Here is a 56183-nt window from a genome sequence, read left to right on the forward strand (position 1 = left end):
GCGGTGCGGATGTTGCTACGTTGGTTGGCAGCGGTCAGGGGTTCACCCCGACGCAGGAGGGCGTTACCGCCCAGGGCAACGACGATGCGCATGGTGCTGTCCTTCTAAAAAATGGACGAACAACGCGGTCCTTGGTGGGAGCGAGCTTGCTCGCGATAGCGGTGTGTCAGTCGACATCAATGTTGCCTGTTCCTGCGCCATCGCGAGCAAGCTCGCTCCCACAAGGGAACTGCGTTGGTTTCAGATATCCGCCAGCGCCGACACCAGGATCGCCTTGATGGTGTGCATGCGATTCTCCGCCTGCTCGAAGGCGATGTTGGCCGGGGACTCGAACACCTCCTCGGTCACTTCCACGCCATTGGCCAGGTTCGGATAGCGGGCGGCGATGTCCTTGCCGACCTTGGTTTCGCTGTTGTGGAACGCCGGCAGGCAATGCATGAATTTCACCCGTGGGTTGCCCGAGGCTTTCATCATTTGCGCGTTGACCTGGTAAGGCAGCAACTGCTCGATGCGTTCATCCCAGGCTTCCACCGGTTCGCCCATGGACACCCAGATATCGGTGTGGATGAAGTCCACGCCCTTGACCGCTTCTTTCGGATCCTCGGTGATGGTGATGCGCCCGCCGCTCTCGACGGCGAAGGCCTGGCACTGGTCGATGAAATCCTGATGCGGCCACAGGGCTTTCGGCGCGCCGATGCGCACGTCCATGCCCAGTTTGGCGCCGATCATCAGCAGCGAATTGCCCATGTTGTAGCGGGCATCGCCCAGGTAGGCGTAGCTGATGTCATGCAACGGCTTGTCGCTGTGCTCGCGCATGGTCAGGGTGTCGGCGATCATCTGGGTGGGGTGGAATTCGGCGGTCAGGCCGTTGAACACCGGCACGCCGGCGAACTTGGCCAGCTCCTCGACGATCTCCTGTTCGAAGCCCCGGTACTCGATGGCGTCGAACATCCGCCCCAGGACCCGGGCGGTGTCTTTCATGCTTTCCTTGTGGCCGATCTGCGACGACACCGGGTCGATGTAGGTGACGTGGGCGCCCTGGTCATGGGCCGCGACTTCGAAGGCGCAGCGGGTGCGGGTCGAGGTTTTCTCGAAGATCAGCGCGATGTTCTTGCCCTTGAGGTGCGGCTGTTCGGTGCCGGTGTACTTGGCACGCTTGAGGTCGCGGGACAGGTCCAGCAGGTAGTGCAGCTCGCGGTTGGTGTGGTGCATCAAGCTCAGCAGGCTGCGGTTGCGCATGTTGAAAGCCATGATATGGATCTCCTTGGGTTTCGGTTATCCCCTGGGCTGCGTTCGATAAACACTGGCCCAGGCTCAAAGGTCAGTAGTCGATCGGGTCGCGGATGATCGGGCAGGTCATGCAGTGGCCACCGCCGCGGCCACGGCCCAGCTCGCTGGCGCTGATGGTGATGACTTCCACCCCGGCCTTGCGCAGCAGGGTATTGGTGTAGGTGTTGCGGTCGTAGCCGATCACCACGCCCGGCTCCACGGCCACCACGTTGTTGCCGTCGTCCCATTGTTCACGCTCGGCGGCGAAGCTGTTGCCGCCGGTTTCCACCACGCGCAAGGCCGGCAGCTTGAGGGCAGCGGCCACGGTGTCGAGGAAGCTGCCTTCTTCGCGGCGCACATCGATGCCGCCGGGCTTGCTCTCGTCAGGGCGCAGGGAGAAGGCGACGATCTGGCTCACCACTTCCGGGAAAACCGTGACCAGGTCGCGGTCGCAGAAACTGAAGACGGTGTCCAGGTGCATGGCGGCGCGGGACTTCGGCAGGCCGGCGACGATGACCCGCTCCACGGCCTTGTGCTTGAACAGGTTCAGTGCCAGTTGGCCGATGGCCTGGCGGGACGAGCGCTCGCCCATGCCAATCAACACTACGCCGTTGCCAATGGGCATCACGTCGCCGCCTTCGAGGGTGGCGTTGCCATGCTCTTGGTCCGGGTCGCCGTACCAGATCTGGAAGTCAGCCTGGGTAAACTCGGGGTGGAATTTATAGATGGCGCTGGCGAGCAGGGTTTCCTGGCGCCGCGCCGGCCAGTACATCGGGTTCAGGGTCACGCCGCCGTAGATCCAGCAGGTGGTGTCGCGGGTGAACTGGGTATTGGGCAGCGGCGGCAGGATGAAGCTGGAGTGCCCGAGGAAGTCGCGGAACATCTGGATGGTCTTGCCACCGAAGCTGTCCGGCAGGTCGTCGGCCGAGACGCCGCCAATCAGGAACTCGGCGATATGGCGTGGCTCCAGGCTGCGCAACCAGGAACCGACTTCATTCACCAGGCCCAGGCCCACCGAGTTGGCGGTGATCTTGCGCTGCAGGATCCAGTCCAGGGCTTCGGGGATGGCGACGATGTCGGTCAGCAGGTTGTGCATTTCCAGCACGTCGATGCCACGCTCGCGCATCTTGGTGACGAAATCGAAATGGTCGCGTTTGGCCTGGTTGACCCAGATCACGTCGTCGAACAGCAGCTCGTCGCAGTTGTTCGGGGTCAAGCGTTGATGGGCCAGGCCTGGGGAACACACCATGACTTTACGTAATTTACCGGCTTCGGAATGAACGCCGTACTTCACTTTTTCCGTGGTCATTACAAATCCTCCCGTTAAAACAATCAGCCAGCTACAAGGTCAGGAAGCCGTCGTAGAGCCCATAGGCGGCCACCAGGGCGCCTGCGATCACTGCGGCGAAAATCAGCTTCTCGACAGAGGTGAAAACCGGTTTGCCCAACTCGTGCTTGGCCTTGGCGAACAGAATCGCGCCGGGGGCATAGAGCAGGGCGGAGAGCAGCAGGTACTTGATCCCGCCGGCATACAGCAGCCACACCGCGTAGATCAGGGCGATGGCGCCGATGAGCAGATCCTTGCGCCGTTCGGCCGCGAAGCCTTCGTAGGTCTCGCCGCGCACCGCCAGCAGCACGGCATAGGCCGCCGACCACAGGTACGGCACCAGGATCATCGAGGTGGCGAGGTAGATCAGTGACAGGTAAGTGCTGGCCGAGAACAGCGTGATGACCAAAAACAGCTGGACCATCGCGTTGGTCAGCCACAGGGCGTTGGCCGGTACGTGGTTGGCGTTCTCCCGGCGCAGGAACTCGGGCATGGTGTGGTCTTTGGCGGCGGCGAACATGATCTCGGCGCACAGCAGCACCCAGGACAGCAGGGCGCCAAGCAGCGAGATGATCAGGCCGACGCTGATCAGCACCGCGCCCCAGTGGCCCACGACATGCTCCAGCACGGCGGCCATGGACGGGTTCTGCAGCTTGGCCAGTTCAGGTTGGGTCATGATGCCCAGTGACAGCACGTTGACCAGCACCAGGAACAGCAGCACGGTGATGAAACCGATGACCGTGGCCTTGCCGACGTCGGAGCGTTTCTCGGCCCGTGCGGAGAAGATGCTGGCGCCCTCGATGCCGATGAACACCCACACGGTGACCAGCATCATCTTGCGCACCTGGTTCATCACGCTGCCCAGGTCCGGGTTTTTCACGCCCCAGATGTCGGCGGTGAAGATGTCGAGCCTGAAGGCGAACACTGCGATCAACACGAACAGCAGCAACGGCACGACCTTGGCGATGGTGGTCACCAGGTTGATGAACGCCGCTTCCTTGATGCCGCGCAGCACCAGGAAATGCACCGCCCACAGCAATACCGAGGCGCCGATCACCGCGGCAACGGTGTTGCCTTCACCGAAAATCGGGAAGAAGTAGCCCAGGGTGCTGAACAGCAATACGAAGTAGCCGACGTTGCCCAGCCAGGCGCTGATCCAGTAGCCCCACGCGGAAGAGAAACCCATGTAGTCGCCGAACCCGGCCTTGGCGTAGACATACACGCCGCCATCCAGGTCGGGCTTGCGATTGGCGAGGGTCTGAAAGACAAAAGCGAGGGTCAGCATGCCGACGGCGGTAATGGCCCAGCCAATCAGTACCGCACCGACATCCGCGCTGGCGGCCATGTTTTGTGGCAGGGAAAATATCCCGCCGCCGATCATGGAGCCGACAACCAGGGCAACTAACGCACCCAATCGAAGTTTTCCGGGGGTATCAGACATTTGCGAGACTCCAATGCAGGAGAAGAGAGTCGACAGAATAAGTCGGTTTGAAAGTTGAATACCTGATCTGGATCAGTGCATGACAACATTCCATTGTTAATGAAGGAGTTGAGTGCTTTCCTTCACGTCCATAAGTTGCCAGGAGGCCCGTTTTAGAGGCTTCGGCAAGGTGTGGCGAGGCGGGTTTCATCCCGTAGGATTATTCACGCTAGTTGATTTTTTCTGGATCGCAACTATTTTGTAGGTTGTTTTCATGACAGAAATAATCGTCTGGCGTGGTCTTTCTTATTGCTGTCCTGGACAGTGGTCGGATTAATAATCCCTCGGACTTTGCGCGCGTGACGTTATTCAAAAACGTTATGTCGCATTATTTACTTAATGAGCGAGAAAGATGCCGCAGCCGATTGAAAAGTTACGACTCGGTGCGCTGGTGGCGCTGGTGGTGGGGTCGATGATCGGTGGCGGGATCTTTTCCCTGCCGCAGAACATGGCGGCCCGGGCCGACGTTGGAGCGGTGCTGATCGGTTGGGCCATTACCGCCGTCGGCATGCTGACCCTGGCCTTCGTGTTCCAGACCCTGGCCAATCGCAAGCCGGAACTGGACTCGGGTGTCTATGCCTACGCCAAGGCCGGTTTCGGCGACTACATGGGTTTCTCTTCCGCGTGGGGCTACTGGATCAGTGCCTGGATGGGCAACGTCGGCTACTTCGTATTGCTGTTCAGCACCCTGGGGTATTTTTTCCCGGTGTTCGGCCAAGGCAACACGCCGGTGGCCATCGCCTGTGCATCGTTGCTGCTGTGGGCGGTGCATTTCCTGGTGCTGCGCGGCATCAAGGAAGCAGCGTTCATCAACCTGGTGACCACCATCGCCAAAGTGGTGCCATTGGTGATGTTCATTGTCATCGCCGCGGTGGCGTTCAAGGCCGAGGTGTTCACCCGGGACATCTGGGGCGAGATGAACCCGGACCTGGGTAGCGTGATGGACCAGGTGCGCCACATGATGCTGGTCACGGTGTTCGTGTTCATTGGCATCGAAGGCGCCAGTGTCTATTCGGCGCGGGCGGAAAAACGCGCGGATGTCGGGCGGGCGACAGTGATCGGCTTCCTCGGGGTCCTGGCGCTGCTGGTACTGGTGAACGTGTTGTCCCTGGGGATCATGACCCAGCCTGTACTGGCGCAACTGCAGAACCCCTCCCTGGCCGGTGTCCTGGAGCATATCGTCGGGCCTTGGGGCGCGTTGTTGATCAGCCTCGGCCTGGCGGTGTCGTTGTTGGGCGCGCTATTGTCCTGGGCGCTGTTGTGCGCCGAAATTCTCTATGCCACCGCCAGGGACAAGACGATGCCGGCGTTCCTGACCAAGGAAAACGCCAACCGTGCGCCGGTCAACGCGTTGTGGCTGACCAATGGCATGATCCAGTTGTTTTTGCTGATTACCCTGTTTTCCGCGGGCACCTATACCAGCCTGATCTACCTCGCGTCATCGATGATCCTGGTGCCGTACCTGTGGTCGGCAGCCTATGCGGTGTTGCTTTGCGCACGGGGCGAAACCTATGGACAAGCCTCGGCCCGGCGCATGAAGGACCTGTGTATCGGTGGCGTTGCGCTGTGCTATGCGGTGTGGTTGCTGTATGCCGGCGGCGTGAAGTACCTGCTGCTGTCGGCGCTGTTGTATGCGCCGGGGGTGATCCTGTTTGCCCAGGCCAAGCGCGAGCAGCGCCAACCCTTGTTCACCCATGTGGAAAAAGGCGTCTTTGCCTGCGTGATGTCCGGGGCGGGCTTGGCGGCGTATGGGTTGTACAGTGGGTTTTTGGCGTTGTGAGGCTTACCGGGAGGTTGAGGTGACGCCTTGGCGAGAGGGTTATGTGGGAGCAAAGCTTGCTCGCGAAACAGGCGCCTCGATTTCTGAGAGACTGCGGCGCTTCCATCGCGGGCAAGCCTTGCTCCCACATCAATCCCCTTACCACTGCGGGCGATGGGCGCCCAGTTCTGCCGCTGGCAAGGTCCATTGCAACGGCGTCCCGGTGATTTTCAACGGCACCTGCAAGCGATGGGCTGGCCCCCATGGCGTTTGTTCGACCACCAGGCCCTGATCATCCTTGTCCTCGGCGCGCAATGGGGTCGGGTCCCCTGGGCCACGCTCGATCAACAGCTTCGCCGTGCGCGCCAGTGACAAGCGAGCCGAGCCGCCGTGCCCCCTCTCCAGGCGCCGGGTTAACAACACCAGGGCACTGGCCGCCATCAGGTAGCCGGTGCCGTGGTCCAGTGCCTGCACCGGCAGCGGTGTCGGTTTGTCAGTATGTTTCCAACCCATGCCGGCTTCGGCAATGCCGCTGCTCATCTGCACCAGGCTGTCGAAGCCACGGCGGTGCTGCCACGGGCCGCTCCAGCCATAGGCGTTGAGACTCACATCGATCAGCCCCGGGGCGATTTGCTGGCGTTGCTCGGCGCCATAGCCCAGGCGTTCGAGAGCGTCGGCGCGATAGCCATGCAGGAGGATGTCGGTGTCCTTGAGCAGCGCCTCGAACGCTGCGCGGTCGTCGGGCCGATGCAAGTCGAGGCGGGCGCAGCGTTTGCCCAGGGTGACTTCCGGGACCACGCCGGGTTCGTTCCAGGTCGGCGGGTCGATGCGCAGCACGTCGGCCCCCAGGCCTGCGAGGAAGCGGCTGGCGACGGGGCCGGCCAGCACGCGGGTCAGGTCCAACACCTTGAGGCCCGCCAGTGGCTGGGTCACGGAGCCGAGCCAGGGCTTGCGCTGTTCTGCAGTCGTTTCACTCAGATGCACCAGCGGTTCGGCATTCACCGCCATGCCTTGGGGATGGGCCTGCCAGGACTGCCACGAGCGCATCTCGGCGGCGCAACCGCCGGCGTCGACCACGGCCTGTTCCAGCTCGGCCTTGTTCCAACGGGCCACCCTCGCCGCCATGTCGGCGCGGTCGGTGCAGGTGCCGAGGACTTTTTCCGCGGCCAGGCGATGATGCGGTGCGTTGGTGTGCAGGCGAATCCAGCCGTCGGCGCAGGCGTAGTCACCGGCCACCGGGTCCCACATCGGCGGCACGCTCCAGCCGATGGGGCGAAGGGACGTGGAGAACCAGAACGACGCCAGGCGCCGGTCGACCTCGACGGGCGGAAGGCGGCCGGTTTGCTGGTGGATGAGCGCGGCGGTCGCCTGGCCCGCCACGGCGATGCTGGCGCTGGCCAACTCCGTGACGGCGAAGGCCGAGGGCGGGGCGCCTTCGCCGCTGAAGGTGATTGGGGTCGTGGGCAAGCCGAGTGCGGTTTGCATGGACGTGAGCAGATCTGACATCGAAAGCCCTCCAGTACGAGAGGGCGATCATAGATCAAAAATCCGTTGGGGGCCGCTTTGCGGCCCAGCGGGAGCAAGCGCCCTCGCCACAAGTGCCCTGTGCCTGTTCCGGCCGCGACCAGATCCACAGGTTGCCCAGGCCCATGCCCGCGAGCGCCAGGTAAACCGGCCAACCGTGTTCGAGCATCACCAGCATCAGCCCGGCACACAGCAGCATGCTGACGGTGGCACCCACCTTGGTCCGGCGCGGGATGACCTTGCCATTGCGCCAGTTGTGCAGCATCGGCCCGAACAACCGATGGCTCTCCAGCCAGGCGCTCAGGCGCGGCGAACTGCGGGTCGCGGCCCAGGCGGCCAGCAGGATGAATTCGGTGGTCGGCAGGCCGGGCACGACGAGGGCGACCAGGCCGATGGCCAGGCTGGTGTAGGCGAGCAGGGCGAAGAGCAGTTGGGTGAGTTTGGAGGGCGTGCGGCTCATGTACTTCTATCCGACATGCACTTTACCTTGTGGGAGCGAGCTTGCTCGCGATAGCGGTGTATCAGGTGGCCAATAAGGTGGCTGAAAGTCCGCCATCGCGAGCAAGCTCGCTCCCACAGATCAAGCCGGCTCGGCCGCATAAGCCTGTTCCAGCAGTACGGTAAAGCGGTTGAAAGCATCCAGCGCGCCTTTATCCGCTTCGGCTTCCTGCTGTTCGGTGAAGGCCAGGCCGTCGAGGGTGCGGGTGAAGGTTTTCCAGCCTTCGGCGCGCCCGCCGGCAGGCTCCGCCAGGTGCCGGGCGCCGAAGGTTTCGCTCAGCCCCAGGCCCACGGCACGCTTGATCAGGAACGCGGCGCCGAGCTTGGAACCTTCGGAGACGAACAACCAGCCCAGGGCTTCGGCCTGGGTCGGTTTGTTCACCGCACCGGCCACCGGCGCCGGGACTTCGGTGTCCAGGTCGGCGAGATCCGCCTTGGCTGCGTCGGCCCGGCAACGGGCCGGCAGGTCGGGAATCAGGGCGGACAGCTCGGCGTCGTTGTACAGCGCCACCAGTTCCGACTGGAACAGGTACTGGGCGAGGACGAAACGGGCGAAGCTGGCCGGGGTTTCGAACGGGGCGTGGGCCTTGACCAGGGCGTCGAGCTTGCTGTGAGGCTCGTGGGTGATCTGGTTCAGGCGTTGGGAACGTGAAGCGGGACGTTGTGTGGTCATGAACAATTCCTTTGAATTAGATCGCTGTGGCGAGGGCTGTGGGAGCAAAGCTTGCTCGCGAAACAGGCGCCTCGATCTCTGAAAGAGCGCATCGCCTTCATCGCGGGCAAGCCTTGCTCCCACATGACTCTCCTCGCCACAGGTGTTTGTGTTGCCTGGGAAATCGGGTCAGATATCCCAGATCAGGTTCACCGCGAAGTTACGCCCGGGCGCGGTCAGGCGATCGAGGTTGGCGGGGCTCAGCACGGCCGCTTCGCCGACGCTGTCGTAGCCGCGCACGTCATCCCACAGCCAGTATTTCTTGTCGGTGAGGTTGTAGAGGCCGCCACTGACGGTCACGTCGCGGGTCACCTTGTAGAAACCCGTCAGGTCGAGGATGCCGAAGCCTGGCGTCTTGAACTGGCTGCTCACGCCATCGGGCGAGTTGAAGTTGCTGTCGTCGACGCGGTCCTTTTTCTTGACCAGGGTCCAGCTGAGCAAGGTGCCGAACTGCTGCTGGTCGTAGCCCAGGCCAAACACGCCGGTGAGCGGGTTGACGCTGTTGAGCGGCTCGCCGGTGTCGTTGTTGCGACCGTAGGCGTAGGCCACCGAACCTTGGGTGTACAGGCCCTTTGGCGCGCCCAGCACGTCCAGGTCCAGACGTCCCTTGACTTCGGCACCCTTGATGGTGGCGTGCTTGATGTTGTTGCTCTGGAAGGTCAACTGGTCGGCACCGGGGGTGATGGCGTCCTCGTTGATGAAGTCGCGGTACTTGTTGTAGAACACCGCCACGTCGAACGAACCGGAGTCGAAGCGGCCGCGCAGGCCGGTCTCGTAGCCCTGGCTTTTTTCCGCTTCCAGGTCGGCGTTGGGCTCCACGCTATAGCCAGCGCCAGGGTTGTCGAAACGGCCATACAGGGCCTTGGCGGTCGGGGTGCGGAAACCCTCGGCGTACTGCCCGTACCAGGTGTACTGGTCGGTCAGGGCATAGGTCACGCCGAATTTCGGCGAGACGCGGTGCCAGGTCTTGTTCTTGTCGCTGACCTCACCACCACTGGTGGGGTCCACGGTGTTGAGGAATTCCTCGGTCAGGTGCGGCTTGAGCTGGGTGTAGTCGTAGCGCAGGCCAGGCGTGAAGGTCCATTTGTCCCAACTGATCTGGTCCTGGACGAACAGGGCGTAGCTGTTGATGGTCGGGTCCGGGAAGTCACTGGCTTTTGCCAGCACGTCCCGGGTGCTGATGGCGCCCACCGCAGAGCAACCGACACCCACCGCCAGGCACACGCCATTGCCGCTGCGCGAGCCGGTGACTTTCTGTTGCTTGATCGTGGTGCCGTAGGTCAGCGCGTGATCGGTGTCGGCGATGCTGAAGGCCTTGTCCAGTTGCGCATCGAAGACCCACTGCTTTTCTTCGTAGAGGGTATCCCGGGTGCGCAGGACCTGGCGGGTGATCGGGAAATAGAACTCGGCGGTGCTCTGGTCGGTCTTGGCGACCTGGTGATTCAGGCTCCACTTGATGTGATCGGCCAGCAAGCTGTCGAGGGCGAAGCTGTGCTCCAGGCCGAAGCGCTCGCGGGTGATGGTGTCGTTGCCGGTGCGCCACTGGTACATGCCGCCAGGCAGTACAAAATCGGGGATCGCCGGTTGGCCGTTGGCGTAAGGGCCGCCGTAGGCGCTTTTCAGGTCGCTGTCGCGGTCGTCCTTGTATTTCTCGTAGACCAGGCCAAGGCGTGCGTCATCGCTGTAGTTCCAGCCGAGCTTGGCCAGCACGTTGTTGGCGCGCACGTCTTCCGGGTTGGCGGCGGTGCGGTCCAGGCCGGTGCCGTTGTGGCTGCCGTAGGATTCGGTTTCGTGACCGTCGCGCTGGCTGTAGTGCAGCAGGCCATCGAATGGGCCGCTGCGGCCGGCGACGGTGGCGGACTTGAGCCAGCTCTCGTCGGCGGAGCTGTAGCCGGTCTTCAGGCGGGCGCCAACGTCCTGGCCGGGCTTGATGATGTCGTCCGGATCGAGGGTGAAGTAGCTGACGGCACCGCCAATGGCATTGCTGCCGTACAGCACCGAGGCCGGACCGCGGAGGATTTCCACGCGCTTGATGATTTCCGGGTCGACGTAATTGCGCTGGGTCTTGGCGTAGGGGCCGTTGAAGAAACCGCCGGGTACTTCCACGCCGTCGACCTGGGTCAGGATCCGGTTGCCGTCGATGCCGCGAATGTTATAGCCGCTGATGCCGCCGCGCTGGCCCGCACCGCCCACCGACACGCCCGGTTCATAGCGCACCAGGTCCTTGAGAGTATTGACGTTGTTGCGGTCCAGTTCCTGGCGGTCGTGGACGGTGACCGTGCTGGGTACGCTGGTGATGTCCTGTTCCTGGCGGGTGGCGCTGATGGTCACCTGTTGCAGCTCCATCGTGCTGCCGCTGCTGCGCTTTTCCAGCACGATGCTGTTGTCGCCCAGCTTGCGATAGCCCAGCTGGGTCCCCACCAACAGGCGCTCCAGGGCTTTTTCAGGCGGCAGCGAGCCGTTCACCCCTGGCGAGGCGACGCCTTCGGCCAGTTCCGCCGGCATGCCGACTTGCCAGCCGGTGACCGCGGTGAATGCATTCAAGGCCGAGACCAGTGGCTGTCGGGCGATGGCGAAGGTGTAGTCGCCCATGTTGCGGGCAGGGGGCTGCACGGCGGTGGCAGCCAGGGCGAGCGGCGCGGTGCCGGCCATCAGGATGGCGGCGGTGAGCAATGACAGCGTGCAAGAGGGGGCAAGAAACCGGCAAGTAAGGCGAGAGGACATCGATAGCGCTCCGTGTCGCATCTGTTATAGGTGCAGATCGCATCGCTGGATGCGAATCAATTGCATTGGCTATAACGAGACGAACCAGCGGAGCCTATCGAGTAAAAATAATTCTCATTTAGTTCAAGATCACCAGCGCTGGGAATTCCTGAAGCCGCGCCGAGGTGATATGGGCCAGGGAGCGGACCACGTCCAGCGGCTGATCGAGGCGGTAATTGCCGGTCACCGCGACATTGGCCAGCTGTTCGTTACTGTTGATGATCCAGCCGGGGTAGTAGCGGCGCAGCTCGGCCAGTACTTGGCTCAGCGGCCGGTTCTCGAACACCAGCCGACCCTGGACCCAGGCCAGGTCGGTGTTGGCATCGAGACGGGCCGGGCGGTCGAAGCCATTGGGGCCGATGCGGATACTCTCTCCGGCCGACAGCCGCACATGGGTGTCGTTGCGGTTGGCCCGCAGATCCACATCACCGCGCTGCACCTGGACTTGGGCCACGCCGTCGAGGTAACGCACGGCGAACGTGGTGTCGCTGACGCTGGCGGTGACCGGGCCGGCGTCGATTTCCAGCGGCAGGGTACGGTTGCCCGGGACTTCGAAGAAGGCCTCGCCCTTGTACAAGCGGGCCACGTACCGTTGTTCGTTGAACGTGCTGGAGAACGCCGAGTCGGTGTTGAGCAGAACCTTGGAGCCGTCTTCCAATTGCAGGCGCTGGCGTTCACCGACCACGGTCAGGTGATCGGCCTGCAAGCGCAGGGGCAGGTCGCTGAAGTTGAACAGGCCGAGAAACAACACGGCGGCGGTGGCCAGGGGTTTCCAGTGGGCACGCAGGCGCGACAGCGCGGTGACCTTGGGCGCGGTTTCAAGTCGACGGGCACTGGCCATCACCTGTGGGCCATTCCAGATCGCGTGGGCCCGGGCGAAGGCCTCGCCATGACGTGGATCGGCCGCCAGCCAGGCCTGGAACTGCCGCGTCTGTTCCTCGCTGGGGCTGTCCAGCAGGATCAGCCAGTCCAGCGCCTGCTCCATGGCATGGGCGGTTTCCGGCGTCGGCGCAGGAGAAGGGGAGTTGTCCGTCACGGTGGGTTCTCGTATTAGCGGCCAGCACAAGCTACAAGCCGCAGGCAGTAGGAGGCAAGCCTGTGCGCAACGTGAAACTATAGACTGCGTTCAGCCACACCCACACAGATCGCCATGATCAGTTTCAGTTCCTTTTGCACCGTGCTCAGGGACACGCTCAGCCGTTCGGCGATTTCCTGGTAACTGTGGCCATGCAGGCGGTTGAGGATGAAGATCTGCCGTTGTCGCGGGCTCAGGGCCTGCAGGCTGACATTCAGGCGCTCGAGCAGTTGCTGGGCATGGGCGGCGTCCTCGGCGCTGCTCTGGGGGGCGACGACGTTTTGGACGACTTCCAGCGGCACGTCATCCAGCAGGGTTCGGGCCTGGATGCGCCGGGCACGCAAATGGTCCAGCGCCAGGTTGCGGGCGGTCTGGAAAACAAAGGGTTCGAGGTGCTCGACCGTGCGTTCGGCCAGTGCACGGGTGACACGCAGGTAGGTTTCCTGAAGCAGGTCTTCGGCGGTACTGGGGTTGCTGACCATGCGCTCGAGGGTGCGCAGCAGCGGCGTGCGCTGGGCGAGGAAGACGTGATGAAAGCGCGATTGACTCACGGTAGGGCCCGATCCGGTTCGAGTGGATGATAATGCTTATCATCTACGTTGCGGGTCAAGCCTTGATTCATTTCACGAGTGTGAACCCTTGTGGGAGCGAGCTTGCTCGCGATGATGGCGTGTCAGTCGCCATCGATGTTGGCTGATACACCGCTATCGCGAGCAAGCTCGCTCCCACAGAAAGGCTCAATACTGCCGTGTCAGTTATTCGGCGTTACACAACGCCAGGCAGTTATCCAGCATGCGGTTGGAGAAACCCCATTCGTTGTCATACCAGGCCAGTACCTTGAGCAGCTTGCCGCTGGCCTTGGTGTGGTTGGCGTCGAAGATCGACGACAGCGGGTTGTGGTTGAAATCGCTGGAGACCAGCGGCAGGGTGTTGTAGCCGAGGATCTTCGAATGCTGGCTGGCCTGGCGCAGCAGTTCGTTGACTTCCTCGGCCGACGCTTCGCGCTTGAGCTGCACGGTGAGGTCCACCAGCGAGACGTTGATCACCGGTACGCGCACCGCCATGCCGGTCAGCTTACCGGCCAGTTCCGGCAGCACCAGGCCCACCGCTTCGGCGGCGCCGGTCTTGCTCGGGATCATGTTCTGCGTGGCCGAGCGAGCACGGTACGGGTCGCTGTGGTAGACGTCGGTCAGGTTCTGGTCGTTGGTGTAGGCATGGATGGTGGTCATCAGGCCGCTTTCGATGCCCAGCTCGCGGTGCAGCACCTGGGCCACCGGGGCCAGGCAGTTGGTGGTGCACGAAGCGTTGGAGATGATCTGGTGGGACTGGCGCAGGATGTCGTGGTTCACGCCATACACGACGGTGGCATCGGCGCCCTTGGCCGGGGCCGAGATGATCACCTTGCGGGCGCCGGCGCTGATGTGGGCGGCGGCCTTGGCGCGGTCGGTGAACAGACCGGTGCATTCGAACACAACGTCGATCTTCTCGGCCGCCCAAGGCAGTTCGGCCGGGTTGCGGATGGCGCTGACCGAGATGCGGTCGCCATTGACCGTCAGGCTTTCGTGATCGTGCTGGACGTCGGCGTCGAAGGTGCCATGCACGGTGTCGAACTTGAGCAGATGGGCATTGATTGCACTGTCGCCCAGGTCGTTGATGGCGACGATCTGCAGGTCGCGACGATAGCCTTGGGTATACAGTGCACGGAGGACGTTGCGGCCGATGCGGCCAAAACCATTGATTGCGATTCGAAGAGTCATTAACTGCGCCGCCGTCGATTTGTTGTTGGAATTACAAGATTATTCGCATAAAAATAGAAAACAAGCCTTTTTAGTGGCAATATTTTGTTTTATCTACAACGAGTGACCTGAATCAACTGGTCCGAATGGTCAAAAACCGTCTGTCGCCTCGCCTTCCACACAGCGCGCAGCGGGCTTTTGACCAGCATAGACAATCAGGTCGCCACACCCGTTAGCCTGGAGTTCTACACATGCATCCCCGCGTTCTTGAGGTCACCGAACGGCTTATCGCCCGCAGCCGCGCCACGCGTCAGGCTTACCTTGCATTGATCCGTGATGCCGCCAGCGACGGTCCGATGCGCGGCAAGCTGCAGTGCGCCAACTTCGCTCACGGCGTGGCCGGTTGCGGCACCGAAGACAAACACCACCTGCGGATGATGAACGCCGCCAACATCGCCATCGTGTCGTCCTATAACGACATGCTCTCGGCCCACCAGCCCTACGAAACCTTCCCGGAACAAATCAAGAAAGCCCTGCGCGAGATTGGCTCGGTCGGCCAGTTCGCCGGAGGCACGCCGGCGATGTGCGACGGCGTGACCCAGGGCGAGGCGGGGATGGAACTGAGCCTGCCGAGCCGCGAAGTGATCGCGCTCTCCACGGCTGTGGCGCTGTCCCACAACATGTTCGACGGCGCACTGATGCTCGGCATCTGCGACAAGATCGTCCCGGGCCTGATGATGGGCGCGCTGCGCTTCGGTCACTTGCCGACGATCTTCGTGCCAGGCGGGCCGATGGTCTCGGGCATTTCCAACAAGGAAAAAGCCGACGTGCGCCAGCGCTACGCCGAAGGCAAGGCCACCCGCGAAGAGCTGCTGGAATCGGAGATGAAGTCCTACCACAGCCCCGGCACCTGCACCTTCTACGGCACCGCCAACACCAACCAGTTGCTGATGGAAGTGATGGGCCTGCACTTGCCGGGCGCCTCGTTCGTCAACCCGAACACGCCGCTGCGCGATGCCCTGACCCGTGAAGCGGCGTTCCAGGTGACGCGCATGACCAAGCAAAGTGGCAATTTCATGCCTATCGGCGAAATCGTCGACGAGCGCTCGCTGGTCAATTCCATCGTTGCGCTGCACGCCACCGGCGGTTCCACCAACCACACCCTGCACATGCCGGCCATCGCCATGGCAGCGGGTATCCAGTTGACCTGGCAAGACATGGCCGACCTCTCCGAGGTGGTGCCGACCCTGAGCCACGTCTACCCGAACGGCAAGGCCGACATCAACCACTTCCAGGCGGCCGGCGGCATGTCGTTCCTGATCCGTGAGTTGCTGGAAGCCGGCTTGCTGCATGAAAACGTCAACACCGTGCTCGGTCATGGCCTGAGCCGCTACACCCAGGAACCGTTCCTGGAGGATGGCGAGTTGGTGTGGCGCGACGGCCCGATCGAAAGCCTCGACGAAAACATCCTGCGTCCGGTGGCTCGCGCCTTCTCGCCAGAAGGTGGGTTGCGCGTGATGGAAGGCAACCTGGGTCGTGGGGTGATGAAGGTCTCGGCCGTGGCCCTGGAAAACCAGATTGTCGAAGCCCCGGCCATGGTCTTCCAGGACCAGCAGGACCTGGCGGACGCGTTCAAGGCCGGCCTGTTGGAAAAGGATTTTGTCGCGGTGATGCGCTTCCAGGGCCCGCGCTCCAACGGCATGCCGGAGCTGCACAAGATGACGCCATTCCTGGGTGTTTTGCAGGACCGTGGCTTCAAAGTGGCGCTGGTGACCGACGGGCGCATGTCCGGCGCGTCGGGGAAAATCCCGGCGGCCATTCATGTCAGCCCCGAAGCTTATGTCGGTGGTGCGTTGGCCCGGGTGCAGGAGGGCGATATCATCCGTGTCGATGGCGTCAAAGGCACCTTGGAATTGAAGGTGGACGCCGAGGAATTCGCCGCGCGCACGCCGGCCAAGGGCCTGTTGGGCAACAACATCGGCACTGGTCGCGAGCTGTTCGGTTTCATGCGCATGGCCTTCAGCTCGGCGGAGCAGGGCGCCAGCGCCTTCACTTCTGCCCTGGAGACGCTTAATTGAAACTGGCTTTGGTCGGTGACATCGGTGGGACCAACGCACGCTTCGCGCTGTGGAAAGACCACACCCTGGAAAACATCCAGGTGCTGGCAACGGCGGATTACGCCTGCCCGGAAGATGCCATCCAGGTGTACCTGGGCGGTCTGGGCCTGAAACCGGGCGCCATCGGTTCGGTGTGCCTGTCGGTGGCCGGTCCCGTGAGCGGCGATGAGTTTCGCTTTACCAACAATCACTGGCGCCTGAGCAATCTGGCGTTCTGCAAGACCCTGCAGGTGGAGAAGCTGTTGCTGGTCAACGACTTCTCGGCCATGGCCTTGGGCATGACCTGCTTGCGTCCCGATGAGTACCGGGTCGTGTGCGAAGGCACCCCGGAGCCGATGCGTCCGGCGGTGGTGATCGGGCCGGGCACCGGGCTGGGCGTCGGCACGCTGCTGGACCTGGGTGAGGGCCGTTTCGCCGCGTTGCCGGGGGAGGGCGGCCATGTCGACCTGCCCATGAGCAGCCCGCGGGAAACCCAGCTGTGGCAGCACATCTACAACGAGATCGGCCACGTCAGCGCCGAAACCGCCTTGAGCGGCAGCGGTTTGCCTCGGGTGTACCGGGCCATTTGCGCAGTGGACGGCCATGTGCCGGTACTCGACACCCCCGAATCCATCACCGCGGCCGGCTTGGCCGGCGACCCCATCGCCCTGGAAGTGCTCGAGCAGTTCTGCCGCTGGCTGGGGCGCGTGGCCGGCAACAACGTGTTGACCCTGGGCGGACGCGGCGGCGTCTACATCGTCGGTGGCGTGGTCCCGCGTTTTGCCGATTTCTTCCTCGAAAGCGGTTTCGCCCGCTGCTTCGCCGACAAGGGTTGCATGAGCGATTACTTCAAGGGCATTCCGGTCTGGCTGGTGACCGCGCCATACTCCGGCCTGATGGGCGCCGGCGTGGCGTTGGAGCAATCCGCCGCCTAAGGTTCGATAGGTACCCCACCCCTGTGGGAGCGAGCTTGCTCGCGATGATGGAGTGGCAGTCGCCATTGAGGTTGACTGTTGCACCGCTATCGCGAGCAAGCTCGCTCCCACAGAGTTTTTGTGGTGTGTTTGTAGGCCTTGTCCATCAGGCATAATCGCCCCAATCCAAACAACAAGGACGAGGCCCGTGAGTTCAGTAAACAAATCGATTTTGTTGGTCGACGACGACCAGGAGATTCGCGAACTGCTGGACACCTACCTCAGCCGTGCGGGGTTCCAGGTGCGGACCACGCCCGACGGCGCCGGGTTTCGCCAGGCGTTTAACGATGCGCCGAGCGACCTGGTGATCCTCGATGTGATGCTGCCCGATGAAGACGGCTTCAGCCTTTGCCGCTGGGTTCGCCAGCACCCACGCCAGGCTCATGTGCCGATCATCATGCTCACCGCCAGTTCCGACGAGGCCGATCGGGTCATCGGCCTTGAGCTGGGCGCCGATGATTACCTGGGCAAGCCGTTCAGCCCGCGTGAGTTGCAGGCGCGCATCAAGGCGCTGCTGCGCCGGGCGCAATTCGGCCAGGAGCGCTCCGGCGGTGAAGTGCTGGCCTTCGATGAATGGCGGCTGGACATGGTCAGCCATCGGCTGTTCCACACCGACGGTGAAGAAGTGATTCTCTCCGGCGCCGACTTCGCCCTGCTCAAGCTGTTTCTCGATCATCCCCAGGAAATCCTCGACCGCGACACCATCGGCAATGCGACCCGTGGTCGTGAGCTGATGCCCCTGGACCGGATCGTCGACATGGCGGTCAGTCGCCTGCGCCAGCGCCTGCGTGACACCGACAAACCACCGCGGCTGATTCGCACGGTGCGTGGCAGCGGTTATCAACTGGCGGCCAGTGTGGTTGCCAGCAATGGGCATTGACTGGATCAGGAAAATCGCCCGGCGGGTACCGGTACCGCGCTCGTTGCTGGGCCGCATGCTACTGCTGACCTTGCTGGTGGTGTTGTTCGCCCAGACCCTGTCCAGCCTGATCTGGGTCTCGCAACTGCGCGCCACCCAGCTCGAAGGCCTGATCACCAGCGCCCGTAGCCTGGCCCATTCGATGACCGCCAGCGTCAGTTACTTGCGTTCGCTGCCGGTGGCGTACCGGCCATTGGTGCTGGACCAACTGCGCAGCATGGGCGGTACGCGGTTCGTCGTCACCCTCAACGACAAGCCCCTGGGCATGGACGTGCTGCCGGTGACGCCGCGCAAGCAGGCGGTGCTCAAGGCCGTGGATGAAGTGCTGCGTCGCTCCTTGGGCACTAACGCCGACATCTCGGTGACGTTTGTCAGCCCCGACGACCTGCGGATTTTCAACGCCGGGCTCAAGCTCGATGAACTGCCCCGTTCGTGGGCCCACTACGCCCTGACGCTGGAACCGGTGAATCCGCCGGTGCTGGTCACGCAGATCCAGATGGCGCCGGGGGAATGGCTGTACATCGCCTCGTTGCTGCCCGAACCCTACACCAGCCTCGAAGAACAAGACCTGCCCAAGCAACAGGTCGGTTTCATCGTGCTCACCAGCAGCCTGTTGTTGCTGTTCATCGGTTTGCTGGTGCACTGGCAGAGCCGGCCCCTCAAGCGTTTGGCCCGGGCCGCGCGCGACATGTCCCTGGGGGCCGAAGTGGAACCGGTGGCCGAGGGCGGTGGCAGCGAAGTGGTGGAAGTGGGGCGAGCGTTCAATGCCATGCGCGAACGCATCAGCCGTTACCTGACGGAGCGCAGCCAGTTGTTCAGCGCGATTTCCCACGACTTGCGCACACCGATCACTCGATTGCGGCTGCGGGTCGAGCTGCTGGAGGACGAAAACCTGCAAGCCAAGTTCGGCCGTGACCTGGATGAGCTGGAGCTGCTGGTCAAAGGCGCGCTGCAATGCGTCAAGGACACCGACATCCACGAAAACATCGAGCCGGTGGACCTCAACCATGTGCTCGATTGCCTGGTCGAACCCTACCTGGCGCCCAACGGCAACGGCCGGGTGACCCAGGATGGCCGGGCGCTGGCGCCGTATCCCGGCAAGCCGCTGGCCCTCAAGCGCTGCATCGGCAACCTGATCGACAATGCCTTGAAATACGGACAGAACGCCCACCTGCACATCGATGACGATGAAACCGCGTTCATCCTGCACGTCGACGACGAAGGGCCGGGTGTGCCGGAGCAGCGCCTGGAGCAAGTCTTCGAACCGCACTTCCGCCTCGCCGGGCAACAGCAGGGCTATGGCCTGGGCTTGGGCATCGCCCGCAACATCGCCCACAGCCATGGGGGGAGGTGAGCCTGCAAAACCTGCGTGAGGGTGGGTTGCGGGTGACCTTGCAGTTGCCTCGCAGTGTGGATTGATCAGACCGCGTCATCGTTCATCGCGAGCGAGCTCGCTCCCACACGGGATCTTCGGCGTTCACAAAACCCCTGTGGGAGCGAGCTCGCTCGCGATGACGCCAGTCGTCCCAACCCATCTCTCCCAGTCAAATGTCACGAGTCGGTGACATAGCTCGCCCCTTTCGTTACCTGCCACCCGCCATCCCTTGTTTAGACTCCCTGCGTCAAAACAACAAAAAAGGTACCCCGATGGACACCTTCCAACCGGCCTTCAGCAGTTGGCTGAATGCCCCTGCCCACCAGCAATGGCTTGCCGCCGAAGGCTTGCGGCTGCTGGCGTTCGCCAAGGCCTCGAAGCTGCCGGACGGCTTTGGCAACCTGGATGAGCTTGGGCGCCTGCCGGCCGATGCCCGGGCCGAAACCATGAACACCGCGCGCATGACCCACAGCTTCGCCATGGCTCACATCCAGGGCCTGCCGGGTTTTGCCGAGTTGGTGGACCACGGCATCCAGGCACTCAATGGCCGTTTGCGCGACGCCGAGCACGGTGGCTGGTTCGCCACGACGCGGCCTGATGAAGACGGTGCTGGCAAGGCGGCCTACCTGCATGCATTCGTTGCCCTGGCGGCCAGTTCCGCAGTGGTGGCCCAGCGTCCTGGCGCTGCGGCGTTGCTGGACGAAGCGGTGCGGATCATCGATGAGCATTTCTGGTGTGAGGAGGAGGGCGCGTTGCGCGAATCCTTCAACCGCGACTGGAGCGAGGAAGAGGCCTATCGCGGCGCCAACAGCAACATGCACGCCACTGAAGCCTTCCTGGCCCTGGCCGATGCCACCGACGATCCTCGTTGGCTGGTTCGTGCCCTGCGTATCGTCGAGCGGGTGATCCACGGCCATGCCGCCGCCAACGACTACCTGGTGGTGGAGCATTTCGACCGCCACTGGCAGCCGCTGCGCGAATACAACCAGGACAATCCTGCCGATGGTTTCCGCCCCTATGGCACCACCCCCGGCCACGGTTTCGAATGGGCGCGGCTGCTGCTGCACCTTGAAGCCGCACGGGTCCAGATCGGCATGCTGACCCCGGGATGGCTGGCCCAGGACGCGCAAAAACTCTTCGACCAGAACTGCCGCCATGGCTGGGACGTCGATGGCGCGCCGGGCATTGTCTACACCCTGGACTGGGACAACCGCGCCGTGGTTCGCCACCGCCTGCATTGGGTCCACGCCGAAGCGGCGGCGGCTGCCAGCGCCTTGCTCAAACGTACCGACGAGGCGAAGTACGAAGCCTGGTACCGGTGCTTCTGGGAATTCTGCGACAAACATTTCATCGATCGCTGCAACGGCAGCTGGCATCACGAGCTCGATCCGCAAAACCGTCCCAGCGCCGATATCTGGCCGGGCAAGCCGGACCTGTATCACGCCTGGCAGGCGGTCCTGATCCCGCGCCTGCCCCTGGCACCGAGCATGGCGTCAGCCCTGGCGCGGTTATCCAGCCCAGCGCCTGTGTAACCATGTCGTGACATTTGCACGTCCCTTCGTTACCTGCGAAGGGATTCCCTCTGATTAGAATCCATGCAGCGCAAGCACCAGACTTGCATGCATAACAACAAGAAAGGTAATTCTAGATGAATGCGATTTCTCGCCTCGCTACTGTCATTTCTCTTGCTTCCCTGCTTCCCGTCGCAGCCTTCCCTGTCACTACCCTTGCCGCCGAATCCAAAGGTTCCGTGGAAGTCGTCCACTGGTGGACGTCGGGTGGTGAAAAAGCCGCGGTCGATGTGCTCAAGGCCCAGGTAGAGAAAGACGGCTTTACCTGGAAGGACGGCGCTGTCGCCGGTGGTGGCGGTTCCACTGCCATGACCGTGCTCAAGAGCCGTGCCGTGGCCGGCAACCCACCGGGTGTCGCCCAGATCAAGGGCCCGGACATCCAGGAATGGGCGTCCACCGGGCTGCTCGACACCGACATCCTCAAGGACGTTGCCAAGGCCGAGAAGTGGGACAGCCTGCTCGACAAGAAAGTCTCCGATACCGTGAAGTACGACGGTGACTACGTCGCCGTGCCGGTGAACATCCACCGCGTCAACTGGCTGTGGATCAACCCGGAAGTCTTCAAGAAAGCCGGTATCACCAAGAACCCGACCACCCTCGAAGAATTCTACGCGGCCGGCGACAAGCTCAAGGCCGCGGGCTTCATTCCGCTCGCCCACGGTGGCCAGCCTTGGCAGGACAGCACTGTGTTCGAAGCCGTGGTGCTCTCGGTGATGGGTGCAGATGGCTACAAGAAGGCCCTGGTCGACCTGGACAACAAGGCCCTGACCGGTCCGGAAATGGTCAAGGCCCTGACCGAACTCAAGAAAGTCGCGACCTACATGGACGCCGATGGCAAGGGCCAGGACTGGAACCTGGAAGCGGCCAAGGTCATCAACGGCAAGGCCGGCATGCAGATCATGGGTGACTGGGCCAAGAGCGAGTGGACCGCGGCGAAGAAAGTCGCCGGCAAGGACTACGAGTGCGTGGCCTTCCCGGGCACCGACAAGGCCTTCACCTACAACATCGACTCCCTGGCGGTGTTCAAGCAGAAGGACGCGGGCACCGCGGCCGGCCAGCAGGATATCGCCAAGGTCGTGCTGGGTGAGAACTTCCAGAAAGTTTTCAGCATCAACAAAGGCTCGATCCCGGTGCGCAACGACATGCTGGGCGACATGGCCAAGTACGGTTTCGATTCCTGCGCCCAGACCGCGGCCAAGGACTTCCTGACGGACGCCAAGTCCGGCGGCCTGCAACCGAGCATGGCGCACAACATGGCGACCACGCTGGCGGTACAGGGTGCGTTCTTTGACGTGGTGACCAACTACATCAACGACCCGAAAGCCGACCCGGCCGATGCTGCCAAGAAACTGGGCGCAGCGGTTCAGTCTGCCAAGTAATTTGCGCCGCGGTCCCTTGTGGGAGCGAGTCTGTGGGAGCAAAGCTTGCTCGCGATGAACGATAACGCGGTCATTAGAAAGACCGAGGCGCCTTCATCGCGAGCACGCTCAGCTCCCACACAAGCTCGCTCCCACAAAGGGATGCCCTTGTAACCTTGTTTTGGATCTTCCCATGAGTTCTGTCGCTGTGTTCAGCAAGGCCTCGCCGTTCGATGCATTACAGCGTTGGCTCCCGAAACTGGTGCTGGCGCCGAGCATGTTCATCGTTCTGGTGGGCTTCTATGGCTATATCTTGTGGACCTTCGTCCTGTCGTTCACCACCTCGACGTTCTTGCCGAACTACAAATGGGCCGGCCTGGCGCAATACGCCCGGCTGATGGACAACGACCGCTGGTGGGTGGCGAGCAAGAACCTGGTGCTCTTTGGTGGCATGTTCATCGGCATCACCCTGGTGATCGGCGTGCTGCTGGCGGTGTTTCTCGACCAGCGCATTCGTCGCGAAGGTTTCATCCGCACCATTTACCTGTACCCGATGGCGCTCTCGATGATCGTCACCGGTACGGCCTGGAAATGGCTGCTCAACCCGGGCATGGGCCTGGACAAATTGTTGCGTGACTGGGGTTGGGAAGGCTTCCGCCTGGACTGGCTGATCGACCCGGACCGCGTGGTGTACTGCCTGGTGATCGCGGCGGTGTGGCAGGCCTCGGGCTTCATCATGGCGATGTTCCTGGCCGGCCTGCGGGGTGTCGATCAATCGATCATCCGTGCCGCGCAAATCGATGGCGCGAGCATGCCGCGCATCTACTGGAAAGTGGTGCTGCCGAGCCTGCGCCCGGTGTTCTTCAGCGCCGTGATGATCCTGGCGCACATCGCGATCAAGAGCTTCGACCTGGTGGCGGCGATGACGGCCGGTGGCCCGGGTTATTCCTCCGACCTGCCAGCGATGTTCATGTATTCCTTCACCTTCAGTCGCGGCCAGATGGGCATGGGTTCGGCCAGCGCAATCCTGATGCTCGGTGCGATCCTCGCAATCATCGTGCCTTACCTGTACTCCGAGCTGAGGACCAAGCGTCATGACTAGTCTCGCTGCCAAACCTTCCATCAGCCTGAGTCGCATCGCGATCTACGCGGTGCTGATCCTCGCCGTACTGCTTTACCTGGTGCCATTGGTGGTCATGTTGCTGACCAGCTTCAAGACGCCGGAAGACATCAGCACCGGCAACCTGCTGAGCTGGCCGACCGTGGTCAGCGGCATCGGCTGGGTCAAGGCCTGGGCCACGGTGGACGGCTACTTCTGGAACTCGATCAAGATCACCGTCCCGGCGGTGCTGATCTCTACCGCCATCGGTGCCTTGAACGGCTACGTGTTGTCGATGTGGCGCTTTCGCGGTTCGCAGTTGTTCTTCGGCCTGTTGCTGTTCGGGTGCTTCCTGCCGTTCCAGACGGTCCTGCTGCCGGCCTCGTTCACCCTCGGCAAGATGGGCCTGGCCAGCACCACCACGGGCCTGGTGTTCGTGCACGTGGTCTACGGCCTGGCGTTCACCACACTGTTCTTCCGTAACTACTACGTGAGCATTCCCGATGCACTGGTGAAGGCGGCGCGACTGGACGGTGCGGGTTTCTTCACCATCTTCCGGCGGATCATCCTGCCGATGTCCACCCCGATCATCATGGTGTGCCTGATCTGGCAGTTCACGCAGATCTGGAACGACTTCCTGTTCGGCGTGGTGTTCTCCAGCGGTGATTCGCAGCCCATCACAGTGGCGCTGAACAACTTGGTCAACACCAGTACCGGGGCCAAGGAATACAACGTGGACATGGCGGCGGCGATGATCGCCGGGCTGCCGACCCTGCTGGTCTATGTGGTCGCAGGCAAGTATTTCGTGCGCGGCCTGACGGCCGGCGCAGTCAAGGGGTAATCATGGCAACGCTTGAACTTCGCAACGTAAACAAGACCTATGGTGCCGGCCTGCCGGACACCCTGAAGAACATCGAGTTGTCGATCAAGGACGGTGAGTTCCTGATCCTCGTCGGACCTTCGGGCTGCGGCAAGTCGACGCTGATGAACTGCATCGCCGGCCTGGAGACCATTACCGGCGGCGCGATCATGATCGGTGACCAGGATGTCAGCGGCATGAGCCCGAAGGATCGTGACATCGCCATGGTGTTCCAGTCCTACGCGCTGTACCCGACCATGAGCGTGCGCGAGAACATCGAGTTCGGCCTGAAAATCCGCAAGATGAACCAGTCGGCCATCGACGAAGAAGTCAACCGCGTGGCCAAGTTGCTGCAGATCGAGCACCTGCTCAATCGCAAGCCCGGCCAGCTTTCCGGCGGCCAGCAACAGCGCGTGGCCATGGGCCGGGCGCTGGCGCGGCGGCCGAAGATCTACCTGTTCGACGAACCGCTGTCCAACCTCGACGCCAAGCTGCGGGTCGAGATGCGCACTGAAATGAAACTGATGCACCAGCGCCTGAAGACCACCACGGTCTACGTGACCCACGACCAGATCGAAGCCATGACCCTGGGCGACAAAGTGGCGGTGATGAAGGACGGGATCATCCAGCAATTCGGCACCCCGAAAGACATCTACACCAACCCGGCCAACCTGTTCGTGGCGAGCTTCATCGGTTCGCCGCCGATGAACTTCATCCCGCTGCGCCTGCAACGCAAGGACGGTCGCCTGCTGGCGCTGCTCGACAGCGGCCAGGCCCGTTGCGAACTGCCGATGGGCATGCAGGACGCGGGCCTGGAAGACCGCGAAGTGATCCTGGGCATGCGCCCGGAGCAGATCATGCTGGCGGGCAGCGAGCCCAATGGCTTGCCGACCATTCGCGCCGAAGTGCAGGTCACCGAGCCTACCGGGCCGGACACCCTGGTGTTCGTCAGCCTCAACGACACCAAGGTTTGCTGCCGCCTGGCACCCGACGTGGCGCCGCAAGTCGGGGAGACCCTGACGCTGCAATTCGATCCATCGAAAGTGCTGCTGTTCGATGCCCAGTCCGGCGAACGCCTGGGCGTGGCCGGCCAGCCGCAAACAGATGCCCGGACTGCAAACGTAGCGCAGTTCAAGGGGCGGTGAAGAATAAGTGTGGGAACAGGTTCGCTCCCACAGGAAAGGAGTATGCGGTGGATGGGGACATTCGCCGCAATCGTTGTAAACCGCGTTAGATAAAAACAGTTAATAACAATAAATAAAGACGAGGATGTAGGGATGAAAAAGAAAAACAACGCCCAGCTTATCTGCCAGTTGTCAGCCGTTGCGGCGATGATGCTGGCCGGTAGCGCACACGCAGCCGACGCGTTCAGCGCCGACTCGAAGTGGATGACGGGCGATTGGGGCGGTGAACGGACCAAGCTGATCGAGCAAGGTATCGATATCAAGGCTGACTTTGTCGGGGAGATGGGTGCCAACCTCCACGGCGGCTACAACGATGACAAGACCGCGCGCTGGTCCCAGCAGTTTGGCCTGGGCGTCGCGCTCGATCTGGAGAAGCTGGCGGGCTGGGGCGATACGGAAGCCAAGATCCAGTTCACCCGGCGTGACGGTCGCAACATCTCCAACGACCGTATTGGTGATCCACGTGCCGGTACCCTCAGTTCTTCCCAGGAAGTCTGGGGGCGTGGGCAAACCACTCGTCTGACCCAGTTGTGGATCAAACAGAAATACTTCGACAGCAAACTGGATGTCAAAGCCGGTTACTTCGGTGAGGGCGAAGACTTCAACACCTTCCCGTGCGAGTTCCAGAACCTGGCGTTCTGCGGTTCACAAGCGGGTAACTGGGCGACCGGCATCTGGTACAACTGGCCGATCATGCAGGCGGCGATTCGCGTCAAATACAACCTCACGCCTGAGCTCTATGTGCAAATCGGTGCGTACAACCAGAACCCTTCGCAACTGGAAAACAAGAACCGCTACAAGCTCAGCGGCAGCGGTACCAAGGGTACCCTCATTCCCGTCGAGCTGGTCTGGTCACCCAACATCAATAGCCTGCCGGGCGAGTACCGTGTCGGTTACTACAAAAGTACGGCCAAGGCCGATGACGTCCGTGAGGACGACAATGGCAACGACGCCGCGACCACCGGCAACGCCTATCGCAGCCACAGCAGCAAGGACGGCTACTGGTTCGTCGCGCAACAACAACTCACTACCCACAACGGTGATGCTTCGCGCGGCCTGAACATCGCGGCCAACGCCACCTTCCATGACAAGGAAACCAACGTCGTCGACAACTACCAGTCGCTGATGTTCGTGTACAAGGGACCGTTCGATGCACGTCCAAAAGACGATGTCGGCATCGGTTTCTCCCGGATCCATGTCAACGAAGATGTGAAGAAAAACTCTGAACTGGTCAACGCCGCCAATGGCGTCAGCGACTACGATAATCCGCTGTTCGCGCCGTTGCGTGACACCGAGTACAACTACGAGGTCAACTACGGTTTCCACGTGACCAACTGGCTGACCGTGCGTCCGAACCTGCAGTACATCACTCACCCAGGTGGTGTTGATGAAGTCGACAACGCGCTGGTGGCCGGCCTGAAAATTCAGTCGGTGTTCTAACGCTGTTGCGATAAGCTCCTCTCTATGTGCGCATATTTGCGGACGGCCAAGGCTGTCCGCTTTTTTTTGGGGAGCACGTTGGGGTGCATGGGGAGCCTGTGGCGAGGGAGCTTGCGGTGGGAGCAAAGCTTGCTCGCGACACAGGCGCCTCGGTTCCAGGGCAAACCGCGTCAGCTTCGTCGCGGGCAAGCCTTGCTCCCACAGCAAGCTCCCTCGCCACAAAAAAGAAGAGTCGTACACAGTTGAGTATTGAATGATTTCCAGGACCGCGGCCCATGCATGAGCATCCGCTACAACGCTTTTTCAGATCCTTGCGCGAACGCCCGGTATTCGCGTGGGAGCGCTATCGGCAACGCGATGTGTTGGTGATCGATCACCCATTGTGCCAGGCGGTGTTCAGTCGCCAGGGCGCGCAGTTGCTGCACTTCCAGCCGCGAGGCCAGAAGCCCTGGTTGTGGTGCGCGGCCAAATGGCCACACGTCGGTGCGATCCGTGGCGGAGTACCGGTGTGCTGGCCGTGGTATGGCCGTCATCCCAGCGAAAACGCCTGGCCGTCCCATGGTTGGGCGCGGTTGATCGATTGGAAGCTGCTCGACAGCCGCAGTGATGAAGACGGTGTGCATCTGCACTGGCAACTGCAATTGTGCGACTGGCAAGTGGACTTGTACGCCGACCTGGGTGAGCGCATGGAACTGCGCTTGAGCACCGAGCACCAGGACAGCCTGCCGTGCCAGTTGAGCCAGGCCTTGCACGCCTATTGGCGTATCGGTGACGTCGGTGAGGTAGCGCTGTCTGGGCTTGAAGGTGCCCAGGGTTATGACCAGTTGAGCCGTGCGGTTTGCCAGCAGGAAGGCGAGTTGCGGGTCGAGGGCGGCTGCCAGCGGGTGTTCCAGCATGAGGGTGAATTGCAGCTCAAGGATCATGCCTGGCAGCGCGAATTGCGCATCGACACCGGCGACAGTGCCGACACCGTGGTCTGGCATCCCGGCACGCGGCCGTTGCTGGGGGTGAGTTGGGATGAGGTCAGCGAATTCGTCTGTGTCGAAGCGGCCAGTGGCGGTACCGACAGCCTGTGCCTGGCGCCGGGGGAGCGGGCGCATTTGAGTTTGCAGGCGTGGGTAGGGGCTTGATGCAGGGGGCAGGGTGGTGGGTGAGGCTGCTGGCCCCATCGCGAGCAAGCTCGCTCCCACACAAAACCCATGTGGGAGCGAGCTTGCTCGCGATGACGGACGATCAGGCGGCGAGGATTCTGGATCGAATCAGTTGAACTCATCCCCCACCGGATACCGACTGGCATTCAGGCTTTCCTTGATCTTGCGCAGATGCGGCTGGAAGTCCACGCCCCGACGCAGGGTCATGCCGGTGGCGAGCACGTCCAGTACGGTGAGTTGGATGATCCGCGAGGTCATCGGCATGTAGATGTCAGTGTCTTCGGGCAGGGGGATGTTCAGGCTCAGGGTGCTGGCCTTGGCCAGCGGCGAGCCTTCGGCAGTCAGGCCCAGCACCGACGCGCCGTTTTCCCGGGCGATGCGCGCCACTTCCACCAGCTCGCGGGTGCGACCGGTGTAGGAAATGATCACGAACAGCTCGCCGGTATGGGCCACCGACGCAATCATGCGCTGCATCAGGACGTCGGCGTGAGCGGTCACTGCCAGGTTGAAGCGGAAAAACTTGTGTTGGGCATCCAGGGCCACCGGGGCGGAGGCGCCGAGGCCGAAGAAGTGGATCTGCCGGGCCTGGATCAGCAGGTCCACGGCGCGACTGATCAAATTGGGATCAAGGGCCTGGCAGGCGCTGTCCAATGAGGCAATGGCACTGCCAAAGATCTTGCGGGTATAGGCTTCCGGGTTGTCATCGGCTTCTACCGCGCGGCTGACATAAGCGGCGCCGCTGGCCAGGCTCTGGGCCAATTGCAATTTGAGTTCCGGATAACCGCTGACGCCGAACGAGCGGCAGAAACGGTTGACGGTCGGTTCGCTGACCGAAGCCGCCTGGGCGAGGGCGGCGATGCTGAAGCGGGTCGCCTGCTGCGGGTTGAGCAGGATGATCTCGGCCACCTTGCGTTCGGCCTTGTTCAGGTCTTCAAGGCGACTCTGGATCTGTTCCAGTAAGTTTCGCACGCGGTCCATACAAGATTCCTAGGAAGACGGGTCTTTGATACGACCCTTTGCGGTGGCCTATCCTACTGATGGCTCCGACGGACCACCACTCGGAATCGGTATTTTCGAAAAATGTTGTGGTTATTACTACATTTTTCCTTGAGTGATACCTTGAAAAAAGGTATTTGTAGTTTAACTTGATAAAAGAACAAACATCATGCCTTCGATTACGGTTGAACCGTGCACCTTTGCCTTGTTCGGCGCGTTGGGCGATCTGGCCTTGCGCAAGCTCTTTCCTGCCCTGTACCAGCTCGATGGCGCCCAATTGTTGCACGAGGACACGCGGATCATCGCGCTGGCCCGTGAGCCCGGCGGTGAGCAGCAGCACCTGGCATTCATCGCCGCCGAGCTGCGCCGTTATGTTGGCGAAAAAGACCTGGACGAAGCCGTACTCGAGCGCTTCCTGGCACGTTTGACCTACCTGCACGTGGATTTCCTCAAGGCCGACGATTATGTCGCCCTGGCCGAAGTGGCCGGTTCGACCCAGCAGGTCATTGCCTATTTCGCCACCCCGGCGGCGGTGTATGGGGCGATCTGCGAGAACCTGGCGAAGGTCGGCTTGAGCGAAAACACCCGGGTGGTGCTGGAGAAACCCATTGGCTCGGACCTGGAGTCGTCGCGCAAGGTCAACGACGCCGTGGCGCAGTTCTTCCCGGAGAACCGTACCTATCGCATCGACCATTACCTGGGCAAAGAGACGGTGCAGAACCTGATCGCCCTGCGGTTCGCCAACAGCCTGTTCGAAACCCAGTGGAACCAGAACTACATTTCCCACGTGGAAATCACCGTGGCCGAGAAGGTCGGTATCGAAGGCCGCTGGGGCTATTTCGACAAGGCCGGCCAACTGCGGGACATGATCCAGAACCACCTGCTGCAGCTGCTGTGCCTGATTGCCATGGACCCACCGGCCGACTTGTCCGCCGACAGCATCCGTGACGAGAAGGTCAAGGTGCTCAAGGCCCTCGCGCCGATCAGCCCGGAAGGCTTGACCACCCAGGTGGTGCGCGGCCAGTACATCGCCGGCCACAGCGAGGGCAAGTCGGTGCCTGGCTACCTCGAAGAACCCAATTCCAACACCCAGAGCGACACCGAGACGTTCGTCGCCCTGCGCGCCGACATCCGCAACTGGCGTTGGGCCGGGGTGCCGTTTTACCTGCGTACCGGCAAGCGCATGCCGCAGAAGCTGTCGCAGATCGTCATCCACTTCAAGGAACCGTCCCACTACATCTTCGCGCCCGAGCAGCGTTTGCAGATCAGCAACAAGCTGATCATCCGCCTGCAACCGGACGAAGGGATTTCCTTGCGGGTGATGACCAAGGAGCAGGGCCTGGACAAGGGCATGCAATTGCGCAGCGGTCCGCTGCAACTCAACTTCTCCGACACTTATCGCAGCGCACGGATTCCCGATGCCTACGAGCGGTTGTTGCTGGAAGTCATGAACGGCAATCAGAACCTGTTTGTCCGTAAAGATGAAATCGAAGCCGCGTGGACGTGGTGTGACCAGTTGATTGCCGGGTGGAAAAAATCCGGCGATGCGCCCAAGCCGTATGCGGCGGGGTCCTGGGGGCCGATGAGCTCCATTGCACTGATCACGCGGGATGGGAGGTCATGGTATGGCGATATCTGAAGTGAAACTGCCCCAGGGCGTCAGCGCCCATGAATTCAAGAACCCGGTGCTGCTGGCCGAAGGCCTGGCGCTGAACGTGGCCGAGCAGTTGCGCAATGCGATCGATGCCCGCGGCACGGCGACCCTGGTGGTGTCCGGTGGCCGCAGCCCGGTGGCGTTTTTCCAGCACTTGGCCAAGCAGGCGCTGGACTGGTCCAAGGTGGTGGTCAGCCTGGCCGATGAGCGCTGGGTGCCGGTTGAACACGCCGACAGCAACGCTGGCTTGCTCAAGCGTTACCTGTTGCAAGGTGCGGCGGCCAAGGCCCAGTTCTTGAGCCTCTACAGCGCCAGCGCTCACCTGGAAGCGGCGGCCGAGCAGGCCGATCGTTTGCTGGCCGAGCTGCCGCCCATCGACGTGCTGGTATTGGGCATGGGCGATGACGGGCATACCGCTTCGCTGTTCCCCGGCAGCCCGAACCTGGCCCAAGCCCTGGACGCCAATGGCGCACGCCGCTGCTGGCCGATGCTGGCACCGACCGTGCCGCACCAGCGCTTGACCATGAGCCGCGCCTTGCTGGCTTCGGCGCAACACAAAGTGTTGTCGATTTCCGGTCAGTCGAAATTGACCACCCTGAACGCTGCGGTGGCAGGTGACGATGTCGCCGAAATGCCGATCCGTGCGTTTTTGCAACCTACGTTAGAGATTTACTGGTGCCCATGAACCAAGGATCAGCCGCTATGACAAACCCATCCCCGACCGTTTCCATGGCGGACAAAGTTGCCCTGATCGACAGCCTCTGCGCCAAGGCGCGGATCCTGCCGGTGATCACCATCGCCCGTGAACAGGACATCCTGCCGCTGGCCGATGCCCTGGCCGCTGGTGGCCTGACGGCGCTGGAAGTGACGTTGCGTTCCCAACACGGTCTCAAAGCCATCCAGGTGCTGCGCGAGCAGCGTCCGGAACTGGTGACCGGCGCCGGCACGGTGCTCGACCGCCACATGCTGGACGCCGCCGAGGCGGCCGGTTCGCAGTTCATCGTCACCCCGGGCATCACCCGTGACCTGCTCGAAGCCAGCGTCTACAGCTCCATTCCCTTGTTGCCGGGCATCAGCAATGCCTCGGGCATCATGGAAGGCTACAGCCTGGGCTATCGCCGCTTCAAACTGTTCCCGGCCGAAGTCAGCGGTGGCGTCGCGGCCATCAAGGCCTTGGGCGGCCCGTTCGGCGAAGTGAAGTTCTGCCCGACCGGCGGCGTGAGCCCTGCCAACATCAAGAGCTACATGGCGTTGAAAAACGTGATGTGCGTGGGCGGAAGCTGGATGCTTGATCCGGAGTGGATCAAGAACGGCGACTGGGCCCGCATTCAGGAATGCACCGCCGAGGCCTTGGCGCTGCTGGACTGATTGTTTTACCGAACCTCGTTGGGTGTTCTACGGTTTTACGGTGCGCTTGGTCGGCGCGCCGTTTTTTTTTTGCCTGGGTTTTTATGCTGGCACAGATTTCCTGTGGCCAGGGATCTAGGTACGACTCAGATGGATCAGTGCCTCGGTCAACCGCTCGATATCACTCGCCAAGGTAATCAACCCTGGGGTAATGCGGATGCATGGCCCGACACTGGTAGGGCGCACCACGGTGAAAATCCCATGCTCATCGAGCAATCGAGCGGCCATCGCCTGTTGATCGGCCTGGTTGGTGAAGCGCATCGCCGTGATACCGCAATAGAGCCGTCGGTCATCCGGGGTCATCACCTCGATGCCCGGTACATCGCGCACGGCATTCACCCACAGGTCGCGCAGGTAGCAGAGGCGCGGGCCTTTGGCCAAGGCGCCGCCCAGGCTGCGGTGTTCTTCGAAGACCAGGGGCAGGGTGAGCAAGGCCGGGATATTGGGCGTGCTGTGGGGTGTGCGCGAGCGGATGTCGGTGGCGGGGTAGTTGTCTTCGTCCATGTCCGGGTCGATGTCGGCCAACCGCTGCGGGGCGATGTACAGGAAACCCTGGGAGAGCGGGCCGCCGATCCACTTCTGCAGGTTGAACCCGGCAAATTCGATCCCGAGCTTCTTCAGGTCGAAATCGATCTGGCCCAGGGCGTGGGCACCGTCGAGGATGATATCGACGGCAAACTCCCGAGCGTTCTCGGCAATGGCCTGGACCGGCATCACCAGCCCGGTCAGGTGGTTGACGTAGGTCAGCGCCATCAGCTTGAGGCGAGGGTAGCGAATGAACGCTTCGCGGTAAGTGCTCACCAGGCTGTCGAAGCTGGCGGGGTGCTGGTGGACGATTTCGATCACCTCCACGCCACGTTGGCGAGCCAGCCAGCGCATGGCGCTTTTGACCGAGGCATATTCCACGTCACAGATCAGCACTTGATCGCCTGGCTTGAGGCCGTTGTAGTTGCGAATCAAGGTTTGCAGGGCATCCACCGCGCTGTTGGCCAACGCCACGCTCTGGGGGAGGCGTGGATCAGCCGGGCCACCTGTCGCCGAATGGCTTCGCCGTGTTCCCGGTCGAACTGCTGGCGCACATACACCGAGTTGCCGCGGTTGATGAACTCGATGTTGCGCTGGTATTCCTCCACCACGGTGCGGGACATGCGTCCGAAGTAGCCGTTTTCCAGGTTGAGTGGCCCGTTGGGATCGATGTCGTAGCGGTCGACAAAGGTTCGCCAGAAGGCTTCATCGTGGGCGCGCAGCGTGTTCTCGGGCATGGCGGGTCTCAGTCAGTCAATGGCGAGGTTTGGGCAGGCCATGTTTGGCGCGCAGCGGGTCCAGCAGGTCGGACAAACCGTTATGATCGATTTCCTGCATCAATGCCAGCAAACCGCCGAGTTCACCGTGGGGGAAACCCTCGCGCGCGAACCAGTTCAGGTATTGACCCGGCAGGTCGGCAAGGATTCGGCCCTTGTACTTACCAAAGGGCATTTGACGCGTGACGAGCAACTCGAGCTTTTCCGGATTCATGGCATTCGTCTTGATTCAAACCTGCCTTGAAAATACAGGCATTCTGCATGCAGGCCAAATGACAGATCATGCAAATAGCGCGGATACAGATTTCAGGTTGTTTATTAACTGGTTGATTTTTAAGTTATTTTATTTGGATTGATGGCTGGCATGGCTGATGCAATATCCCTTGCAGGTTTTTTATTCACCAGCAAAGGAACTGAAAAATGACTGACATCAACAAAGAATCCATCTCCGTCTTGAACGACCTGATCGAGACCAGCAAGGATGGCCAGGAAGGGTTCAAGACCTGCGCTGAAGACATCAAGCATCCAGAACTCAAGACGCTGTTCGTCCAGCGCTCCGCCGATTGCGCCACCGCGGCAGCCGAGTTGCAAGCCGCCGTTCGTTCGTTGGGCGGTGATCCGGAAACGTCCACCAGTGTCGCCGGTGACCTGCACCGTCGTTGGGTAGACGTGAAATCCATGTTCACCGGCAAGGACGAAGAAGCGGTGCTCAACGAAGCCGAGCGCGGCGAGGACCATGCGCTCAAGGCTTACAAAGAGGCCATCGAGAAGATCAACAAGCACAACCTGGTGGGCATTCGTGACCTGGTTGAGCGTCAGTACCATGGCGTGCAACGCAACCATGACCAGGTCAAGGCTCTGCGTAACCAGGCGCGTGCCCAGAGTTAAACACGCAGCCAACACAAAAAAACGCCAGCCTGCCTGGCGTTTTTTTTGGCGAAGATTTACCCGTGGCGAGGGAGCTTGCTCCCGCTGGGCTGCGCAGCAGCCCCAAAACGCGGGTCGCTGCGCAACCCAGCGGGAGCAAGCTCCCTCACCACAAGGCGTTTTTGTTTTATTTCCTGCCAAACAGCTCTGGACTCGAATAGTTAGCTAGCTAATAATTGCGCCGCCCATCACCCTTTATTGCATCTATCGTTATTGCGTCCCCCAAAGAGTTTTTCGCGTGCCCATTACCTTCCAGGCCTTATTCGCCCCCGACCGCCTCGCTGTGCAGTTCGCCATCAAGACCGTGCTGGGCGCCGGGCTGGCGTTATGGCTGGCGTTGCGCTGGGGATTGGAGCAGCCGTCGTGGGCGCTGATGACGGCGATCATCGTCGCCCAGCCACTGTCCGGGATGGTGGTGCAGAAAGGGTTGGCGCGATTGGTCGGCACGTTGGTGGGCACCGTCATGTCGGTGGTGTTCATGGGGCTGTTTGCCCAGGCACCCTGGTTGTTTCTGCTGGCCTTGGCGCTCTGGCTGGGCCTGTGCACGGCCTGTTCGACGCTGCTGCGCAGTGCCTGGTCGTATTCATTCGTGTTGGCCGGCTACACGGTGGCGATCATTGCCTTGCCGGCCATTTCCCATCCGCTGGGGGTGTTCGACCAAGCGGTGGCGCGCTGCACCGAGATCAGCCTGGGCATCGTCTGTGCCACGGCGGCCAGTGCCTTGCTCTGGCCGTTGCGGGTCGAGCGGCAACTGGCCGGTCAGGCCCTGGCTGCCTGGCAGAGTGGCATGCAGGCAGCCCGTGCGACCCTGGCGGGCGATGCCCAGGCCCGTAAAGGGTTGCTGGAAATTCTGGGCAGGATCGTCGCGGTGGATGCCCAGCGCGAACATGCCTGGTTCGAAGGCAGCCGTGGTCGGCAGCGAGCCCGGGCCATCAGCGGCTTGAGCCAGAAACTGCTGATGCTGCTGCGCATCTCGCGCTCGGTGCGCCGGCAGTGGAAGCAGCTTGACCCTGAGGAAGCTGTGGCGCTCCAGCCGTGGATGAACGAGGTGCAGCAAGCCCTCGATGCCGACAGTGCGACCCTGCAAGCCTTGCGCCCTCGGGTATGGGATGCGTCCCACGACCCGCAGATCAGCGCGGCGCAGAGTTACTGCCTGGCGCGGTTCGCCTTGTTGCTCGATACCGCCCTGGCCGCCTGCGCCGCCTTGACGGCGGTGCAGGAGGGCAGGGAGGCGGCGGATCCACCCCGCACCTTGACGCCCCATCGCGACTTGTCCCTGGCCATGGTCTTCGGTGCGCGTAGCGCCCTGGCATTCCTGGCGGTGGCCTGTTTCTGGCTGGCGACCGCCTGGCCCGCCGCATCGGGTGCGCTGGTACTGACATGTGTGGTGTGCAGCCTGTTCGCCAGTCGCGAAAACGGCGCGCAGATCGGCATGAGTTTTCTGCGGGGCATCTTTTTGGCCGTGCCGACGGCGTTCGTGATCGGCGAACTCGTGCTACCGCAATGGAGCAGTTTCGCGATGCTGTGCCTGGCCATGGGCGTGCCGTTGTTTTTCGGGGCATTGGGCATGGCCAAGCCGCAGATCTTCGCCACGGCGACGTCGTTCTGCCTGCATTTCGTGGTGTTGATTTCACCGCTCAATGCCATGAAATACGACGTCGCGGCGTTCTTCAACAACGCCCAGGCCATGATGATCGGTGTGGGTGCTGCGGTGCTGGCCTTCAATCTGCTGATTTTGCGCAACCCGGCCTGGCACAGCCGCCGTCTGCTGGCCGCGACCCTTCACGATCTGGTGCGCCTGACCCATCGCCGCCTGCCGGGGGCCGAGAGTTGGTTCGGCGGACGCATGGCCGATCGGCTGTTGCAGCTCGCCAGGCATTACCCTGAACTGCCGGTGCAGTCGCGCAGCCGTTGGGATGATGGTTTGCTTGGCCTGGACATCGGCGATGAGCTGTTGCATTTGCGCCTGAGCCTGGCCGTTGCCCAAGTGCCCGATACCCGGGCGCAGCGCCATTATTTCGAAGCGCTGGAGCAGGTGCTCGAGCGTGGTCCGGCCGGTGACCAGGCCGATGCGCTGGCCCCGGCGAGCGCCGAGTTCCTGAACGTGTTGTCGACCCAGCCACCCGGCGATGCACTGAAGCTGGCCCAGGGTGCGGTGGTGCAATTGCAAAACAGCTGGCGCGCCTGGTGCAGCCAGCACGAACCTGAACGACGGGAGCACAGCCATGGGCTTGCGTGAGTGGTCGATTGGCGGGGTGTTGCTCAGCCCGTTCCTGATTTATGTGGTGCTGGCGTTGCTGGTGACCGGCGCACTGCGCCTGTTGCTCAGCCTGGTGCCGGCCGGGCGCTGGATCTGGCATGAAGCCTTGTTCGACTGCGCCCTGTATGTCTGTGTCCTGACTGTCATTACCGTGGTCCTCGGGCCGCTATAGGAGTTGAACATGCGTACTTCCGTACGTGTCGCCGTCACGCTGTGCATGGTGGCCGTGGCGATCTTCGCCGGCTTTCACCTGTGGCAGTACTACATGCTCACGCCCTGGACTCGCGATGCGCGGATCCGCGCCGACGTGGTGGTGATCGCACCCGACGTGTCGGGCTGGGTGCGCGAACTCAAGGCTGTGGATAACCAGCAGGTCAAGGCCGGTGATCTATTGTTGAGCATCGACCGCGAGCGTTTCGAGGCAGCGGTGGAGAAGGCCCGGGCCGTGGTCCAGACACGCCAGCAGCAACTGAGCCTGCGCGAACACGAAGCCAGTCGTCGCGCCGCCCTGGGGCCCCAGGCCATCAGTGCGGAACTGCGGGAAAACGCCCAGATCAACGCCGGCATCGCCCGCGGCGAACTGCGCGAAGCCCAGGCCGAGGCCAAGGTCGCCGAGCTCAACCTGGCCCGCAGCCAGGTCCTGGCCCCCCGCAGCGGCCACATCACCAACCTGCGCCTGGCCGAAGGCAACTACGTGAATGCCGGGCAGCCGGTCATGGCGCTGATCGACGACTCGACGTTCTATGTGCAGGCCTATTTCGAAGAAACCAAATTGCCCAGGATTCGTGTGGGCGATCCGGTCAAGATCTGGCTGATGAGTGCCGGCCATGCGCTGGAGGGTCACGTCGAAAGCATCAGCCGCGGCATTACCGACCGCAACACCAACCCCGATGCGCAGTTGCTGGCGGAGGTGGAGCCGACCTTCAACTGGGTGCGCCTGGCCCAGCGGATCCCGGTGCGGATCAAGTTGGACAAGGTGCCGGAGGGCGTGAACCTGAGCGCCGGGATGACGGCGAGCGTGCAGGTGCAGGAGGGCCAGCAATAACTTGTGGGAGCGAGCTTGCTCGCGATGGCGGCCGGACATTCTCCATCGAGGTCGACTGTCCGACCTCATCGCGAGCGAGCTCGCTCCCACAAGGTCACGCAGAAGCTGTTAGCCAATGCTGATCGCCGGCAACGTCGGCAAGGTCACGGTCTGCTGCTTGCGTGGGGCGAGGATTTCGGCTTCGCCGTCCACCACCAGCTCGTCGCGCTGGTTGAACACGCGGGTGGCGATGCGTACGCGAAACTTCGGCATCTTTTCCAGGATCTCCAGGCGCACGGTCAGGGTGTCGCCGATTTTCACCGGTTTCTGGAAGCTCATCTGCTGGCCGATATAGATCGTGCCCGGCCCAGGCAGCTCGCACGCCACTGCCGCGCTGATCAGCGCACCGCTGAACATGCCGTGGGCGATGCGCTCCTTGAACATGCTCGCCGCGGCGAATTCGGCGTCCAGGTGCACGGGGTTGTGATCGCCCGACATCGCTGCGAACAACTGGATATCGCGTTCCTCGACGGTCTTGCTGTAGCTGGCGGTCTGGCCTATTTCGAGGGCTTCGTAAGGGGTGTTGGTAACCTGGGTCATCTGTTTCAGATCCTGTGGAATAAAGGAAAACGCTGCAAGCCTACTCGCTGCGTGGCGGCCGCTTGTGGTCCAGGGCCTGGGCAATCCAGGCCAGCACGTCGGCGGTCACTTCATCGCGGTTGGTTTCATTGAACAATTCGTGCCGGGCCTGCGGGTAAATCGTCAATTGCAGGTGCTGGCTGCCGGCGTCGCGCAGGGCGTCGGCCAGATCCTTCAGACGCTTGCCTTCGCTCACCGGATCACATTCGCCACCGATCACCAGCAAGGGCAGGCCCGGATCGATCTGGGCGAGATTGGACGCTTTGCTGATTTGCTGCAAGCCGCCGAGCAGGTCGACCCACAGTTGATTGGTGCAGCGAAAGCCGCACAGCGGGTCGTGGATGTACTTGTCGACTTCGGCCGGATCGCGACTGAGCCAGTCGAAGGGGGTACGGGTCGGTTTGAATTTCTTGTTGAAACTGCCGAACGACAGCCACTCGATCAAGGCACTGCGCCCCGTCGCACCCTGGCGCCGGCGTTCGAAGCGGGCGATCAGGCGAGCGCTGCGGTAGAGCGCCACCGGCTGGAAGTTCGAACCGCTGAGAATCGCCCCGTGCAGGCTGGCGCTGTGATGCAGCAGGTAACCCTGGGCGATGTAGCTGCCCATGCTGTGGCCCAGCAGCAGGATGGGCGTATCCGGGTGCTGCTGGCCGATGTGATGGTTGAGGCTGGCCAAATCACCCACGACCTTGGCCCAGCCATCTTCGTCGGCAAAGTGGCCGAGAGTCGCTCCCTCGCCGGTCTTGCCATGGCCGCGCTGGTCCATCCCATAGACACCGTAGCCTTCGTCGCACAGCGCCTGGGCCAGGCGGGCGTAGCGGCCGCTGTGTTCGGCCATGCCATGGGCCAGCATGATCACCGCCAACGGGGCGGTTTCGGGCAGCCACTGGTTGACGAACAGGCGGCTATGGTCGGTCGCGGTCAGCCAGAACGTTTGGTGGATCATGGCGATTCCTTTGCACAAAGTCAGACGCAGCGTCGCTGCATTGTATAGCGCATCCGTTGCGTCTCGCCTGATCAGGCCACACCATGGCAAGAAGATTCACACAATCTATGACGCAGGTTGCCATATTTGCCTGATTGGCCATAGCTGCTAGTGTCCCAAGAGCTCCGCCTCTGCAAGCGATACAGACGCGGCCCGGACATGCTCAGGTAAAGAGGACAAAAACAATGCAGCCTGATTTCTGGAATGACAAACGCCCGGCCGGCGTGCCCCTGGATGTCGACCTGGGGACCTACAAGTCGGTGATCGAGGTGTTCGAGCGTTCCTGCAAGAAATTTGCCGACCGTCCGGCGTTCAGCAACATGGGGGTGACCCTCACCTATGCCGAGCTCGAGCGCTACAGCGCGGCCTTCGCCGGCTACCTGCAAACCCATACCGACCTGGCGCCTGGCGATCGTATCGCGGTGCAGATGCCTAACATCCTGCAGTACCCGATCGCCGTGTTCGGTGCCTTGCGCGCCGGGCTGATCGTGGTCAACACCAACCCGCTGTATACCGCGCGGGAAATGCGTCATCAGTTCAAGGACTCCGGTGCCCGGGCGCTGGTGTACCTGAACATGTTCGGGCAGAAAGTCCAGGAGGTGTTGCCCGATACGGACCTGCAGTACCTGATCGAAGCGAAGATGGGCGACCTGATGCCCACCGCCAAGGGCTGGCTGGTCAACACGATGGTGAGCAAGGTCAAGAAAATGGTCCCGGCCTATTCGCTGCCCCAGGCCATTTCCTTCAAGAGCGCCTTGCGCCTGGGACGCGGCCAGGGCATCAAGCCGCTGAACGTCAGCCTCGACGATATTGCGGTATTGCAATACACCGGTGGCACCACCGGGTTGGCGAAGGGCGCGATGCTGACCCACGGCAACCTGGTGGCCAACATGCAACAGGCCCGGGCCTGCCTGGGGCAGCTCGGCGAGGACGGCCAGCCGCTGCTGCGCGAAGGCCAGGAGGTCATGATCGCGCCTCTGCCGCTTTACCATATCTATGCGTTCACGGCGAACTGCATGTGCATGATGGTGACCGGCAACCACAACGTGCTGATCACCAATCCACGGGACATCGGCGGCTTCATCAAGGAACTGAAGAACTGGCGTTTCTCGTTGTTGCTGGGGCTCAACACGCTGTTCGTGGCGTTGATGGACCATCCGGATTTCAAGACCCTGGATTTTTCCCACCTCAAGGTCACCAACTCCGGCGGCACCGCGTTGATCAAGGCCACCGCCGAGCGCTGGCAGCAGCTCACCGGTTGCGGCATTACCGAGGGCTATGGCCTGACCGAAACCTCACCGGTGGCAAGTGCCAATCCTTACGGTGGCAAGTCTCGGCTGGGCACGGTGGGGATGCCGGTGCCAGGTACGCTGATGAAAGTGATCAACGACGATGGCCTCGAGCAGCCCCTGGGCGAGCGCGGCGAGCTGTGCATCAAGGGGCCGCAGATCATGAAAGGCTATTGGAACAAGCCCGAGGCCACGGCCGAAGTGCTGGACAGCGAGGGCTGGTTCAAGTCTGGCGATATCGCGGTGATCGACCCGGACGGGTTCGTGCGCATCGTCGACCGCAAGAAGGACATGATCATCGTCTCGGGTTTCAATGTGTACCCCAACGAGATCGAAGACGTGGTGATGGCCCATCCCAAGGTGGCCAACTGCGCGGTGATCGGCGTGCCGGACGAGCGTTCGGGGGAGGCGGTGAAGCTGTTCGTGGTGGCGCGTGAGGCCGGGGTCAGCCTCGAAGAACTCAAGGCCTACTGCAAGGAAAACTTCACCGGCTACAAGATTCCCAAGCACATCGTGTTGCGGGATTCATTGCCGATGACCCCAGTGGGCAAGATCCTGCGGCGGGAGTTGCGGGATATCGCCTGAGGCGCCTGCCTCATGGAAACCCTGTGGGAGCGAGCTTGCTCGCGATAGCGGTAGGTCAGTGACAGAAATGTTGGCTGATACACCGTCATCGCGAGCAAGCTCGCTCTCACCGTTTTTTATGTATTCGGGGTGATTATCCAGGGCTTAGAATTTTTACTCTAAAAATGACCATAAAATATTCATGAGTCATGTTTATGACTGTGGGGGTTGTTTTTGGCTCTAGGCGACCCTTGGCAAAGCTGCTACTCTCGGCGCGCTTTTGTGACTTCTCGGCCTTGATTCAAGCCAGATTCACCAATAAACACACACCAATAATAATCGCATCAAATGCGGTGAGAATTCGCGTTGCTGAGGAGTGGGCTTCCATGATCGAAGACTTTTGGAAGGATAAGTACCCAGCTGGGATTGCTGCCGACATCAATCCAGACGAGTATCCGAATATTCAGGCGGTGTTGAAGCAGTCCTGCCAACGCTTTGCCAACAAGCCGGCATTCAGCAACCTCGGCAAGACGATCACCTACGGTGAGCTCTACGAGTTGTCCGGGGCGTTTGCCGCGTACCTGCAACAGCATACCGATTTACAGCCGGGCGATCGAATCGCCGTGCAGCTGCCCAACGTTCTCCAGTACCCGGTGGCCGTGTTCGGTGCGATCCGTGCCGGGCTGATCGTGGTCAACACCAACCCGCTGTACACCGCGCGGGAAATGGAACACCAGTTCAACGACTCCGGTGCCAAGGCCCTGGTGTGCCTGGCGAACATGGCGCACCTGGCGGAAACCGTGGTACCGAAGACAGGCGTCAAGCACGTCATCGTCACCGAAGTCGCCGACCTGCTGCCGCCGCTCAAGCGCCTGTTGATCAACAGCGTGATCAAGTACGTCAAGAAAATGGTCCCGGCTTATCACTTGCCCAAGGCCGTCAAGTTCAACGACGTGCTGAGCAAAGGCCACGGCCAGCCGGTGAACGAAGCCAACCCCACCAGCGACGACGTGGCTGTGCTGCAATACACCGGCGGCACCACTGGCGTGGCCAAGGGCGCGATGCTCAGCCACCGCAACCTGGTGGCGAACATGCTGCAGTGCAAGGCGCTGATGGGCTCCAACCTCAATGAGGGTTGCGAGGTGCTGATCACGCCACTGCCGCTGTACCACATCTATGCCTTCACCTTTCATTGCATGGCGATGATGCTGATCGGCAACCACAATATCCTGATCAGCAACCCGCGCGACCTCTCGGCGATGGTCAAGGAACTGTCGAAGTGGAAGTTCAGCGGTTTCGTCGGCCTCAATACGCTGTTCGTGGCCCTGTGCAACAACGAAGCCTTCCGCAAGCTGGACTTCTCGGCACTGAAAGTCACCCTGTCCGGTGGCATGGCCCTGCAACTGGCCGCGGCCGAGCGCTGGAAAGCGGTGACCGGTTGCCCGATCTGCGAAGGTTATGGCATGACCGAAACCAGCCCGGTGGCCACCGTCAACCCGATCCAGAACATCCAGATCGGTACTATCGGCATTCCCGTGCCGTCGACGCTGTGCAAGGTGATCAATGACGCGGGCGTCGAGCAGCCATTGGGCGAAATCGGCGAGTTGTGCGTGAAAGGTCCCCAGGTGATGAAGGGCTACTGGCAGCGTCAGGAAGCCACCGACGAGATCCTCGACAGCGAAGGCTGGCTCAAGACCGGTGACATTGCGCTGATCCAGCCGGACGGCTACATGCGCATCGTCGATCGCAAGAAGGACATGATCCTGATCTCCGGTTTCAACGTGTACCCCAACGAACTGGAAGATGTGCTGGCAACCCTGCCGGGCGTGCTGCAATGCGCGGCCATCGGCGTGCCGGACGAAAAATCCGGCGAGGCGATCAAGATCTTCATCGTCGCACGGCCGGGTGTGACGTTGACCAAGGAACAGGTGATGGAACACATGCGTGCCAACGTCACCGGCTACAAGGTGCCCAAGGCCGTGGAGTTCCGCGATGCCTTGCCGACCACCAACGTGGGCAAGATCCTGCGCCGCGAGTTGCGGGATGAAGAACTCAGGAAGCTGGGGTTGAAGAAGTAAGACCGTTGCCAACAAAAAGCCCCGCTGATACGGGGCTTTTTGTTGGGCGATGACCTGAAGCGAGAGCGCTTGTGTGGCGAGGGAGCTTGCTCCCGCTGGGCTGCGCAGCAGCCCCCTGCGATTCTACTGACACACCGCAAGGGCCGCTGCGCGTCCAGCGGGAGCAAGCTCCCTCGCCACAGGGAACCGGTGCTTCTCGGGTCCGGTTACAACCGGAACTGCGCAAAGTCCAGGTTGGTGCCACCCGGCCGCATGTCCTGCAGGTAGGCGTCCTTGTCGGCGCTCAGTTCCAGGCTCAGGGCGGCCTTGCGTTTGCCCTGGTTGCGCACTTCCAGGCCTTCCATTTTTTCCCGCAGGAACACGGTCGGCACCTTCAAGTGCAGCAGCTCATCGGTGGCCGGCGTGTGCAGCAGCAGGTGGATCCATTCGTATTGACCGATGGCCAGGCGCGCCACCGGGATATCGAACCAGAAAATGTTGCGGTTGCGGTTCAATTCGCTGAAATGGCAGTTGTTGACGCCCAGTACGGCGCCGCCCAGTTCCTGGTTCCTGCGGGCGATGGCCTGCTTTTTATCGAGTTTCATAACGTTCCTACGGGGTTGGAGCTTCAAGCCACAGCCTGAATACGTGGGGCATTCTCGGGGGTTGATCGACAAACATAAAGTGCAACCTGCATTCGACGATGAAATGTGCCGCTGAAAAAAATGAAACTCCCGGCAAACGGCCCCGGTCAACCCTTATGTAATGACTTTTCGTACCGTTGTTCACAGGAGAGACATCATGGGTAGCACGAGCGATAAAGTGAAGGGCGTTGCCAACGAAGCCGTCGGCAACATCAAGCAAGGCGTCGGCAAGGCCACCGACAATGACCGTATGCGCGCCGAGGGCGTGGTCCAGGAGAAAAAAGGCGAGGCCCAACAAGCCGTGGGCAAGGCCAAGGATGCGGTCAAGAAAGGCGTCGACAAGGCATAACCCGCCTGTAGTAAAACGATTGGAACGGTCATCTGCGGGTGGCCGTTTTCATGTCGGCTCGAACTTGCGCCGGGGAAATTGTTCCAAAGTCGCCAAACAGGTTACTTTGTCTTGGATAACAACCCCATGAGTCGCCAGGCGACCTTCCTTTTTTGCGGCGAAAGGAGACGCACATGATGTTTCCGGCCTTGAAAGGCTTACCTTTGCATCGTGTGATGATGCGTACCGTGACCGAGTTCGTCGACGACGAGATGTCGACCTACGCCTCGGCACTGGCCTACCAGATGCTGTTTTCGCTGTTCCCCTTCATTCTCTTCCTGATTGCCCTGATCGGTTTCCTGCACCTGCCGGACTTCTTCTCCTGGCTGCGCCTGCAATCGGAGCTGGTGCTGCCGCCCCAGGCCCTGGAGCAGGTCAACCCGGTGATCGACCAGCTCCAGCAGTCCAAGGGTGGCTTGCTGTCCGTGGGTATCGTCATTGCCTTGTGGACCGCTTCGGCGGGCGTGCGGCTGATGATGAGCGCGATGAACGCCGCCTACGACGTGGTGGAGGGCCGTCCGGCCTGGAAGCGCTTCCCGCTGTCGATTTTCTACACGGTCGGCATCGCCGGCATGCTGCTGGCCGCTGCGGCGCTGATGGTGCTCGGGCCGCAGGTGATGGGCTGGATCGCGGCCCAAGTCGGTCTGGAGGAGTTCATCGTCACGCTCTGGACGATCGTGCGCTGGCCGGTGATCGTGTTCTTGCTGATGGTGGCCGTGGCACTGATCTATTACGTGATGCCCGACGTCAAGCAGGAGTTTCGCTTCATCACGCCGGGGTCGGTGCTGGCGGTGGTGGTGTGGATCATCGCTTCCCTGGGCTTCGCGTTCTACGTCAAGACCTTTGCCAACTACAACGCCATGTATGGCAGCATCGGCGCGATCATTGTGTTGTTGCTGTATTTCTATATTTCTTCGGCGGTACTGTTACTCGGCGCGGAGATGAATGCGGTGATCGAGCACATGTCCACCGAGGGCAAGAACCCGGGTGAAAAGAGCGCGGGCGAGCACGAAAAACAGCATGTGTCGGGCCTGGGGCGCGACCATTCCATCCCTCAAACCCACCCTGACGAAGCCCGACCATGATCCGTGAAATCCTGAAAATGGGCGACGAACGCCTGCTGCGCATCGCCCCGCCGGTGCCCGCCGAAATGTTCGACAGCCCGGAATTGTGGCAATTGATCGACGACATGTTCCAGACCATGGAAAGTGTCGGCGGCGTCGGCCTGGCGGCGCCGCAGATCGGCATCGACCTGCAACTGGTGATCTTCGGCTTCGAGCACAGCGAGCGTTACCCCGACGCCGAGGCGGTGCCCCAGACCATCCTGATCAACCCACTGATCACCCCCCTGGGCCCGCAGATGGAAGAGGGTTTCGAAGGTTGCCTGTCGGTGCCGGGCCTGCGCGGTGCGGTCGAGCGCTACCAACACATCCGCTATGAAGGCTTCGATCCCAAGGGCGAGCCGATCGTGCGTTACGCGTCGGGCTTTCATGCGCGGGTGGTGCAGCATGAATGCGATCATCTGATCGGGCGCTTGTACCCGTCGCGCATCACTGATTTCAGCAAGTTCGGCTTTACCGAAGTGATGTTCCCGGACCTGGACCCCACCGCCGACGATTGATACCCACCCCTGAACCCTGTGGGAGCGAGCTTGCTCGCGATGGCGGTGTGTCAGCCGCCATTGATGCAGCTGACCTGACGCAATCGCGAGCAAGCTCGCTCCCACAATGGACTGCGTTGATTCAGGGTTTTGCAGGCTCCCACCCCATCGCAATCATCGGCTTGCTGCGGGCATACCGGCTCAGGCGTTCGGCCATCGCATAGGGCAGTTCAGGGTTGAAGCTGAAACCACGCCGCTCATAAAAGCCGCGCAAGTCCGGGTGGCAGAACAGCCATACCGGCTTGTCCACCCCGTTCACCGCTTCAGCGATCAATCGCGCGGCAATGCCCTGGACGCGGTACGCCGGGTCGACGAACAACCCCGTCAACCAATGCCCGCCCGACACTGGGCGCAAGCACAGGGCGGCGACGATCTCATCGCGCCGTGCCACCCACAGCTGCGCGTCACGCACTGCTTTCATCGAGGATTGGTGGGCGCGGTAAAACTTGTTCATCAGCGGCCAAAGCGATGCTTCGAGCGCTGCGTAATGGATTTCGGACATGGCGGGGTCGTGGCGCAGAAGGGGGAGGCGATTATAAAAGAACGCGAGTGCGGCGATAGGTGTATACCTGACTTCACATCCCGTATGACTGGAGTACGTATCATGGCCAAAGGCATGGATTCAAAAAAAGCGGCAAAGAAAAAACCGGCGAAGACTGCCGATGAAAAGCGCGCCGACAAGAAAATCAAGAAGGTGAACCTGTTCGGTCATTGAACCGGTATCGCCTTGGCGGGCCTCAGGTTGAGCTGGGGCGGTCACCCCAGCTCAAATGCTCTGGCCTGTACCGAGGCTCAAAGCGAGGCGAGAAACATGTCCATGGCCGCGGCTTTGTCGCCCGTGCGGCTCTCCTGGGCCTTTTCCACTTGGGCTATCGCTGACTTGTCCTGCATGCGCTGGGCAATCTCCTGGCTGACCGCCATCTGCTTCTCGGGCGGCATCGCCTCGAACTCTTCCTCGGTAATGCCCATCTCTTCGAGAATGCTGTCGCGCAGGCGCTCTTCGGGCGTCTTGCTCATGTAGTCCTTGAACTGCGCCGTGGCGGAGCCGCCAAGTGTCGTGGCCTCTTCAGGCGTTGACGAAGCCACGGTTTGCAATTGCACGCGCGTCTTGGCGAACGCCTCATCCACCTTGTCGCTGATGGCGGTGGCGGCATTGACCTGTTGCGTGGCTCGTTGGGTGAAGGAATCCTGGACCTGGGCACTGCCTTGGCTGGCCTGGGCCTGGATGTTATCGCGCAATGCCTGCAACGCGGCGCTTTGCAGGCCGCTGGCGGCTTCGGCGGTGGGATCTTCGCCCGGGCGTTTGAGTGGCAAGACCATCGCTTGCTGTTTGGCACTGACCAACATGATGAACACCTGTAGGTAATGGCTGAGCGATGGGCAGGAGCAATTCCCATGCCGCCTTCGCAAGGCCCGTATTCCAAGGGGTGTGGACAAGCACGCGGCGAGCGGGGCGGCCAACCCTTGCCGTCGGACGGCATGGATCGACCGCTTGAGCGAGGCGCCTCAGGTGCTTTCGCGAACCTTGAGCTCGAAACCCAGGTCCACCACCGGCTGCGCGATGCGGTTGCCGGCCATCAGTGTCAGCATCTGTTCGGCGGCGCGGCGACCGATGGCCTCCCGTGGGGTGCTGATGCTGCTCAGGCGCGGCACCATATGGGCCGAGGCGGGCAAGTCGTTGAAGCCCAGCACCGAGACCTGCTCGGGGATCTTGATGCCGCAGCGCAGTGCTTCGAACAGGGCGCCGTGGGCCAGGTCGTCGTTGCCGAAGAAGATCGCATCGACGTCCGGGTGGCTGCCGAGCAATTGCAGGAACAATTCCCCGCCCAGGCCCACCGAGGATGGACGCGGGGTCAGCAGTTCCAGGTCCGGGTCATACAAACCGGCTTGCTGCAGGGCGCGGCGAAAGCCTTCACCGCGCAGCAGGGTGCGCTGGTCCAGTTGCGCGCCGATGTAGGCCAGGCGCTTACGGCCCTTGGAAATCAAGTGCTCGGCCGCCGTTTCGCCAGCCTTGAGCTGGGAAAAACCGACGCAATTGAGCCCGGCGCCGGGGTCCAGTTCCATCATGTACACGCACGGGATGTTGCTGGCCTCGATCATGCGGCGGGCGCTTTCGGTGCGGTCGAAACCGGTCAGCAGCAAACCCCTTGGCTGATAGGCCATGTAGTTGCGCAACAGGTCTTCTTCCTCGTCCCGGGAGTAGTGGTAGTTGCCGATCACCACTTCGAAACCCTTGGGCCGCAGCACCCGATGGATGGCTTCCAGGGTGTCGATGAACAACAGGTTGGACAACGACGGCACCAGCACCACCACCGAATGGCTCTGGGCCGAAGCCAGGGCGCGGGCGGCGGGATTGACGACGTAGTTGAGTTCCACGGCGGCCTGGCGGACTTTTTCCACCAGTTCCGAGGCGACGGTGCTGACGCCACGCAGGGCACGGGAGGCGGTGATAGGGCTGACACCGGCCAGGCGTGCGACTTCGTTGAGCGTGGGGCGACCGGTGGTGCGCGTATTCTTATCGTTTTTAGAGACGGTCATCAGGGCGGCTTGCCAAACAAAAATCAAGGTACTAAGGTAGCGCTGTCTCGACGCCGCTGCAAATGCGTGAGCGGGGGTTGCCTGATCCCTCGTCCGTGGGTGTCGTGAACGAACATGCTGCAACCACAAAAATGACAAGAAGGCGTCGGCAACTTCTGCTTTTGCTGCGGTGTCATAACTGGCAAAGGTAGCGCTGTCTGCGCGCTGAGGTGTTACATGAACAATCCCATCTCCGCCCTGGTCATCATGGGCGTTGCCGGTTGCGGCAAAACGTGCGTCAGCCAGGCCCTGTGCCAGTTGAGCGGCGCCACCGCCATCGAAGGCGACACGTTCCACCCCGCGGCCAACATCCAGAAGATGAGTGCCGGTATCCCTTGAACGACGACGACCGTGCCGGCTGGCTCGACAGCCTGTGCGACGAGTTGCGCCGTGTCGATGCCACGGGCGAGCGTCCGGTGCTGACCTGCTCGGCCCTCAAGCACAGTTATCGCGAGCGTCTGCGCAGCGCCTTGCCCGGCCTGGGTTTCGTATTCCTTGAATTGACCCCCGAAGTGGCCGCCGACCGCGTTTCCCATCGTCCCGGCCATTTCATGCCGTCGACCCTGATCGACAGCCAGTTCGCCACCCTTGAATCCCCTGTCGGCGAGCCCCTGACCCTGGCTCTGGACGCGTCCAGCCACAGCGTTGACGAACTGGCACAGCAGGCTTACGTCTGGTGGTTGGCCCACGGTTTGAAGCTGGCCAGCTGAGTTTCAAAAAATTTGCGTCAGAAAGATAGCGCTGTCCCGACGACTCATAAATAACTGCTTCAATAACAACAACAAATCAGGAGACACCTCCCATGTTCGGCATGTCCCACGAGACGTTTCTACTGCTTGATGCAGTGGTCACGGTGATCGGACTCATCGTCCTCATCACCAAGTTCAAATTCCACCCGTTCATTGCGCTGACCATCGCCGCCGCGTTCCTCGGCCTGACGTCGGGCATGCCGACCGGCACCATCATCAAGGCGTTCCAGGACGGTTTCGGTGGCGTGCTGGGCTTTGTCGGCATCATCCTGGCGCTGGGCACGATGCTCGGCAAAATGATGGCCGAGTCGGGCGGGGCCGATCAGATCGCCCAGACCCTGATCCGCGCCTTCGGCAAGGACAAGGTGCAGTGGGCGATGATGTTCGCCGCCTTCCTGGTGGGCATCCCGCTGTTCTTCGAAATCGGCTTCGTGCTGCTGATCCCGCTGGTGTTCATCGTTGCGCGCCGCACCGGCGTGTCGATCATCAAGATCGGTATCCCGCTGCTGGCCGGTCTTTCCGCGGTCCACGGCCTGGTGCCGCCGCACCCGGGGCCGCTGCTGGCGATTGGCATATTTGGCGCTGACATCGGCAAGACCATTCTCTATGGCCTGATCGTCGCGCTGCCGACCGCCATCATTGCCGGCCCGATCTTCGGTACGTTCATTGCCAAGCACATCCCCGGCCATCCGAACCAGGAGCTGGTGGACCAACTGGCCCGCGAGACGAGCGCCGCCGAGCTGCCAAGCTTCAGCATCACCTTGATCACCGTGCTGTCGCCGGTGTTCCTGATGCTGCTCAAGACCTTCGCTGACGTGGCGCTGCCCGACGGCAACCTCTTCCGTGCCTGGATGGACATGATCGGCCACCCGATCTCGGCCTTGCTGCTGGCGTTGTTGCTGTCGCTGTACACCTTCGGCTACAAGCAGGGCATCGGTTCCAGCCAGATGCTCAAATGGCTGGACGCCAGCCTTGCGCCGACCGCCGCGATCATCCTGATCATCGGTGCCGGTGGTGGCTTCAAGCAGATGCTGGTCACCAGCGGCGTGGGCGATGTGATCGGTCACATGGCGGTGAGTGCGCAGATCTCGCCGATCCTGCTGGCGTGGCTGGTGGCCGCAGTGATCCGTATCGCCACAGGTTCGGCGACGGTGGCGACCATTACCGGTGCCGGTATCGTGGTGCCGGTGGTGGGGATGATGCCGGGTGTGAACCGTGAGCTGCTGGTGCTGGCGACCGGTGCCGGTTCGTTGATCCTGTCCCACGTCAACGACGCGGGTTTCTGGCTGGTCAAGCAGTACTTCAACATGACCGTGGCCGAGACGTTCAAGACCTGGACCGCGATGGAAACCATCCTGTCGGTGGTGGGGTTGATCTTTATCCTGCTGCTGTCGCTGGTGGTCTAACCGACAACCTATAACCCATTGTGGGAGCGAGCTTGCTCGCGATAGCGGAGTTACAGTCGATACTTGGCTGACTGTTGTACCGCTATCGCGAGCAAGCTCGCTCCCACACTGGTTTCGGGTGATCAGTAGAGCCAGGGCGGGAGCCAACCCCCGCCGCTGGTTTTAGGTCAGGCGTTAGGTTTGCTTACCAACCCATCCGCCCTGAACATCCCACGGATCCCACGCACCGCCTGGCGAATCCGGTCCTGGTTCTCGATCAGCGCAAAGCGCACGTGATCATCCCCATACTCCCCGAACCCCACCCCCGGCGAGACGCAGACCTTGGCTTCGGCCAGCAGCTTCTTGGCGAACTCCAGCGAGCCCAGGTGCGCATAGGCCTCGGGAATCTTGGCCCAGACGTACATCGATGCCTTCGGGTTCTCTACCATCCAGCCCAGCTCATGCAGGCCCTTGACCAGCACGTTGCGGCGCTGGCGGTACTGCTCGGCGATGTCGCGCACGCATTGCTGGTCGCCTTCGAGGGCGGCGATGGCGGCCACTTGCAGCGGCGTGAAGGTGCCGTAGTCGTGGTAGCTCTTGATCCGCGCCAGGGCGTTGACCAGTTCCGGGTTGCCCACCATGAACCCGATGCGCCAGCCGGCCATGTTGTAGCTCTTGGACAGGGTGAAGAACTCCACCGCGATGTCTTTCGCGCCCGGCACTTGCATGATCGACGGGGCTTTCCAGCCGTCATACACGATGTCGGCGTAGGCCAGGTCGTGGATCACCAGCACGTCGTACTGCTTGGCCAGGGCGATGACCCGCTCGAAGAAGTCCAGCTCCACGCACTGGGCGGTGGGGTTGGACGGAAAGCCGAGGATCATCATCTTCGGCTTGGGGATCGAGCCGCGAATGGCCCGCTCCAGTTCGTCGAAGAAGTCCACCCCTGGCACCAACGGCACCGAGCGCACCTGGGCACCGGCGATCACCGCACCGTAGATGTGGATCGGATAGCTGGGGTTGGGCACCAGCACCGTGTCGCCCTGGTCCAGGGTGGCCAGCATCAGGTGGGCCAGGCCTTCCTTGGAACCGATGGTGACGATGGCTTCGGTTTCCGGGTCGATGTCCACCTCATAGCGGTCCTTGTACCAGCGCGAAATGGCGCGGCGCAGGCGCGGGATGCCTTTGGAGGTGGAATAACCGTGGGTGTCTTCACGCTGGGCGACGGTGACCAGTTTTTCCACGATGTGTGGAGGCGTGGCGCCGTCGGGATTACCCATGCTCAAGTCGATGATGTCTTCGCCGCGCCGACGCGCAGCCATCTTCAGCTCGGCAGTGATATTGAATACATACGGGGGGAGTCGATCGATGCGCGCAAAGCGGCGCGGCGAACCTTGTTCGGCCATTGTTGCCTCGAGATACGTGAGCGCCCGGAACCGTCCGAGCGACGTTGGCCACTGCGGTGGCCTGCGGCGCAAGATAATCGGGCGGATGTCGGATTGTCCAGTAGCCGCGGCGAACTATTTTCGACGACACTGTCGCCCTGGCCGCGGCGCCATCGATGGTCGCAGCGACTTGTTGAACCTGTCTCACCCAATCCTGATGGAACGAATGATGGAATTTTCCAGCGGCTTCCTGCTGAGCCTTTCGCTGTGCCTGGACATTGGCGTGGCCAATATCGCGATGATCACCCTGGCGATGCAGCGCGGCTATTTCCAGGGGTTCGCCTTGGGCCTGGGCACCTGCGTGGGCGATCTGATCTATGCCGTCCTGGCCTTGGCCGGCATGACCGTGTTGCTGCAATACGAAGCGGTGCGCTGGGTGCTGTGGGTCGGCGGCTCGGTGCTGTTGCTGTACTTCGCGGCGAAGATGATCCACTCGGCGATCTATCACAGCGCGGTATTGGCCGAGGCCGGAGAAGTGCAGGGCAACTCTTCGCGCCAGGAGTTCTTGCGCGGGATTTTCCTGGCCATGTCATCGCCCAGTGCCATCCTCTGGTTCGCGGCGGTGGGCGGTACGCTGATCGCCCGTTCGGGCGGCGGAACCTTGCTCAGCTCGGCGCTGTTTCTCAGTGGTTTTCTCTGCGCCGGGCTGCTGTGGTGCGCGGCTTTGTGCCTGGCGGCGACCCAGGGTGGCAAACTGTTGGGGGATAAATTGTTGCGTTATTCCTATTGGGCATCCGCCGCGATCTTCTGCTATTTCGCGGTGTACGTGATTGTTTCTGGCTACAACGAGTTTGTAGGAAGCGCCGTCACCGCGGCCCTGCCTGGCATCTGACAAGCGAAACGGCCCTGGCAATCACGGTTTGGCTTCTATACTGCCAAGCCCGACTTCACGTTTTGCTGGAGTGTTGCCGCATGGAAAAGCCCGAACGCGATTACACAGCCGTGCCACGCTTTGAACAGGGACGTTTTCAGCTCATCGCCGGCTTTGGTGCTCGGTTTACCCAGGACACCGCCCAAGACATCCCTTTGCTCTGGGAAAAGTTCCTGCCCTGGCTCGGCAAGGTGCCAGGGCAGAAAGATGAAGTGACCTACGGTGTGTGTTGCAACCCGGACGGGAAGGGTGGGTTCGAATACATCGCCGGCGTGGAAATCAGCCGGCTCGACGATTTGCCGGAGCAATACCGCTGGATCGAAATCCAGCCAGGCCATTACGCGGTCTTCGAACACAAAGGGCCATTGAAAAAGCTGCCGGATACGTTCCAATACATCTGGAAAGAGTGGCTGCCCCATTCCGGTTACGAAGCGGCGGGTCAGCCTGAATTCGAGCGCTACAGCGAAGACTTCAACCCCAGGACCGGCCAAGGCACCCTGGAGATCTGGATCCCGCTCAAGCCAAGCTGATCGGCGCAGTCCCCTGTGGGAGCGAGCCTGCTCGCGAGAGCGTCAGGTCAGCCGCTTTGATGTTGACTGAAACACCGCTATCGCGAGCAAGCTCGCTCCCACATTCGGCGCCTATCGATCGTTGATTCTGTTTGTCAGAACACCAACCCCATCCGCCGCTCATACCCGATGCGGCCCTTGTAGGCTTCGCCACTGTCGACCCAGCCCAGGCGGGCGTACAGGCCAATGGCCGAGACGTTATCGGGATCGACCGAGAGCTCCAATCCGTGGATGTCCGGCCAGGCGGCTCGTGCCACGGCGGGCAGCGCCTGCAGGCAGGCCTTGCCATACCCTTTGCCCTGGGCCCGGTGGTCGACTTGCAAGGCATGCAGGGTGGCGCTGTGCTCGTTGGCCCAGGCCGGCAGTACCGGCGGGCGCTTGAGCAGCAGGAAGGCCACTGGCACGTCCCCAGCCAATAGCGCAAAGCCTTTGACCCCCGGGCCGGGCCGGGACAGCAGCATGTGCAGGGCGCCATGGATATCGCCGGCGAACTTGATCTGTTCGGGGTGGAGTTCGATGGCGCTGACCTGTTCGCGTTGCAGCGCGGTCAGGTCTTCGTAGGGGACGAGTCGAGCGGTCACAGAAACGTCCAATGTTTGCCGGCAGGATAGGACTTGGATTCTAGCGAATTTTCTCTTTGAATTATTTTTGTTGGATTGTCGATTCGCTGTTTCTCCAAACGACAAAGGGTGTCTTCAACAAAAAACTGCGGAGAATCACCATGAATACCCAAGCCACTGAAACCCAGATCCAGGCCTTGATCGACACCTACCGCCAAGCCGTCATGGCTAAGGACGTCGAAAAAGTCATGGCGCTCTATGACGAGAGCATTGTCTCGTTCGATGCCATCCAGGCCCTGCAATTCAAGGGCAAGACCGCTTACCGGGCCCATTGGCAAGCCTGTATGGAAATGTGCCCCGGCCCGCACAAGTTCGACTTTCATCAGGTCAAGATTACCCCGGCCGACAACATCGCCTTTGCCCACTGGCTGGCCTATTGCGGCGGCACCAACGAAAAAGGCGAGGAGCAGGCCTGCTGGATGCGTGTGACGGCCTGCTACCAGCGTGTAGCCGGACAATGGCGGATCGTCCATGAACATTGGTCCGCTCCGTTCGACCCGATGGCCGGGACGGCGCTGTTCGACCTGCAACCCTGATCGTCGGTTTTTTCGCCGAGCGTCATTCTGCCGTCCATAGTTGATCAGTCCGAACACGGAGCCTTCCATGAAGTACCTATGCCTGGTGTATAGCAACGAACAGACGCTGCACAACTCGCCCGACAGCCCGGAGGACGCCGAGTGCATGGCCTATGCCGAATCGATCCAGGGCAGTGGGCGCATGCTGGCCGCCGAAGCCCTGGAGTCGGTACAGACCGCCACCACGGTGCGCATGCGTGGCGGCAAGCTGTCGATCACCGACGGCCCGTTCGCCGAAACCAAGGAGCAACTGGCGGGCTTTTACCTGATCGACGCCAAGGACCTCAACGAAGCCATCCAGGTCGCCGGCAATATCCCGGCGGCCCGGGTCGGCTGCGTTGAAGTGCGACCGGTACGCCAACTGAACCCCTGAACAACAATCACAAACAGGATTTCATTCATGAACCTCACTGCTGCCCCTTACGCGTTATCCGTCAGCCGGGCAATCGATCGCCAGGCACACGACGCCATGGGTTTCCCTGAGGGTTGGGGCCAGGGCCGGCTTGAGACACTGGTTACCCAAGGCATGCTCGACTGATGTCGGTCGAAACGGTCAAGGCGCGGGTCGAGCAGGTTTATCGGCAAGACTCGCGGCGGATCCTGGCGACGCTGATTCGCCTGCTGGGTGACTTCGATCTGGCGGAAGAGGCTTTGCACGAGGCCTTTTTCATTGCGGTCGAGCGTTGGCAGCGCGACGGTGTGCCGGACAACCCACGGGCCTGGCTGGTGTCTGCCGGGCGCTTCAAGGCCATCGACAGTTTGCGCCGGCGCGCGCGTTTCGCCGCGTCCCAACCGATGTTGATCGCTCAACTCGAAGCGCTGGAGCAGGATCCGTGGAGTGACGAAGACGTGGAAGACGATCGCCTGCGGCTGATTTTTACCTGTTGCCACCCGGCCCTGGCGGCGGATGCCCAGGTGCCCCTGACGCTGCGGGAAGTCTGCGACCTGACCACCGAACAAATCGCCCGGGCGTTTCTCGCCGCCCCGGCGGCCATTGCCCAGCGCATCGTGCGGGCCAAGGCGAAAATCCGCGATGCCAGGATCCCCTATCAGGTGCCGTCCCGCGCGGAACTGCCGGAGCGGCTGGACAGCGTTCTGCGGGTGATCTACCTGGTGTTCAACGAAGGGTATTCGGCCTCGATGGGCGCCGAGCTGACTCGCGAAGACCTGACGCGCGAAGCCATCCGTCTCGGGCGTCTGCTGATGGAGTTGCTGCCCGAGGCCGAGGTCATGGGGTTGCTGGCGTTGATGCTGCTGCACGAATCCCGGCGCCCGGCGCGAACGTCGTCGACCGGTGAACTGATTCTGCTGGATGAGCAGGTGCGATCCTTATGGGATGCCGAGCTGATCGCCGAGGGCTGTGCGTTGGTGGAAGCCGCGCTGAAAACCCGACGGTTCGGGCCGTACTGCCTGCAAGCGGCGATTGCG

General features: G+C 61.7%; 50 protein-coding genes and 4 pseudogenes (2 of these 54 running past the window's edge). 32 read left to right on the plus strand and 22 right to left on the minus strand.

Annotation, left to right across the window (positions count from 1 at the left end; all coding sequences use genetic code 11):
- The 4 genes from arcC to arcD (ACZ5M5_RS06800) all read right to left on the minus strand — a co-directional run.
- Positions 1–92: the 5' portion of a carbamate kinase gene (arcC, locus tag ACZ5M5_RS06785; protein ID WP_464738803.1), read on the minus strand. 838 nt of this gene lie to the left of the window's left edge; the window shows 92 of its 930 coding nt (coding positions 1–92); the start codon lies at positions 90–92; the stop codon falls past the left edge of the window.
- A 148-nt stretch (positions 93–240) separates the two neighbouring features.
- Positions 241–1251, minus strand: a complete 1011-nt coding sequence (locus tag ACZ5M5_RS06790) for an ornithine carbamoyltransferase (RefSeq protein ID WP_103308799.1) — start codon at positions 1249–1251, stop codon at positions 241–243.
- Between the two features lie 70 nt (positions 1252–1321).
- Positions 1322–2578 (minus strand): arginine deiminase, encoded by a 1257-nt coding sequence (gene arcA, locus ACZ5M5_RS06795; protein WP_060738884.1) that lies wholly within the window; start codon positions 2576–2578, stop codon positions 1322–1324.
- A 31-nt stretch (positions 2579–2609) separates the two neighbouring features.
- Positions 2610–4037 (minus strand): arginine-ornithine antiporter, encoded by a 1428-nt coding sequence (gene arcD, locus ACZ5M5_RS06800; protein ID WP_060738883.1) that lies wholly within the window; start codon positions 4035–4037, stop codon positions 2610–2612.
- A 391-nt stretch (positions 4038–4428) separates the two neighbouring features.
- Between arcD (ACZ5M5_RS06800) and arcD (ACZ5M5_RS06805) the strand changes: the two genes are divergently transcribed.
- The gene (arcD, locus tag ACZ5M5_RS06805; RefSeq protein WP_060738882.1) at positions 4429–5856 is read left to right on the plus strand and encodes an arginine-ornithine antiporter; all 1428 of its coding nucleotides are present in this window, start codon (positions 4429–4431) and stop codon (positions 5854–5856) included.
- A 138-nt stretch (positions 5857–5994) separates the two neighbouring features.
- Here arcD (ACZ5M5_RS06805) and ACZ5M5_RS06810 read toward each other — a convergent pair whose 3' ends face one another.
- The 7 genes from ACZ5M5_RS06810 to gap form a co-directional block, all read right to left on the minus strand.
- Positions 5995–7341 (minus strand): CoA transferase, encoded by a 1347-nt coding sequence (locus tag ACZ5M5_RS06810; RefSeq protein ID WP_464738804.1) that lies wholly within the window; start codon positions 7339–7341, stop codon positions 5995–5997.
- A gap of 34 nt (positions 7342–7375) precedes the next feature.
- Positions 7376–7819 carry a YbaN family protein gene (locus tag ACZ5M5_RS06815; RefSeq protein WP_464738805.1) on the minus strand — a complete coding sequence of 148 codons (444 nt, stop codon included), beginning with the start codon at positions 7817–7819 and terminating at the stop codon, positions 7376–7378.
- Between the two features lie 120 nt (positions 7820–7939).
- A complete protein-coding gene (locus ACZ5M5_RS06820; RefSeq protein ID WP_464738806.1) occupies positions 7940–8530 on the minus strand; it encodes a biliverdin-producing heme oxygenase in 591 nt (196 codons plus the stop codon).
- Between the two features lie 168 nt (positions 8531–8698).
- Positions 8699–11293 (minus strand): TonB-dependent receptor, encoded by a 2595-nt coding sequence (locus tag ACZ5M5_RS06825; protein WP_464738807.1) that lies wholly within the window; start codon positions 11291–11293, stop codon positions 8699–8701.
- Between the two features lie 118 nt (positions 11294–11411).
- Positions 11412–12317 carry a FecR family protein gene (locus tag ACZ5M5_RS06830; RefSeq protein ID WP_103308805.1) on the minus strand — a complete coding sequence of 302 codons (906 nt, stop codon included), beginning with the start codon at positions 12315–12317 and terminating at the stop codon, positions 11412–11414.
- Positions 12318–12445: 128 nt separating this feature from the next.
- Positions 12446–12958, minus strand: a complete 513-nt coding sequence (locus ACZ5M5_RS06835) for an RNA polymerase sigma factor (RefSeq protein WP_060738876.1) — start codon at positions 12956–12958, stop codon at positions 12446–12448.
- A 204-nt stretch (positions 12959–13162) separates the two neighbouring features.
- Positions 13163–14164 carry a type I glyceraldehyde-3-phosphate dehydrogenase gene (gene gap, locus ACZ5M5_RS06840; RefSeq protein ID WP_047228368.1) on the minus strand — a complete coding sequence of 334 codons (1002 nt, stop codon included), beginning with the start codon at positions 14162–14164 and terminating at the stop codon, positions 13163–13165.
- A gap of 230 nt (positions 14165–14394) precedes the next feature.
- Here gap and edd point away from each other — a divergent pair, with 230 nt between their 5' ends.
- The 11 genes and pseudogenes from edd to ACZ5M5_RS06895 all read left to right on the plus strand — a co-directional run bounded on the left by edd (position 14395) and on the right by ACZ5M5_RS06895 (position 28148).
- Positions 14395–16221 (plus strand): phosphogluconate dehydratase, encoded by a 1827-nt coding sequence (gene edd, locus ACZ5M5_RS06845; RefSeq protein WP_060738875.1) that lies wholly within the window; start codon positions 14395–14397, stop codon positions 16219–16221.
- Positions 16218–17174, plus strand: coding sequence for a glucokinase (locus tag ACZ5M5_RS06850; RefSeq protein ID WP_060738874.1), 957 nt, complete (start codon positions 16218–16220; stop codon positions 17172–17174). The genes edd and ACZ5M5_RS06850 overlap by 4 nt, the downstream gene beginning before the upstream one ends.
- A 187-nt stretch (positions 17175–17361) precedes the next feature.
- Positions 17362–18093: a response regulator gene (locus tag ACZ5M5_RS06855; protein WP_060738873.1), complete on the plus strand. Its 732-nt coding sequence runs from the start codon at positions 17362–17364 to the stop codon at positions 18091–18093.
- A pseudogene (locus tag ACZ5M5_RS06860) lies at positions 18083–19551 on the plus strand (ATP-binding protein). The gene ACZ5M5_RS06855 and the pseudogene ACZ5M5_RS06860 overlap by 11 nt, the downstream one beginning before the upstream one ends.
- A 228-nt stretch (positions 19552–19779) precedes the next feature.
- Positions 19780–21039 (plus strand): D-mannose isomerase, encoded by a 1260-nt coding sequence (locus ACZ5M5_RS06865; RefSeq protein ID WP_464738808.1) that lies wholly within the window; start codon positions 19780–19782, stop codon positions 21037–21039.
- A gap of 116 nt (positions 21040–21155) precedes the next feature.
- Complete coding sequence (locus ACZ5M5_RS06870) at positions 21156–22457, plus strand: ABC transporter substrate-binding protein (RefSeq protein WP_060738870.1); 1302 nt, start codon at positions 21156–21158, stop codon at positions 22455–22457.
- Positions 22458–22629: 172 nt separating this feature from the next.
- Positions 22630–23538, plus strand: a complete 909-nt coding sequence (locus ACZ5M5_RS06875; RefSeq protein WP_060738869.1) for a carbohydrate ABC transporter permease — start codon at positions 22630–22632, stop codon at positions 23536–23538.
- Positions 23531–24376, plus strand: a complete 846-nt coding sequence (locus ACZ5M5_RS06880) for a carbohydrate ABC transporter permease (RefSeq protein ID WP_003198539.1) — start codon at positions 23531–23533, stop codon at positions 24374–24376. Before ACZ5M5_RS06875 ends, ACZ5M5_RS06880 begins: the two co-directional genes overlap by 8 nt.
- A gap of 2 nt (positions 24377–24378) precedes the next feature.
- On the plus strand, positions 24379–25539 hold the full coding sequence (locus tag ACZ5M5_RS06885; RefSeq protein WP_060738868.1) for an ABC transporter ATP-binding protein: 1161 nt from the start codon (positions 24379–24381) through the stop codon (positions 25537–25539).
- Between the two features lie 132 nt (positions 25540–25671).
- Entirely contained in the window at positions 25672–27018 is a 1347-nt protein-coding gene (locus ACZ5M5_RS06890) for a carbohydrate porin (protein WP_464738809.1), read from the plus strand.
- A gap of 275 nt (positions 27019–27293) precedes the next feature.
- A complete protein-coding gene (locus ACZ5M5_RS06895) occupies positions 27294–28148 on the plus strand; it encodes a D-hexose-6-phosphate mutarotase (RefSeq protein ID WP_464738810.1) in 855 nt (284 codons plus the stop codon).
- A 129-nt stretch (positions 28149–28277) separates the two neighbouring features.
- Here the strand turns inward: ACZ5M5_RS06895 and ACZ5M5_RS06900 are convergent, their stop codons facing one another.
- Positions 28278–29138: a MurR/RpiR family transcriptional regulator gene (locus ACZ5M5_RS06900; RefSeq protein ID WP_170842276.1), complete on the minus strand. Its 861-nt coding sequence runs from the start codon at positions 29136–29138 to the stop codon at positions 28278–28280.
- A 196-nt stretch (positions 29139–29334) separates the two neighbouring features.
- Here ACZ5M5_RS06900 and zwf point away from each other — a divergent pair, with 196 nt between their 5' ends.
- Genes zwf through ACZ5M5_RS06915 form a run of 3 tightly spaced genes read left to right on the plus strand, consistent with a single transcriptional unit; the run spans position 29335 to position 32187 of the window.
- The gene (zwf, locus tag ACZ5M5_RS06905) at positions 29335–30804 is read left to right on the plus strand and encodes a glucose-6-phosphate dehydrogenase (RefSeq protein ID WP_464738811.1); all 1470 of its coding nucleotides are present in this window, start codon (positions 29335–29337) and stop codon (positions 30802–30804) included.
- Entirely contained in the window at positions 30791–31504 is a 714-nt protein-coding gene (gene pgl, locus ACZ5M5_RS06910; protein WP_103310900.1) for a 6-phosphogluconolactonase, read from the plus strand. Before zwf ends, pgl begins: the two co-directional genes overlap by 14 nt.
- A 17-nt stretch (positions 31505–31521) precedes the next feature.
- The gene (locus ACZ5M5_RS06915) at positions 31522–32187 is read left to right on the plus strand and encodes a bifunctional 4-hydroxy-2-oxoglutarate aldolase/2-dehydro-3-deoxy-phosphogluconate aldolase (RefSeq protein ID WP_060738863.1); all 666 of its coding nucleotides are present in this window, start codon (positions 31522–31524) and stop codon (positions 32185–32187) included.
- A 114-nt stretch (positions 32188–32301) separates the two neighbouring features.
- Here ACZ5M5_RS06915 and ACZ5M5_RS06920 read toward each other — a convergent pair.
- Together ACZ5M5_RS06920 and ACZ5M5_RS06925 are read right to left on the minus strand one after the other, a co-directional pair.
- A pseudogene (locus ACZ5M5_RS06920) lies at positions 32302–33488 on the minus strand (aminotransferase class V-fold PLP-dependent enzyme).
- Positions 33489–33504: 16 nt separating this feature from the next.
- A complete protein-coding gene (locus ACZ5M5_RS06925) occupies positions 33505–33741 on the minus strand; it encodes a DUF3820 family protein (protein ID WP_060738861.1) in 237 nt (78 codons plus the stop codon).
- 206 nt (positions 33742–33947) lie between these two features.
- On the opposite strand from ACZ5M5_RS06925, the gene ACZ5M5_RS06930 reads away from it, so the two are divergent.
- From ACZ5M5_RS06930 to ACZ5M5_RS06945, 4 genes are all read left to right on the plus strand, one after another.
- Positions 33948–34415, plus strand: a complete 468-nt coding sequence (locus ACZ5M5_RS06930; RefSeq protein WP_060738860.1) for a ferritin-like domain-containing protein — start codon at positions 33948–33950, stop codon at positions 34413–34415.
- 277 nt (positions 34416–34692) lie between these two features.
- Positions 34693–36693 (plus strand): FUSC family protein, encoded by a 2001-nt coding sequence (locus ACZ5M5_RS06935; protein ID WP_464738812.1) that lies wholly within the window; start codon positions 34693–34695, stop codon positions 36691–36693.
- Positions 36680–36886 carry a DUF1656 domain-containing protein gene (locus ACZ5M5_RS06940; protein WP_003198565.1) on the plus strand — a complete coding sequence of 69 codons (207 nt, stop codon included), beginning with the start codon at positions 36680–36682 and terminating at the stop codon, positions 36884–36886. The genes ACZ5M5_RS06935 and ACZ5M5_RS06940 overlap by 14 nt, the downstream gene beginning before the upstream one ends.
- Positions 36887–36895: 9 nt before the next feature.
- Positions 36896–37759, plus strand: a complete 864-nt coding sequence (locus tag ACZ5M5_RS06945; RefSeq protein WP_060738858.1) for an efflux RND transporter periplasmic adaptor subunit — start codon at positions 36896–36898, stop codon at positions 37757–37759.
- 108 nt (positions 37760–37867) lie between these two features.
- On the opposite strand, the gene ACZ5M5_RS06950 is transcribed toward ACZ5M5_RS06945, so the two are convergent.
- Positions 37868–38338, minus strand: coding sequence for a MaoC family dehydratase (locus ACZ5M5_RS06950; RefSeq protein WP_060738857.1), 471 nt, complete (start codon positions 38336–38338; stop codon positions 37868–37870).
- Positions 38339–38378: 40 nt separating this feature from the next.
- A complete protein-coding gene (locus ACZ5M5_RS06955) occupies positions 38379–39323 on the minus strand; it encodes an alpha/beta hydrolase (protein WP_464738813.1) in 945 nt (314 codons plus the stop codon).
- Between the two features lie 224 nt (positions 39324–39547).
- Here ACZ5M5_RS06955 and fadD2 point away from each other — a divergent pair, with 224 nt between their 5' ends.
- Together fadD2 and fadD1 are read left to right on the plus strand one after the other, a co-directional pair.
- Entirely contained in the window at positions 39548–41236 is a 1689-nt protein-coding gene (fadD2, locus tag ACZ5M5_RS06960; protein ID WP_060738855.1) for a long-chain-fatty-acid--CoA ligase FadD2, read from the plus strand.
- Positions 41237–41601: 365 nt separating this feature from the next.
- Positions 41602–43293 (plus strand): long-chain-fatty-acid--CoA ligase FadD1, encoded by a 1692-nt coding sequence (gene fadD1, locus ACZ5M5_RS06965; RefSeq protein ID WP_060738854.1) that lies wholly within the window; start codon positions 41602–41604, stop codon positions 43291–43293.
- A gap of 206 nt (positions 43294–43499) precedes the next feature.
- Here fadD1 and ACZ5M5_RS06970 read toward each other — a convergent pair whose 3' ends face one another.
- Positions 43500–43877, minus strand: coding sequence for a hypothetical protein (locus tag ACZ5M5_RS06970; protein ID WP_060738853.1), 378 nt, complete (start codon positions 43875–43877; stop codon positions 43500–43502).
- 196 nt (positions 43878–44073) lie between these two features.
- On the opposite strand from ACZ5M5_RS06970, the gene ACZ5M5_RS06975 reads away from it, so the two are divergent.
- The 3 genes from ACZ5M5_RS06975 to def all read left to right on the plus strand — a co-directional run bounded on the left by ACZ5M5_RS06975 (position 44074) and on the right by def (position 45925).
- Positions 44074–44265, plus strand: coding sequence for a CsbD family protein (locus ACZ5M5_RS06975; protein WP_060738852.1), 192 nt, complete (start codon positions 44074–44076; stop codon positions 44263–44265).
- A 173-nt stretch (positions 44266–44438) separates the two neighbouring features.
- The gene (locus tag ACZ5M5_RS06980) at positions 44439–45389 is read left to right on the plus strand and encodes a YihY/virulence factor BrkB family protein (protein WP_060738851.1); all 951 of its coding nucleotides are present in this window, start codon (positions 44439–44441) and stop codon (positions 45387–45389) included.
- Positions 45386–45925 carry a peptide deformylase gene (def, locus tag ACZ5M5_RS06985; protein WP_060738850.1) on the plus strand — a complete coding sequence of 180 codons (540 nt, stop codon included), beginning with the start codon at positions 45386–45388 and terminating at the stop codon, positions 45923–45925. Before ACZ5M5_RS06980 ends, def begins: the two co-directional genes overlap by 4 nt.
- A gap of 121 nt (positions 45926–46046) precedes the next feature.
- Here the strand turns inward: def and ACZ5M5_RS06990 are convergent, their stop codons facing one another.
- The 3 genes from ACZ5M5_RS06990 to gntR all read right to left on the minus strand — a co-directional run bounded on the left by ACZ5M5_RS06990 (position 46047) and on the right by gntR (position 48502).
- A complete protein-coding gene (locus tag ACZ5M5_RS06990) occupies positions 46047–46466 on the minus strand; it encodes a GNAT family N-acetyltransferase (RefSeq protein WP_060738849.1) in 420 nt (139 codons plus the stop codon).
- Between the two features lie 290 nt (positions 46467–46756).
- Positions 46757–47311 (minus strand): hypothetical protein, encoded by a 555-nt coding sequence (locus ACZ5M5_RS06995; protein WP_103311351.1) that lies wholly within the window; start codon positions 47309–47311, stop codon positions 46757–46759.
- Between the two features lie 159 nt (positions 47312–47470).
- A complete protein-coding gene (gntR, locus tag ACZ5M5_RS07000) occupies positions 47471–48502 on the minus strand; it encodes an HTH-type transcriptional regulator GntR (protein WP_464738814.1) in 1032 nt (343 codons plus the stop codon).
- A 216-nt stretch (positions 48503–48718) separates the two neighbouring features.
- Between gntR and ACZ5M5_RS07005 the strand changes: the two are divergent.
- Together ACZ5M5_RS07005 and ACZ5M5_RS07010 are read left to right on the plus strand one after the other, a co-directional pair.
- Positions 48719–49251, plus strand: a pseudogene (locus tag ACZ5M5_RS07005) (gluconokinase).
- Between the two features lie 92 nt (positions 49252–49343).
- Positions 49344–50696, plus strand: coding sequence for a GntP family permease (locus tag ACZ5M5_RS07010; RefSeq protein ID WP_060738845.1), 1353 nt, complete (start codon positions 49344–49346; stop codon positions 50694–50696).
- Positions 50697–50863: 167 nt separating this feature from the next.
- Here ACZ5M5_RS07010 and alaC read toward each other — a convergent pair whose 3' ends face one another.
- Positions 50864–52081: an alanine transaminase gene (gene alaC, locus ACZ5M5_RS07015; RefSeq protein ID WP_060738844.1), complete on the minus strand. Its 1218-nt coding sequence runs from the start codon at positions 52079–52081 to the stop codon at positions 50864–50866.
- A gap of 208 nt (positions 52082–52289) precedes the next feature.
- On the opposite strand from alaC, the gene ACZ5M5_RS07020 reads away from it, so the two are divergent.
- Both ACZ5M5_RS07020 and ACZ5M5_RS07025 read left to right on the plus strand, forming a co-directional pair.
- Entirely contained in the window at positions 52290–52952 is a 663-nt protein-coding gene (locus ACZ5M5_RS07020) for a LysE family translocator (RefSeq protein WP_060738843.1), read from the plus strand.
- An 80-nt stretch (positions 52953–53032) separates the two neighbouring features.
- Positions 53033–53521: a GyrI-like domain-containing protein gene (locus tag ACZ5M5_RS07025; protein ID WP_060738842.1), complete on the plus strand. Its 489-nt coding sequence runs from the start codon at positions 53033–53035 to the stop codon at positions 53519–53521.
- Positions 53522–53655: 134 nt separating this feature from the next.
- Here the strand turns inward: ACZ5M5_RS07025 and ACZ5M5_RS07030 are convergent, their stop codons facing one another.
- Positions 53656–54141: a GNAT family N-acetyltransferase gene (locus ACZ5M5_RS07030; protein WP_060738841.1), complete on the minus strand. Its 486-nt coding sequence runs from the start codon at positions 54139–54141 to the stop codon at positions 53656–53658.
- A 140-nt stretch (positions 54142–54281) separates the two neighbouring features.
- On the opposite strand from ACZ5M5_RS07030, the gene ACZ5M5_RS07035 reads away from it, so the two are divergent.
- The 4 genes and pseudogenes from ACZ5M5_RS07035 to ACZ5M5_RS07050 all read left to right on the plus strand — a co-directional run.
- Positions 54282–54716 carry a YybH family protein gene (locus ACZ5M5_RS07035; RefSeq protein ID WP_060738840.1) on the plus strand — a complete coding sequence of 145 codons (435 nt, stop codon included), beginning with the start codon at positions 54282–54284 and terminating at the stop codon, positions 54714–54716.
- Positions 54717–54783: 67 nt separating this feature from the next.
- Entirely contained in the window at positions 54784–55128 is a 345-nt protein-coding gene (locus ACZ5M5_RS07040) for a YciI family protein (RefSeq protein WP_060738839.1), read from the plus strand.
- A gap of 75 nt (positions 55129–55203) precedes the next feature.
- Positions 55204–55293, plus strand: a pseudogene (locus tag ACZ5M5_RS07045) (polyketide cyclase); the annotation flags it as partial.
- Positions 55293–56183, plus strand: partial view of an RNA polymerase sigma factor gene (locus ACZ5M5_RS07050; protein WP_060738838.1) — the 5' portion only. The gene runs 348 nt beyond the window's last position; only the first 891 of its 1239 coding nucleotides appear in the window; it begins with the start codon at positions 55293–55295; its stop codon lies off the right edge, out of view. The pseudogene ACZ5M5_RS07045 and the gene ACZ5M5_RS07050, both read left to right, overlap by 1 nt.

The sequence above is a fragment of the Pseudomonas sp. Van50 genome, from assembly GCF_055390755.1.

What these genes read in the sequence shown, in the direction of transcription:
- ACZ5M5_RS06880 (WP_003198539.1), top strand. Translation starts at nt 23,531, where the DNA reads ATGACTAGTCTCGCTGCCAAACCTTCCATCAGCCTGAGTCGCATCGCG.
- ACZ5M5_RS07025 (WP_060738842.1), top strand. Translation starts at nt 53,033, where the DNA reads ATGGAAAAGCCCGAACGCGATTACACAGCCGTGCCACGCTTTGAACAG.
- ACZ5M5_RS06810 (WP_464738804.1), bottom strand. Translation starts at nt 7,341, where the DNA reads ATGTCAGATCTGCTCACGTCCATGCAAACCGCACTCGGCTTGCCCACG.
- ACZ5M5_RS07020 (WP_060738843.1), top strand. Translation starts at nt 52,290, where the DNA reads ATGGAATTTTCCAGCGGCTTCCTGCTGAGCCTTTCGCTGTGCCTGGAC.
- ACZ5M5_RS06980 (WP_060738851.1), top strand. Translation starts at nt 44,439, where the DNA reads ATGATGTTTCCGGCCTTGAAAGGCTTACCTTTGCATCGTGTGATGATG.
- pgl (WP_103310900.1), top strand. Translation starts at nt 30,791, where the DNA reads ATGGCGATATCTGAAGTGAAACTGCCCCAGGGCGTCAGCGCCCATGAA.
- edd (WP_060738875.1), top strand. Translation starts at nt 14,395, where the DNA reads ATGCATCCCCGCGTTCTTGAGGTCACCGAACGGCTTATCGCCCGCAGC.
- ACZ5M5_RS06955 (WP_464738813.1), bottom strand. Translation starts at nt 39,323, where the DNA reads ATGATCCACCAAACGTTCTGGCTGACCGCGACCGACCATAGCCGCCTG.
- ACZ5M5_RS07010 (WP_060738845.1), top strand. Translation starts at nt 49,344, where the DNA reads ATGTTCGGCATGTCCCACGAGACGTTTCTACTGCTTGATGCAGTGGTC.
- ACZ5M5_RS06940 (WP_003198565.1), top strand. Translation starts at nt 36,680, where the DNA reads ATGGGCTTGCGTGAGTGGTCGATTGGCGGGGTGTTGCTCAGCCCGTTC.
- ACZ5M5_RS06790 (WP_103308799.1), bottom strand. Translation starts at nt 1,251, where the DNA reads ATGGCTTTCAACATGCGCAACCGCAGCCTGCTGAGCTTGATGCACCAC.
- ACZ5M5_RS06870 (WP_060738870.1), top strand. Translation starts at nt 21,156, where the DNA reads ATGAATGCGATTTCTCGCCTCGCTACTGTCATTTCTCTTGCTTCCCTG.
- arcD (WP_060738882.1), top strand. Translation starts at nt 4,429, where the DNA reads ATGCCGCAGCCGATTGAAAAGTTACGACTCGGTGCGCTGGTGGCGCTG.
- ACZ5M5_RS06830 (WP_103308805.1), bottom strand. Translation starts at nt 12,317, where the DNA reads ATGGAGCAGGCGCTGGACTGGCTGATCCTGCTGGACAGCCCCAGCGAG.
- ACZ5M5_RS06825 (WP_464738807.1), bottom strand. Translation starts at nt 11,293, where the DNA reads ATGTCCTCTCGCCTTACTTGCCGGTTTCTTGCCCCCTCTTGCACGCTG.
- fadD2 (WP_060738855.1), top strand. Translation starts at nt 39,548, where the DNA reads ATGCAGCCTGATTTCTGGAATGACAAACGCCCGGCCGGCGTGCCCCTG.
- ACZ5M5_RS06875 (WP_060738869.1), top strand. Translation starts at nt 22,630, where the DNA reads ATGAGTTCTGTCGCTGTGTTCAGCAAGGCCTCGCCGTTCGATGCATTA.
- ACZ5M5_RS06890 (WP_464738809.1), top strand. Translation starts at nt 25,672, where the DNA reads ATGAAAAAGAAAAACAACGCCCAGCTTATCTGCCAGTTGTCAGCCGTT.
- ACZ5M5_RS06995 (WP_103311351.1), bottom strand. Translation starts at nt 47,311, where the DNA reads ATGTTGGTCAGTGCCAAACAGCAAGCGATGGTCTTGCCACTCAAACGC.
- gntR (WP_464738814.1), bottom strand. Translation starts at nt 48,502, where the DNA reads ATGACCGTCTCTAAAAACGATAAGAATACGCGCACCACCGGTCGCCCC.
- ACZ5M5_RS06970 (WP_060738853.1), bottom strand. Translation starts at nt 43,877, where the DNA reads ATGAAACTCGATAAAAAGCAGGCCATCGCCCGCAGGAACCAGGAACTG.
- alaC (WP_060738844.1), bottom strand. Translation starts at nt 52,081, where the DNA reads ATGGCCGAACAAGGTTCGCCGCGCCGCTTTGCGCGCATCGATCGACTC.
- ACZ5M5_RS06925 (WP_060738861.1), bottom strand. Translation starts at nt 33,741, where the DNA reads ATGAATCCGGAAAAGCTCGAGTTGCTCGTCACGCGTCAAATGCCCTTT.
- ACZ5M5_RS06950 (WP_060738857.1), bottom strand. Translation starts at nt 38,338, where the DNA reads ATGACCCAGGTTACCAACACCCCTTACGAAGCCCTCGAAATAGGCCAG.
- arcD (WP_060738883.1), bottom strand. Translation starts at nt 4,037, where the DNA reads ATGTCTGATACCCCCGGAAAACTTCGATTGGGTGCGTTAGTTGCCCTG.
- fadD1 (WP_060738854.1), top strand. Translation starts at nt 41,602, where the DNA reads ATGATCGAAGACTTTTGGAAGGATAAGTACCCAGCTGGGATTGCTGCC.
- ACZ5M5_RS06975 (WP_060738852.1), top strand. Translation starts at nt 44,074, where the DNA reads ATGGGTAGCACGAGCGATAAAGTGAAGGGCGTTGCCAACGAAGCCGTC.
- gap (WP_047228368.1), bottom strand. Translation starts at nt 14,164, where the DNA reads ATGACTCTTCGAATCGCAATCAATGGTTTTGGCCGCATCGGCCGCAAC.
- ACZ5M5_RS06930 (WP_060738860.1), top strand. Translation starts at nt 33,948, where the DNA reads ATGACTGACATCAACAAAGAATCCATCTCCGTCTTGAACGACCTGATC.
- ACZ5M5_RS07040 (WP_060738839.1), top strand. Translation starts at nt 54,784, where the DNA reads ATGAAGTACCTATGCCTGGTGTATAGCAACGAACAGACGCTGCACAAC.
- ACZ5M5_RS06885 (WP_060738868.1), top strand. Translation starts at nt 24,379, where the DNA reads ATGGCAACGCTTGAACTTCGCAACGTAAACAAGACCTATGGTGCCGGC.
- arcA (WP_060738884.1), bottom strand. Translation starts at nt 2,578, where the DNA reads ATGACCACGGAAAAAGTGAAGTACGGCGTTCATTCCGAAGCCGGTAAA.
- ACZ5M5_RS06865 (WP_464738808.1), top strand. Translation starts at nt 19,780, where the DNA reads ATGGACACCTTCCAACCGGCCTTCAGCAGTTGGCTGAATGCCCCTGCC.
- ACZ5M5_RS06815 (WP_464738805.1), bottom strand. Translation starts at nt 7,819, where the DNA reads ATGAGCCGCACGCCCTCCAAACTCACCCAACTGCTCTTCGCCCTGCTC.
- ACZ5M5_RS06990 (WP_060738849.1), bottom strand. Translation starts at nt 46,466, where the DNA reads ATGTCCGAAATCCATTACGCAGCGCTCGAAGCATCGCTTTGGCCGCTG.
- ACZ5M5_RS06895 (WP_464738810.1), top strand. Translation starts at nt 27,294, where the DNA reads ATGCATGAGCATCCGCTACAACGCTTTTTCAGATCCTTGCGCGAACGC.
- zwf (WP_464738811.1), top strand. Translation starts at nt 29,335, where the DNA reads ATGCCTTCGATTACGGTTGAACCGTGCACCTTTGCCTTGTTCGGCGCG.
- def (WP_060738850.1), top strand. Translation starts at nt 45,386, where the DNA reads ATGATCCGTGAAATCCTGAAAATGGGCGACGAACGCCTGCTGCGCATC.
- ACZ5M5_RS06915 (WP_060738863.1), top strand. Translation starts at nt 31,522, where the DNA reads ATGACAAACCCATCCCCGACCGTTTCCATGGCGGACAAAGTTGCCCTG.
- ACZ5M5_RS06820 (WP_464738806.1), bottom strand. Translation starts at nt 8,530, where the DNA reads ATGACCACACAACGTCCCGCTTCACGTTCCCAACGCCTGAACCAGATC.
- ACZ5M5_RS07035 (WP_060738840.1), top strand. Translation starts at nt 54,282, where the DNA reads ATGAATACCCAAGCCACTGAAACCCAGATCCAGGCCTTGATCGACACC.
- ACZ5M5_RS06945 (WP_060738858.1), top strand. Translation starts at nt 36,896, where the DNA reads ATGCGTACTTCCGTACGTGTCGCCGTCACGCTGTGCATGGTGGCCGTG.